The sequence below is a fragment of the Lacibacterium aquatile genome (genome assembly GCF_042683105.1).
Taxonomy (GTDB): Bacteria; Pseudomonadota; Alphaproteobacteria; order Elsterales; family Elsteraceae; genus Lacibacterium; species Lacibacterium aquatile.
Genome location: NZ_JBHUIP010000001.1, coordinates 1 through 56,461, shown reverse-complemented (window position 1 = coordinate 56,461; position 56,461 = coordinate 1). Strand labels below are relative to the sequence as shown.

Here is a 56,461-nt window from a genome sequence, read left to right as displayed (position 1 = left end):
GCTAGTTCCGCTCGTGAATCTTGTTGCTATGTATGTCTTCGCTTTTTCTCGATGGCCCTGTGAGTCAGCTGTGAAAACCGTAACTTCCGAACAGATTGGGTGAGCCGGAAATGATTATCCAGACACTCGCCTTTTATCTCTTCGCCACGATCTGTGTCGCCTCGGGCGTCATGGTCATCTCGTCGCGCAATCCGGTCCATTCGGTGCTGTTCCTGATCCTGGCTTTCTTCAATGCCGCGGGTCTGTTCGTGCTGATGGGGGCGGAGTTCCTCGCGATGCTGCTGGTCGTCGTCTATGTCGGCGCGGTCGCGGTGCTGTTCCTGTTCGTCGTCATGATGCTGGACATCAATTTCGCCGAGCTGCGACAGGGGGTTCTGCAGTATCTGCCGATTGGCGCGCTGATCGGGATCATCCTGCTGGTCGAACTGATCATGGTGGGTGGCAGCTGGGTGATTGCCCCGGATGCCAAGAGCGCGCTTGTCGCGCCGGCGGGGGTCAATAGCGTCAGCAATACCCATGATATCGGCCGTATCCTTTATACGCAGTACGCCTACCTGTTCCAGGCTGCGGGTCTGATCCTGCTGATCGCCATGATCGGCGCGATTGTCCTGACCTTGCGGACACGCGGCGGTGTGCGTCGTCAGAAAATCGCTGATCAGATCGGCCGGACCCGCGCGGACAGCGTGGCGACGGTCAAGGTCGAAACCGGCAAGGGAGTGTGAGCCATGGAAATCGGCATTTCCCACTACATGACCGTTTCCGCGATCCTCTTCACCCTTGGGATCTTCGGTATCTTCCTCAATAAGCGGAACATCATCATCATCCTGATGTCGGTCGAGTTGATGCTGCTCGCGGTGAACATCAATCTGGTGACGTTCTCCACCCACCTCCAGGATATGGCGGGTCAGGTCTTTGCACTGTTTGTGCTGACCGTCGCCGCTGCCGAGGCCGCCATCGGCCTGGCGATCCTGGTGACCTATTTCCGCAACCGCGGCACGATCGCGGTTGAGGATGCCAACGTGATGAAGGGCTGAGGCAGCCATGTATGCAGCCATCGTCTTCCTGCCGCTGATCGCGGCCATCCTCGCCGGGTTCGGCGGCCGGGTCCTCGGCTTCCGCGGTCAGCAGATCGTCACCTGCGGCGCGCTGATCATTTCCGCTACCCTGGGCTGGGTCGCCTTCTTCGACGTTGCCGTCAATCACAACGCCCAGGTCATCCAGGTCCTGCGCTGGATCGATGTCGGCACCTTCGAGGTGAACTGGTCGCTGAAGCTCGACACGCTGTCGGCCGTGATGATCATCGTCATCACCACCGTGTCGGCCTGCGTGCATGTCTATTCGGTCGGCTACATGAGCGAAGACCCGGCAAAGGGTCGCTTCATGGCCTACCTGTCGCTCTTCACCTTCTGCATGCTGATGCTGGTGACCGCTGACAATCTGATCCAGATGTATTTCGGCTGGGAAGGCGTCGGTCTGGCGTCGTACCTGCTGATCGGCTTCTGGTACGAAAAGCCCTCGGCCAATGCCGCCGCGATCAAGGCGTTTGTCGTCAATCGCGTGGGTGATTTCGGCTTTGCGCTTGGCATCATGGGGACCTTCTTCCTCTTCGATACCGTCAATCTGGCTGACATCTTCACGGCCGCTCCCGGCCTCAAAGACGCGACCTTCAAGTTCCTCGGCATGGAAGTCCATGCGCTGACCACCATCTGCCTGCTGCTGTTCGTCGGCGCGATGGGCAAGTCGGCTCAGCTTGGTCTGCACACCTGGCTGCCGGACGCGATGGAAGGCCCGACCCCGGTGTCGGCGCTGATCCATGCGGCGACGATGGTCACCGCCGGTGTCTTCATGGTCTGCCGCCTGTCGCCGATGTTCGAACTGGCTCCGACCGCGCTTACCGTCGTCACCATCATCGGTGGTCTGACCGCGATCTTCGCCGCGACCGTCGGTCTGGTGCAGAACGACATCAAGCGCGTCATCGCCTATTCGACCTGCTCGCAGCTGGGCTACATGTTCTTCGCCGCCGGTGTTTCGGCCTATGGCGCGGCCATGTTCCATCTGATGACGCACGCCTTCTTCAAGGCCCTGCTGTTCCTAGGCGCCGGTTCGGTCATCCATGCGATGCACCACGAACAGGACATGCGCAAGATGGGCGGCATCTATAAGGCGATCCCCGTCACCTATGTGCTGATGTGGATCGGCAGCCTTGCCCTTGCCGGTATCCCGCCGTTCGCTGGGTATTTCTCCAAGGATATGGTGCTGGAAGCGGCCTATGCCGCAGGGTCGCAGGCAGGCTACTTCGCCTTCATCCTGGGCATGTGCGCGGCCTTCCTGACTGCCTTCTATTCCTGGCGTCTGCTGTTCATGACCTTCCATGGCGAAGCCCGCTGGAAGCATGCGCATCACGATGATCACGCTCACGGTCATGACGATCATGCCCATGCTGCCCATGCCCACGACGATCATGGCCACGGCCACGGCGAGCATGTGCCGCACGAGTCGCCCATCGTCATGCTGATCCCGCTGTTTGTGCTCGCCATCGGCGCGGTGCTGGCAGGTTGGCTTGGCAAGGAACTCTTCATCGGTCATCACCGGGCTGAGTTCTGGGGGCCGGCGATCCAGGTCCTGGCCGAGCATGACAGCATCGAAAAGGCCCACCATCATCTGCCGGCCTGGGTTCCCTGGGCGCCGCTGGTGGCTGGTCTCTGTGGTATCGCGCTGGCCTGGTACTCCTACATCCGTCGCCCGGCCTTTGCGGTCGAGGTGAAGGAGAGCTTCCACGGCCTCTATACCTTCCTTCTGAACAAATGGTACTTCGACGAGGTCTATCACTTCCTGTTCGTGCGCCCGTCCCTGTGGATCGGCCGCGTGCTCTGGAAGGGCGGGGACGGGGCCATCATCGATCGCTTCGGTCCGAATGGCGTCGCTTGGCTCACGGTCTTCCTGTCGAAGCGCGCCAGCACTCTGCAGTCCGGTTATGTTTATCACTATGCGTTTGCCATGCTGATCGGCGTCGTTGCCTTCGTCAGCTGGTATCTCCTGCGCGGTTGATTGGGGAATAGAATGTCCGGTTGGCCCATCCTCTCCCTTCTCACCTTCCTGCCGCTGGTCGGCGCGCTGCTGATTGCCATTCAGCGCGGTGAAGAAGCCACGGTCGCGAAGACCTCTCGCCATGTCGCGCTCTGGACCTCGCTGGTGGTCTTTGCGCTGTCGCTGGTGCTGTGGTTCAAGTTCGACGGCACGTCGGCGGAGTTCCAGTTCGTCGAGCAGTACAAGTGGCTGCCCGGCCTGAACATCACCTATCACGCGGGCGTCGACGGGATTTCGTATCTCTTCGTGCTGCTGTCGACCCTGCTGACCCCGATCTGCATCCTGGCGTCGTGGGAATCGGTCGAGAAGAAGGTGCGCGAGTATATGATCGCCTTCCTGGTCCTCGAGACCATGATGATCGGCATGTTCGCAGCCCTCGATATCGTGACCTTCTACATCTTCTTCGAAGGTGTGCTGATCCCGATGTTCCTGATCATCGGCGTCTGGGGTGGCCAGCGTCGCGTTTATGCAGCCTTCAAGCTGTTCCTCTATACGCTGCTGGGTTCGGTCCTGATGCTGATCGCCATGCTGGCGATGTATTGGAACGCCGGAACCACCGACATCGTCGCGCTGCTGCAGCATAAGTTCCCGGCTGGGATGCAGACCTGGCTGTGGCTGGCCTTCTTCGCATCGTTTGCGGTGAAGGTGCCGATGTGGCCGGTCCATACCTGGCTGCCGGATGCCCACGTGGAAGCGCCGACCGCAGGGTCGGTCATCCTGGCGGGCGTGCTGCTGAAGATGGGCGGCTACGGCTTCCTGCGTTTCTCGATCCCGATGTTCCCGCTTGCCACCGTCGACTTCATGCCGCTGATCTTCGCGCTGTCGGTCGTCGCCGTGATCTATACGTCGCTGGTCGCGCTGGCGCAGGACGACATGAAGAAGCTGATCGCTTATTCGTCGGTCGCGCATATGGGCTTCGTCACCATCGGCATGTTCGCGCTGAATACGCAGGGCATCGCCGGTTCGATCCTGCAGATGCTGAGCCATGGCATCGTGTCGGGCGCGCTGTTCCTGTGCGTCGGCGTGGTCTATGACCGCCTGCATACCCGCGAGATCGCGCGCTATGGCGGTCTTGCCAATAATATGCCGCGTTATGCGCTGGTCTTCCTGCTGTTCACCTTTGCGACCATCGGTCTGCCGGGGACCAGCGGGTTTGTCGGCGAAATGACCATTCTGCTGGGCGCCTATAAGGCCAATACCTGGGTTGCCATGCTGGCGACCACGGGTGTGATCCTGGGCGCTGCCTATTCGCTGTGGCTCTATCGCCGCATCTGCTTCGGTAAGCTGGAAAAGGAAGACCTCAAGGGTCTGCCGGATCTCTCGCCGCGTGAATGGGCGCTGTTCGCACCGCTGATCATCCTGACCCTGTGGATGGGCATCTATCCGTCCTCCTTCCTGGATCCGATGCAGCCCGCGGTCGAAAATCTCGTGAAGTCGCTTCAGTTGGCTCATGGCGGGAGCTTGCCGTCGATGACTGACACCGTACTGGCCTGGGTTCGTTAACGGGAGTTGCTATTGTGCTGAATACCCCCTTCTCCCTGATCGATATGGCAAACGTCGCGCCGGAACTATTTCTGGCGCTGGCGGGTATCTTCCTGCTCATGTTCGGTGTCTTCTCTCCGGCCGAGCGGGCGACACGCTCCGTGACCAGTACTGCTATTGCCGCCATGGTCGTGACGGCTGCTATGGTGCTTCTGGTTCCAACACCGGAAAGCGGCCATAACGTCGCCTTTGGTGGCCTATTCCGTGCCGATGCCTTCGGCACCTTTATGAAGATTCTGGTGCTGCTGGGTTCGGCCTTCGCGCTGCTGCTGTCGATCAGCTTCTTCGAGAAGGAGAAGATCGCCCGCTTCGAATATCCGGTGCTGGTCGTCTTCGCCACGCTCGGCATGATGATGATGGTGTCGGCGAACGACCTCATGTCCCTCTATATGGGTCTTGAGCTGCAGTCGCTGTCGCTTTACGTCATCGCGTCGATCAACCGCGATAACCTCAAATCCTCGGAAGCGGGCTTGAAGTACTTCGTCCTGGGCGCGCTGTCGTCGGGCATGCTGCTGTACGGCTCCTCGCTGATCTATGGCTTTGCCGGGACCACCAACTTCTCGCTGATGGCCTCGCATTTCGCCGGCGGTCAGGCTGCGACCGGCGCCGTCTTCGGTCTGGTGTTCGTCATTGCCGCCCTGGCTTTCAAGGTTTCGGCCGTGCCGTTCCATATGTGGACGCCGGACGTCTATGAAGGGGCGCCGACCCCGGTGACGGCATTCTTTGCCGCCGCCCCGAAGGTCGCCGCCATGTCGCTGCTGGTGCGTGTGCTGATCGGCCCGTTCGAGCCGCTGGCAGGCCAGTGGCAGCAGATCGTTGTCTTCGTCTCCATCGCCTCGATGGCATTCGGCGCCGTTGCCGCGATCAATCAGCAGAACATCAAGCGCCTGATGGCCTATAGCTCCATCGGTCACATGGGTTTTGCGCTCGTCGGTCTGGCTGCCAACACTGAATCTGGCGTCGTCGGCGTGATGGTGTACCTCGCGATCTATGTCGTGATGGGCGCCGGTACCTTCGCCTGCATCCTCGCCATGCGCAGCCAGGGCAAGGCGGTTGAACGGATCGACGATCTGGCGGGTCTTGCCAAGACCAATCCGATGTTGGCCGCGACCTTGCTGCTCTTCATGTTCTCCATGGCCGGTATTCCGCCGCTCGCGGGCTTCTTCTCGAAGCTCTATGTCTTCGTCGCGGCGGTCGAGGCGCATCTCTATGCCCTGGCCATCATCGGCGTGGTCGCCAGCGTCGTGGGTGCCTACTACTATCTGCGGATCATCAAGGTCATGTATTTCGATCAGCCCACCGGCTCGTTCGATGCCATGACCCCCAGCATCCGCGCGGTTGCCATCGTGACGACGGTGCTGAACGGTCTGTTCTGGATCTGGCCGGGTGCGGTCGTCGGTCCGGCCCTGCTGGCGGCAAAGAGCATCATTGGTGGGTGAATTGATGGGGGACACTCTGCCCCCCGGCTTTTCCCTGACACTATTGGACGAGGCGGGCAGCACCAATGACGAGGCTGCCCGCCTCGCCGCATCTGGGGCTGCCGAATTCACCATCGTTCAGGCCTTACGGCAAACGAGTGCACGTGGCCGCCAGGGGCGTGCCTGGGCGGCGCCGACGGGTAACCTCTATTTCTCGATGGTTCTGCGGCCAGTGCGGCCGTTGGTGGAGATCGCGCAGATTTCCCTGGTGGCGGGCATGGCGCTGGCCGAAGCGACGGCCGAGTTGATCGGTACCCGGGCCGAGGTGGCGATCAAATGGCCGAACGATCTACTGATCGATAATGCCAAGGGGGCGGGGTTGCTGCTGGAAGCCCAGAATGGCGTCGTCATTCTGGGCATCGGCGTGAATGTCGCGAGCCATCCCGATGAGACGCCATATCCCGCGACCCACATTGGCGCATATGTACCCGGCATTACGCCCCATGGTGTTTTGACCCGCTTTTGCCGTAGTTTTGCGCTCGCCTATGGACGTTGGTCTGTGGAAGGCTTTGCGCCCTTGCGGGAAACCTGGATGGCGCGGGCCTGGAAGCTGGGCGAGACGGTGCGCCTGCGACCGGGGACGGAGATGATCCACGGCCGTTTCCTTGGCATCGACGAGGGGGGGGCCATGCTGCTGGAACTCGATGACGGTATCCGCCGCTTCACGGCGGGCGAGATGTTCGGGCTTTAGGGAACGACACGCATGCTGCTGGCAATCGACGCGGGCAACACCAATACCGAATTTGCCGTGATGGAGGGGGGCGAGATCCTCGGCTCCTGGCGGATTTCGACCGATAGTCAGCGCACGGCCGACGAATATGGCGTCTGGCTGCTCCAACTGCTGAGCATCTCCAATATCGAGCGGTCCGCCATCGACGGCGCGATCATCGCCTGCGTGGTGCCGGAATCGCTCTTCAATCTGCGCGGTCTCTGCGACAAATACTTCGGCACCAAGCCGATGGTGGTGGGGGATCCTGCGCTCGATCTGGGTATCAGCGCGGATATCGAACGTCCGGCCGAAGTGGGCGCCGACCGGCTGGTGACGGCCCTGGCTGCGCGCGAAAAATTCGGCAACAATCTGATCGTCATCGATTTTGGCACAGCGACCACCTTCGACGTGGTGGACGAGAAGGGTGATTTCGCGGGCGGCGTGATCGCGCCCGGTATCAACCTCTCCATCAAGTCGCTCTATATGGCGGCGGCAAAATTGCCCCGCGTTGACATTCGGCCGACCCAGTCGGTCATTGCCCGCTCCACGGTTCCGGCGATGCAGTCCGGTGTCTTCTGGGGCTATATCGGAATGATCGAAGGGTTGGTTGCCCGTATGCGGGCAGAGCTGGACAGACCTGTCACCATTGTCGCGACCGGGGGGCTTGCAACCATGTTCGCGGGCGCCACTTCGGTCATAGAGAATATCGACAAGACACTCATCTTATCGGGCCTGAGCCTGATCTATTACAGAAACAAGGGTAAATGAGCCTTTATCAATTGAATATGGCGGCTGCCGACAGCCGCGAACTGCTTTTCCTGCCGCTCGGCGGGGCCGGTGAAATCGGCATGAACCTCAACCTCTTCGGCTATGACGGCCGGTGGTTGATGGTGGATCTTGGCGTGACCTTCGGGGATGATTCCACCCCGGTCGACGTGATCATGCCGGACCCCAGCTTCATCGTGGAGCGCAAGAGCGAGCTGGTCGGCATCGTGCTGACCCATGCGCATGAGGATCACATCGGCGCCGTCGCGCATCTGTGGCCGCGCCTGCGCTGCCCGATCTATTGCACGCCCTTCACCGCGAGCGTGCTGCGCCGCAAGCTGGCCGAAGCCGGTCTGGCGCGTGAAGTGCCGCTCCATGAAATTCCGCTGGGTGGTTCTGTCGACCTCGATCCTTTCCAGGTCGAATTCATCTCCATGACCCATTCGATCCTGGAGCCGAGCGCCCTGGCCATCCGCACGCCGGTCGGCACAGTGCTGCATACCGGCGACTGGAAGTTCGATCCCGAGCCGCTGCTGGGCGATGCCGTCGATTTCGACGCTCTGCGACGCCTGGGCGATGAGGGCGTGCTGGCGCTGATCGGCGACAGCACCAACGTCTTCCGCGAAGGTGAAGCCGGTTCCGAAGCCACCGTGCGCGAGGCTTTGACTGAGTTGATCGGCGAATCTGAGAACCGCGTGGCCGTGGCCTGCTTTGCCTCCAACGTTGCGCGCCTGACCTCGGTCTATCACGCTGCCGCCCAGCATGGCCGCAAGGTGGCGCTGGTCGGCCGCTCCTTGCGCAAGATGGACGAGAGCGCCCGGGAGAACGGCTATCTGCAAGGCATTCCCCGCTTCCTGACCGAGGAGGAGGGCGCCCGCGCCGAACCGAACGAGATTGTCCTGCTCTGCACCGGCAGCCAGGGCGAACCGCGCGCGGCGCTGGCCCGCATCGCCAATGGCGATCACCCGAACATCGTGCTGGAAGAGGGCGATACCGTCATCTTCTCCAGCCGTGTCATTCCGGGGAACGAGAAGTCCATCGGCAAGCTCCAGGACAAGCTGGTCCGGGCCGGCGTCGAGCTGATCACCGAGGACGATCACGATATCCATGTTTCCGGCCATCCGGCGCGGGACGAGCTGGCGCGCATGTATTCGCTGATCCGCCCGAAGATCGCAGTGCCGGTCCATGGCGAACTGCGGCATCTGCACGAACATGCCTTCCTGGCCGAAGAATGCCAGGTGCCGCATACAGTCGTGGCCGAGAATGGCGAGGTCGTGAAGCTTGGGCCCGGTACGCCGACGATCCTCGACAAGGTGAATGTCGGTCGGCTTGCCCTCGATGGGTCGCGTCTGGTGCCGCTGTCCGGTCCCTCGATCCGTCAGCGCCAGCGTCTGGTGCAGAATGGCATCGCCGTGGTGACGCTGGTTCTGGGCAGCGATGGCGGTTTGAAGGCCGATCCGGTCCTGGCGCTCCACGGGCTGCTGGATGCCGAGTCGGAAGAAGATCAGAAGCTGGTCACCAAGGCGCGCGATTCGGTGCGTTTTGCCGTTGAAAGCCTTGATGCAGGCTCGCGCAAAAGCGACGATACGCTGCTGAAGGAAACGGCCCGCATCGCCGTGCGCCGCAGCCTTTACAGCACGCTCGGCCTGAAGCCGATTGCCGACGTGCAGATCGTTCGCGTGTGAGGGAATAGATGATCGGTCGCCTGAACCATGTCGCTATTGTCGTGCCGGATCTTGCTGCTGCCACAGCGCTCTATCGCGATGCCCTGGGCGGCAAGGTCTCGGCGCCGGTCGATCTGCCGGAGCATGGGGTGACGACCGTTTTCGTCGAACTGCCGAATACCAAGATCGAACTGCTGCATCCGCTGGGCGAGAATTCCCCGATTGCCGGGTTCCTCGCCAAGAATACGTCGGGCGGGATGCATCACGTCTGTTACGAGGTCGAAGATATCCTGGCCGCGCGCGACCATCTGAAGGCCAGCGGCGCGCGGGTTCTGGGCGATGGCGAGCCGAAGATCGGCGCCCATGGCAAGCCCGTGCTATTCCTGCATCCCAAGGATTTCTGCGGCACCCTGGTTGAGTTGGAGCAAGTCTAGGCGATGGGTCCCGTTTCCGGTTTTGTGGTTTTTGTCATCATCTGGTGGACGGTGCTTTTTGCCATGCTGCCCATCGGGGTGCGCAAGCAGGATGATCCCCTGGTCGGATCGGAGTACGGCGCGCCGGAAAAGCCGATGCTGGGGAAAAAGGCGCTCTGGACCACCGGCGTCAGCATCGTGATCTGGCTGATCGTCTATGCGATCATCGCTTCCGACCTCATCTCCTTCCGGGAGATTATCCAGGACTGGGAAGACTGAAGTCGGCCTTCAACCTGTATAGGTAGAGGCGAGATAATCGGGGCTGGCCTCGATGGCCCTTAGTTCGGCCTGAAGCTCGCCAAGCAGTGCATCAATGACCGGCCGCTTGCTGGATTGCGGTTTATTGGCGAGATAGTTCCGCAGAGTGCTGTCGAGCAGTTTCAGCTGTACAGCCCGGCCTATGATCTCCGATGTGGCGATCTGCTCATATTCTAGCAGCATGGTATCTGCCGCCTTGAGCAGCGGATCGCGGCGGGCGAACATCCCCCTGTCGGTCTCCGTGGCGAATTTCGCGGCGCTCGGCAGCCGTCGTATCGTTGCCTCTTGCCGTGCGGCCAGCCGACCACGGGCGCGGGCCAGCATACCCGTGGCGCTTTTTCTCGCCAGGACTTGACCTGCCGCCTTGACGTGAGCCGCATGGATCTGCCCGTGTAAACGGGTCAATTGCTGCTCGGCAAGGGCAATTGCCTTCTTGACGCCGGGCGCGAGGGGGAGGGCGAGATCGATGGTATGGCGCTCCCCACTATCAACCCAGTTGCTGGCGTCCCAGTCTATTGTCGGGAGGCTGGTGATGGTGCCCGAACCGGTGATTTCACGGTGATCACCATCGTTGTGACGCAGGAATTGATCGTAATAGGCTTCACTGTCTCTGATGCCGCGCGGGTCCCAAGGATAGACGCCGTCTCGCATGCGCCCGGCTTCAAGCGCGGCAGCCGCCGCAGCAACCACATCACGAACCGCAGGGCCAATGCGGACAGCTGCTACAGGCGCAAGTTCGAGTTTTGCGGTATAACGACAGGCAACCGGCACGGGGAATTTACCGCGCCCATGCTCCTCGGAAATCAAGGTGACATCACCGTCCAGGCTAGTTCGGGCGGGACGTATCTGCTGGATGACGACAAAGGCCATCTTTCGAAGCAACTCTTCGTCTTGCGCAGCGGCTTTCTGGTCACCATAGCGCATCGCTGCCAGATCTTGTCCTTCGACGTGACGGGCATTTCGGCCCTGGAGGCTGCCGGATCGATGGGCGATCATGCCTCGGCTCGTAAGGTCCAACGAATTGGTGGCGCCGGTCAGGGCAGACAGATTTCCACCTGCCTCTTTTGCCTCCAAGGCCGACCCAATTCCTTTTCCGATGCCAGACCCTGTGGCGGATAGGGAAGATAGGCCATCCCCCATCATTCCAGCCGCTGCATCAAGGCGTTGCCCCGCTTCCCCGATAACCCGTGCGGTTTGGGTAAGTGAGTTCCCGGCCTCACCGATACGACTGATAGCACCCGATATCGCTCTGGCGGCGTCGGTGACTTGATTGATGGCCGAGACCATGCTGTCTGCGGCGGCTCCAAACGAGACCACCGTCGCATAGACGGCTGCGGCGAATTTTACGAACTCAATCGTGCCTAAGATGATTTTTTCAGCCGTGGTGAAATCAGCGTTCCACAGCATTGCGATATAATGATTTTCGATCAGCAAGCCGTTGATTTCATGCTGCTGTTTCAGCGCCTGCCTGAGCTCTTGCGACGTGCCGATGGATTGGAACCGCGAAGCCCCGGCCCATTCGGGGAAAAATTCTTTAACAAGAGGGTCACCTGATGGCAGGAAAAAAGAGTTGCGAATCAGCGGGCGGTATAATGTTTCGTCGCAGATGATGCGCCGATAATCACTGGCCATCCCCGGCAGTTTACCGCGGACCAACTGCTGAAGACGGCTCAGCTCGACGGCGACTTGAGCCTTGATGTCTCTGACGATACGCCCGTTTGACGAGACTGCGCTATTCACAAGCAATTGCTTGGCAAGCTCGATGTCATCGTAAAAACGGACAAACGTCATCGGCTGATCCACGGTTAAGACTAAGCTGATGATTACGGTAACTTAGATCAAAGGCTTTTAAAATTGTGATCGTTGGATCTTTCTGCCGTGCTTTCTAAGACAAGGATCCCCGGATGATCTCCAACAGCAGATCACGCTCCGGCCAGGGATCGCCGCCGGTATGGGCGATATAGCGGACATCCGGCAGGTCCGGCAGATGCAGGCGCGCGCCGACATCCGCCAGCGGATCCTTCAGCAGATGGCGGGTACGCACCGTGAGGGCGATGCCCGCCTCGGCTGCACCGCGCAGGCCGGTGACGCTGGGACTGGTCAGGGCGAGGCGATAGGGGCGTCCGGCGGTGTCGAGGGCCGAGAGGGCGGCCTGACGATAGCTGCAGGGCGGATCGAACAGGGCGAGCGGCAGCGTGGCATCTGCTTCGAAATCGGTATCCGCCCGGCCGATCCAGATCATCGGCAGGCTGCCCAGGACAGTCCCGCCCTCCATGCCGGGCTTTTCGATCACCACGGCCAGATCATAGAGCCCCTGGTGCAGGCCATCGAGCAGGCTATCCGACCGTTCCACCCGCAGATCGATGGCGGTGCCGGGGCAGGCGGCATTGAAGCGGCGCAACCCGCTGGGCAAGAGGATTTCCGCAATATCCTGGGTCACGCCCAGCCGCAGAGGGCGGGGAGGGGCGGCGTGGAAATCCAACATCGCTTCCTCGTTGATGGCAAGCATGCGTCTTGCCAGCGGCAGCAGCTTCTCGCCCGCCGGGGTCAGGCTGTTGCGCCCGCGCTCGCGCAGGACCAGTGACTGCCCAAGGTCTGCTTCCAGCTTCTGCATCTGCTGGGTCACCGCCGACGCCGTGCGCCCCACGGCCTGAGCGGTTGCCGTGAAGCTATGGCCGCCCGCAATCAGCAGGAAACTGCGCAGGGAGGCGAGGTCGAGATAGCGCATTCAGTTTCTCTTACTGACGAATTAAGGTGTTTCAAATTTTCTTAATTATGCGCCGGGAGTACGGTCTTTTCAACAGCAACCGGCTTTGAAAAGGAAAACTCCGATGCCGATCATCACTGTGACTGTCAGTGCCAATCTTGCCCCGGCGCAGCGCGCGGAAATCGCCGAAGGCGTCTCGGCCCTGACCGCCAAGCATCTGCGCAAGGATCCGAAGATTACCGCCGTGATCGTGAATGCTATCGATCCCGCCACCTGGTTTGTCGGCGGGCTGTCCCTGGCGGATCAGCAGCTCGCCAGCTACTGGCTCGATATCAAGGTGGTAGTCGGCACCAATACGAAGGACGAGAAGGCCGCCTATCTTGCCGCCATCTACGCTTTCATGGCTGAGAAACTGGGGCCGCTTCACGCCGAAAGCTATGCCCTGGTGCACGAGGTTCAGGCCGACGCCTATGGCTTTACCGGGCTGACGCAGGAGCGGCGGTATATCGCCAAGCAATTGGGCGTTTCACTGTGAGCGCTATTTAGACAATGACTGCACATTGGGCAGACATTCTGCCTAATATTCGAACAGCTCTAGAATGAACGCAAAAAAATGAGGCAAGGAAGAAGTTTCTTCCTTGCCACCATGCAGCGCAACAATTATTGTTATTTACGACAAGAGATTTTCTCTCTGTCGACGCCTGGTGGCGATTCCTCCCTAAACTCGGGCCGCGCGGCTTGTTATTTAGTTGCGCGGTCTTTTTTGTGCCCACACTATACGGTCAAGTTTAGTGAGAGTCATCCATTTTTTTGCCACTCTCTGCCTTTAGAGAATGCAACGCGCTTCCTATATAGGATGTGCGGGATTTTCGTGGTGGGACAGGGAGTTAAGGCCATGTGGCAGGGTTCTATGCAACGGTGGCTTCGAAACGGTGCGCTTATTCCTGCGGCAGTCATGCTGTCCGAACCTGCTTTAAGTCAGGTCCGGCAGAATGATCTGACGATCCAGCGTCTGGACTGCCAGCGCCTCTCCAGCCATGTCCCCAACGATGATGTCACTTATAAGCCCAATGCCGACAGCGGCGTTGCGCCCGCCGACCTGCCGGGCAGCGCCGGTAGCCAGGGTGTGCCGGTGACGGCCGATATCAATATCAATGCCCGTCGCTACACCACGACCGTGCTGCCACCCGGCATGTCCCTCGATATGAGCGCCGGTCTTATCACCATCGACGAGCAGGGGAAGGCCTATCTCAACGGCCGACCGTTGAGCGAAAGCGAAAACCAAGCCGTTTATGTGGCCTGCCGCCGCGTGCGATGATCTATTCATTGAGACGCAGGAAAAGAGGCCCTAAAGTCCGGGGCCTCTTTTTTGTTTTAAGCCTTTCCCTCAGACGAGTGTGACATGCGCCTTTCCAAGTTCTTCCTGCCCACCTTGAAAGAAACGCCCGCCGAGGCGCAGATCGCTTCGCATCGTCTGATGCTGCGCGCGGGCATGGTCCGTCAGCAGAGCGCCGGCATCTATGCCTGGCTGCCGCTGGGGCTGCGGGTGCTGAACAAGGTTGCGAACATCGTGCGCGAGGAACAGAACCGCGCGGGCATCAATGAAATCCTGATGCCGACCCTGCAGTCTGCCGACCTTTGGCGCGAAAGCGGTCGTTATGACGACTATGGCCAGGAGATGCTGCGCATCACCGACCGCCATAAGCGCGAGATGCTCTACGGCCCCACGAACGAGGAAATGGTGACGGATATTTTCCGCACCTACGTCCGCTCCTATAAGCAACTGCCCGTGAACCTCTATCACATCCAGTGGAAGTTCCGGGACGAGGTGCGCCCTCGTTTCGGCGTGATGCGTGGCCGTGAATTCCTGATGAAGGATGCCTATTCCTTCGATCTCGACAAGGAATCGGCCGTCAAATCCTACAACAATCACTTCGTGGCCTATCTGCGCACCTATCAGCGCATGGGCCTGAAGGCCATTCCGATGAAGGCCGACACCGGCCCCATCGGCGGCGACCACAGCCATGAATTCATCGTGCTGGCCGAAACCGGCGAGAGCCAGGTCTTCTGCGACAAGGCCTGGGTCGAAACCGACGTGCTGGAAAATCCGCTCGTCAAGGAAAAGGATCTGCAGCCCTTCGTCGATTGGGCGACCGGCATGTATGCCGCGACCGAGGAAAAGCACGATCCGGCAAACTGCCCCGTACCTGCAGAAAACCTCGTCACCGCGCGCGGTATCGAAGTCGGCCATATCTTCTATTTCGGCACGAAGTACTCCGAGCCGATGAAGGCTGCCGTGACGGCGCCGGGCAGCGAGACTGTCACCGTGCACATGGGCTCCTATGGCATCGGTGTCTCGCGTCTGCTGGGCGCGATCATCGAGGCGAGCCACGACGATGCCGGTATCATCTGGCCGGAGTCGGTGGCGCCCTTCAAGATCGGCCTCATCAACATGAAGGTCGGCGATGCGACCTGCGATGCGGCGGCCGAAGACCTCTATGCCAAGTTCGAGGCTGCGGGGGTCGAGGTGCTGCTGGATGACCGCGACGAGCGGGCGGGCGTGAAGTTTGCCGACATGGATCTGATCGGTCTGCCCTGGCAGGTCGTGATCGGTCCGCGCGGCATCGCCAATGGCATGGTCGAAGTGAAGAACCGCAAGACCGGCGAAAAGCGCGAAGTCACCGTCGCTCAAGCTCTAGCCGAACTTTCGGCGTAATTTCGCGTCAAGAAGAAAGCCCCGTGCCTTAAGGTGCGGGGCTTTTTCGATGGGGTAACATGATCTTCTTCTCGGCTTTTGAAAGGCTTATGGCCTTTCGGTATCTCCGGGCCCGGCGGCAGGAGGGGTTCATCTCCGTCATCGCCGGTTTCTCCTTCCTCGGCATCGCCCTGGGCGTTGCGACCCTGATCATCGTCATGGCGGTGATGAACGGCTTTCGGGCCGAGCTGCTGGGGCGCATCCTGGGCTTGAATGGTCATCTGACCATCTCGGCGCCTGCGGGGATGGGGGTGCCGGATTACGGCGGCCTGACCGAGAAGCTGAAGAAGAACCCCGATGTCGTCTATGCCGCTCCGATGGTCGAGGGGCAGGTGATGGTGTCGGCTAACGGTATCGCCGGTGGCGCCCAGGTGCGCGGCATGCGGAGCGAAGATCTCCAGGCCCGCACCCTGATCTCCTCCAACATCCGTTCGGGCAAGCTGGAGGATTTCAAGGACGACGGCGTGTTCGTCGGCACCCGCATGGCCTATCGCATGGGCCTCAAGGTGGGCGACCCGATCACGGTGATCAGCCCCAGCGGGGAGTCGACCGCCTTCGGTTCGGTCCCGCGCATGAAGACCTATACGGTCTCTGGCCTCTTCGAAGTCGGCATGTTCGAATACGACAACTCTTACGTCTATATGCCGATGCAGGCGGCGCAGGTCTTCTTCCGTCTGCCGAATGCTGCGACCGGTATCGAGATCATGTTGTCCAATCCGGACAAGGCCAAGCAGGTGGCGGGCGTCCTCTGGGGCATCGTCGAACAGCCCTTGCGGGTCGTCGATTGGCAGCAGGCGAATTCGACCTTCTTCGCTGCGATTCAGGTGGAGCGGAACGTGATGTTCCTGATCCTGACGCTGATCATCATCGTGGCCTCCTTCAATATCGTCTCCTCCATGATCATGCTAGTCAAAGACAAGGGGCGGGATATCGCCGTGCTGCGCACTATGGGCGCGACGCGCGGCGCGATCATGCGCATCTTCCTGATGTCCGGCGCTTCGATCGGCGTGATCGGCACCTTGGCGGGGACGTTGCTGGGCGTCGCCTTCTGCGTGAATATCGAGGAAATCCGCCAGTTCCTGCAGACATTGCTGAACACGCAGCTGTTCCCTGGCGAGATCTATTTCCTGACCCGCATGCCCGCGAAGATGGAGATCAACGAGGTGGTTCAGGTCGTCACCATGGCGCTGAGCCTGACCGTGCTGGCGACAATTTACCCGGCGTGGCGCGCCGCCCGTCTCGATCCGGTGGAGGCCCTGCGCTATGAGTGACGCGATCCTGCAACTCGACAAGGTCCGCCGCAGCTATAAGACGGCCGAAGCACCGCTGGAAGTGCTGCGCGGTGCCGACCTGACCCTGCGTCCGGGTGAGATGGTGGGGCTGATCGCCCCGTCGGGCGCGGGCAAATCCACGTTGCTGCATATCGCGGGTCTGCTGGAAAATCCGACCGAAGGCAAGGTGCTGGTGGGCGGGCAGGATTGCTCGCGCCTCGACGATGGTGGCCGTACCGCCGTGCGTCGCACGACCATCGGTTTCGTCTATCAGTTCCACCAACTGCTGCCGGAATTCTCGGCCCTGGAGAATGTGATCCTGCCGCAGATGATCGCCGGGGTATCGCGCTCCAAGGCCAAGGTGCGGGCGACCGAGCTGCTGTCGGCGGTCGGGCTGGGCAAGCGCCTCGATCATCGTCCGGCCAAACTGTCGGGCGGCGAGCAGCAGCGTGTCGCCATCGTGCGCGCGATTGCCAATCAGCCCAAGCTGCTGCTGGCGGACGAGCCGACGGGCAACCTCGATCCCACCACGGCTGAGGGGGTCTTCAAGACCTTGCAGGATCTGGTGCGCAACGCCGGGCTTGCTGCCCTGATCGCGACCCATAATCTGGAGCTTGCGGGCCGCATGGACCGGGTCGTGACCCTCAAGGACGGGATATTGGTGGCGGCCTGACGTCGCACACTTTCCGGACGATCCCGCGCAGCCAGCGATGCGCGGGATCGGCATCCTGCCGGGGATGCCACAGCAGGCTGACGGTCAGCTGCGGCATCTCGAACGGCAGACGGAAGCTGACAAAGCCGGTTCGCAGGTTGCCCGTCTGGCGTTCCGGCACGCTGGCAATCAGATCCGATGCCTTCGCCAGAGCCAAGGCCGCTGAAAAGCCGCCGACGCTGGTGGCGATATTTCGCTTAAGGCCCAGGGCATCCAGCGCGTCATCCATCGGGCCCCGGTCGAGGCCACGCCGCGACACCAGGATATGCTGCCCTTCGGCGTAGCGCTCTGGGGTGATCTCGTCCATCGTCAGGGGATGCCCATGCCGGACGACGCCCACAAACCGATCCTGGAATAGCGCCTGAGCGCGTATCTCCGGCCCGCCGGTGCCACTGACCACGCCCGTTTCCAGATCGACGCTGCCATCGCGCAAGCCCGCGCTATCCTTGTCCGGCTTGGGCAGGAAGTGCAGCCGCACGCCGGGCGCCTCCAGCGCGGCCTTGGCGATCAGTTGGGGGCCGAAATTCTCCACGAACCCATCGCTGGACCGCAGGGTGAAACTGCGGTTGAGACGCTTCAAATCCAAAGCCTCGACCGGCCTTAACGCCGCTTCTGCTGCCTCTACGATCTGTCCGACCTGTTCGCGCAGCTCCAGCGCTCTTGGTGTCGGCACCAAGCCGCGACCGGCGCGCACCAGCAGCGGATCGCCCGTCGCTTCCCGCAGACGTGCCAGCGCCCGGCTCATGGCGGAGGGGCTGAGGCGCAGGCGTTTGGCGGCTTTGGTCACATTGCCCTCGGCCAGCAGTACGTCGAGGGTGATCAACAGATTGAGGTCGGGGTGCGCCATGGCTGGATCCTGATATATGGCGTTTCATGCACATATATACTGCAACCGTTGCGTCTTCCGCCATATATGCAAAAGCGATCAACTCCTGAAGTCTCATCACAGGAGAAATCGATGTCATCTCAAGAGGATCGTCATCCCGCACTTGATGCGGGATCTATCGCAAGCCCGAGCAAGATCCCGCATCAAGTGCGGGATGACGTGATTTTAAAAGGGTCGTCACGGCTTGCTCTTGCGGGCCTATCACTCACAGCGCTGCTGGCGGCGTTGGGGACCAGCAGTGCCAACGTTGCGCTGCCCGTTCTCGCATCCGAGTTCGGGGTTAGCTTTGCGGCGGTCCAATGGGTGGTGCTGGCCTATCTGCTCAGCATTACCAGTCTGATCGTCGGTGTGGGGCGTCTGGGCGATATTCTGGGGCGTCGCAGGCTGCTGGTGGTGGGGGTGGTGCTGTTCACACTGGCCTCGATCCTCGGCGGGCTGGCGAGTGATCTGCGTTTCCTGATTGCCGCGCGGGCGCTGCAAGGGGCGGGGGCGGCGGTCATGATGGCGCTGACCATGGCGATGGTGGGCGAGGCGGTGCCAAAAGAGCAGACCGGGCGGGCAATGGGGCTGCTGGGCACCATGTCGGCCATCGGCACCGCCTTGGGGCCGTCGCTGGGCGGTTTGCTGGTCGTGGGCTTAAGCTGGCGGGCGATCTTTTTTATCAATCTGCCGCTTGGGGTGTTGGCTCTATTCCTCGTTGCTCGTTCTCTGCCAAAGGATAAAGCCGCAGCGACACCTCGGCCAAGGTTCGATATTCCCGGCACTCTGCTGCTGGCCGCGACGCTGGCAGCCTATTGTCTGGCGACGACGGGCGGCCCTTGGATCCTGTGGCTTGTCGCCGGGGTCGGGCTGCTGCTGTTTATCGGGGTGGAGAGCAAAACCGCCTCGCCGCTGGTGCGCCTGTCGCTGTTCCGGGATCGCGCTTTGAGCCTCGGCTTTATCCTGGGTCTGGCCGTCATGACCGTGATGATGGCGACCTTGGTCGTTGGGCCGTTCCATCTGGCGGGTGCCTTGGGGCTGGATGCCGCGACGGCCGGGCTGGCGATGTCGGCCGGGCCGGTCGTCTCGGCCTTGAGTGGGTTACCCGCCGGTCGGCTGGTGGATCGGTTCGGCGCGGCAACTATGGTGCGGGTCGGGCTGGCGGTGATGAGCCTGGCCTCAGCGGCGCTTGCCCTGATGCCAATCGGTTTTGGCGTGGCGGGCTATGTCGGGCCGCTGGTCTTTCTGACGGCGGGTTATGCGACGTTTCAGGCCGCGAACAACACTGCTGTCATGAGGGATGTTCCGGCGGATCGGCGCGGCGTCGTTTCAGGGCTGCTGAATCTGTCGCGCAATCTGGGGCTGGTCACCGGGGCGTCGGTGATGGGAACGGTCTACGCCGCGTCGGGGATGAGGGCCACCTTCGGTCTGGCGGTCGCCCTCATCCTTCTGGCCTTGATGTTGGCGCAGGTCGGTCGGCTTAGTCGTTGAAACACTCCGGCCGAATCGGCGGTCCGGCCTTGACCTGCGCCCGTTGGATTTTTTGGCAGGACAGTAACTCCCACACATCGCCGTTAAAGCGATTGACGGCGATGTGTCCCGAGATTGGGTTGGGGCCGCAACTGCTGATCACCTCATAGCCGACGAAATCACGGTCATGTTGGATCGCCAAGGGCTCGACGAAATTGCAATCACCGAAGTAGCCCTTGGCAGCCCGATCTGCGAGCCGTTCGATCTCTGCCTCGCTTGGGGGTGTTCGTGTCGGCAGCGGGGCCGCCGCCATAAGCATCAGAGTTCCGAAACTAAAAAGAAGAGATCGGATCATCTCAAGCCTTCATCAGGCCGTTGACCTCGGGGTAGGGCATCGATTCGGCGGTGACCGGGGCGGAGAGGCCGGTCTGGAGGAAACCACCCGACAGGCGGGCGGCATGGGCGTACATCGCCTCGGAAATCGCGCTACCCGCCGTGATGCGGCGGACGCCCAGCTTTTCCAGATCGGCAGCCGGGGCGAGGGTCGGGCGCGCCATGATATTCACCGGCAGGCGCGTGCCCTTGACCAGGGCGGTGATGTCTTCTGCGGCAGTCATGCCCGCCGGGAAGATGCCATCGGCACCGGCTTCGGCATAAAGCCCCGCCCGACGGATAGCCTCGGCAGCGCGCTGACCTTCGGGAGCCAAGCCCCGCAGATAGATGTCGGTGCGGGCATTGATGAAGATATCGAACCCCTCGGCCTTCAGCCCGGCGCGGATCGCCTTGATCCGGGCGACAAGGTTTTCCGGCGGCAGATCCGCATCCTCGATATTGATGCCCGCAACGCCCAGGCGCGCGACGGCGATCACAGCAGCAGCCACTTCCTCGGGCGTATCGCCGAAGCCGCGTTCCATATCGAGGGTCAGCGGCACGTCGAGGACGCGGGTGATGGCACTGGCGGTCTGCAGAAGCCGCTCCAGCGGCAGGGCGTGACCGTCCTTATAACCCCAGGCCCAGGCGACGCCCGCGCTGGTGGTGGCGACGGCCTTTCCGCCTAGGCTTTCGACAAGGCGGGCGCTGCCCGCATCCCAGGCATTGGCCAGGATCAGGATGCCGCTCTGGTGCAGGCGGCGGAATTCGGCGGTTTTGCTCATGGGGTTCCCCTTTCGAATTGGATGGCCGCTTCTATCGCACGGGCTGCGGCGTCGTGCTGGCGGTTTTCGGACCTGATCGACCCGGAAGGACTGTGACGGCTAACCCGACAAAGACCAAGGCGCACGCGATGACCGTATCCATGTCCAGCGCCTCGCCCAGGAAGATCCAGGCCGACAGCAGGCCGGAAATCGGCACCGTCAGGGCAAAGGGCGTTACCACGGCGGCGGGATAGCGCTGCAGCAGGAAGCTCCAGATCGCAAAGCAGAGGGTGGTGGCCAGGAAGGCGATGAACAGCAGCGCGCCGACGCCGGTCCAGGTGATATTGATGATGGCGTGGGAGATCGCCGGGCCGCCTTCGATGAAGTAGGAGAGCGCCAGCAGGGGCAGGGGCGGGATCAGGCTGACCCAGGAGATAAGGCGCAGCATATCGGTCGCCCCAGACTTCTTGGTCGCGATATTGGCAAAGGCCCAGGTGAGGGCCGAGGCGATGGCCATCAGGAAGGCGATCAGGCTGTTGCCCATCGGACGCTCAAGGCCGATCAGCAGCAATCCCCCGGCGGCGATGGCGAGGCCGATCAAGGCGCGCGGCTTTGGCCGTTCCCCCAGGAAGACGCCCGCGATCAGGATGGTGAAGAAGACCTGGCTCTGCAGCACCAGGGACGACAGACCAGCAGGCATGCCGATCTTGATGGAGGTGAACAGCAGGCCGAATTTGATGACGCCCAGCAGCACGCCGATCAGCAGGATCTTCTTGAAGGGTGCAGGCATCGGGCCGCGCAGGAAGATCAGCGGCAGGGCCGCCAGGGCAAAGCGCAGGGCGCAGAACAGCAGGGGCGGAAACCCGTCGAGCCCGACCTTGATGACGACAAAATTGACGCCCCAGATGGTGGTGACGAGCAGGGCGAGCAGAATGTGCTGCAAGGGCATGGCGCGGCCTTCGGCGTTTGGGCGATAATGGATGACGTTGGGGCGCCCGATCCCCTAAAAAGCAGGTGCCTATCAAAGCCCCGACAGGCGAATGGAGACAAGTTTCCGATTGTCTCCATATCAAGTTTAAAGTTGCAGGATCAGCCCATGGCGCACGCCGATTTCGTCCATCTCCGCGTCCATTCCGCCTATTCCCTCTCGGAAGGCGCGATCAAGATGAAGGATCTGGTCAAGCTGGCGGCCAAGAACTATATGCCCGCCGTCGCCGTGACCGATACCGGCAATCTGTTCGGCGCGCTGGAGTTCGGCCTCGCCGCCACCGATGCCGGTGTTCAGCCTATCGTCGGCAGTCAGGCCCATGTCCGTCGCAGGGATGGCACCGCTAAGCAGGGTCATGTGTTGCCGCCGGATCAGCTGGTGCTGATTGCCCAAAATTCAACGGGTTATGATAATCTTCTGAAAGTTCTGTCGAAGGCTTTCATCGAAACGGAAAGCCATGAGACGCCGCAGTTTTCGCTGGAAGATCTGAAGGCGGCGAGCGAGGGGCTCATCTGCCTGACCGGCGGACCCACGGGTGCCATCGGCCGCATGCTGTTCGAAGATCACCCGGACATGGCCGAGGCCTATCTGCTGGAGCTGAAGGAGGTTTTCGGCGACCGGCTTTATATCGAACTTCAGCGCCACGCGGGCTCGGAGATCGAAGCCAAGATCGAGCCGGGGCTGATCGATCTGGCCTATAAACATGATGTGCCGCTGGTCGCGACCAACGATGCCTATTTTGCCAATCAGGACATGTATGAAGCGCACGACGTGCTGCTCTGCATCGCCCAGGGCGCAACGGTGTCGACTGAGGAGCGGCGTCGTCTGACGCCGGACCATTATTTCAAGTCGGCCGCAGAGATGCGGGAGCTTTTCGCTGATATTCCAGAGGCTTGCGACAATACACTGGTGATTGCGCGCCGTTGCGCCGTCTCATCGCCGATGCGCAAACCGATTCTGCCGCCGTTCGACAATGGCGATGGACAGGCGGAACCCGATGCCCTGCGCGCCCAGTCCGAGGAGGGGCTGCGCAAGCGCCTGGAGGCCCATGTCTTCACTCCGGATATGGATGAGGCAAAGAAAGCCGAGCTTACCAAGGAATATGGCGACCGCCTGACGTTCGAACTGGACGTCATCATCAAGATGGGCTTTCCCGGCTACTTCCTGATCGTGTCGGACTTCATCAAATGGGCGAAGGACCATGATATTCCGGTCGGCCCCGGCCGTGGTTCGGGCGCAGGCTCTATCGTCGCCTGGGCGCTGACCATCACCGATCTCGACCCCATCCGTTTCGGTCTGCTGTTCGAACGCTTCCTCAATCCAGAACGCGTCTCGATGCCCGACTTCGATATCGACTTCTGCCAGGATCGCCGCGACGAGGTGATCAAATATGTGCAGAAGCGCTATGGCCACGACAAGGTCGCGCAGATCATCACCTTCGGTAAGCTTCAGGCCCGCGCGGTGCTGCGCGACGTCGGGCGTGTGCTGCAGATGCCCTATGGCCAGATCGACCGCATCTCCAAGCTGGTGCCGAATAATCCGGCCAATCCAGTGACGCTGGAGCAGGCGGTGGCGGGTGAGCCCGCGCTACAGCAGATGCGCGACAGCGACGAGCAGATTGCCCGTCTGATCGCCGTGGGGCTGCAGCTCGAAGGGCTTTACCGCCACGCCTCAACCCACGCTGCGGGCGTGGTGATCGGGGATCGGCCGTTGGATGCGCTGGTGCCGATCTATCGCGATCCGCGCTCGGACATGCCGGTCACCCAGTTCAACATGAAATATGTCGAAATGGCCGGGCTGGTGAAGTTCGACTTCCTCGGCCTCAAGACCCTCACCGTGCTGGTGAAGGCGGTCAAATGGATCAAGAAGGTCCGGGGCATCGATATCGATCTCGCCCGCATACCGCTGGATGACAAGCTGACCTATGAGATGCTGTCGCGCGGCGATGCGACCGGCGTGTTCCAGCTTGAAAGCTCGGGCATGCGCTCGGTCCTGCGCGACATGAAGCCTGACCGTATCGAGGATCTGATCGCGGTGGTGGCGCTCTATCGTCCCGGCCCGATGGACAATATTCCCTCCTACATTGCCCGCAAACACGGGCGGGAGGAGCCGGACTATCTCAATCCGATGCTGGAGGGGATCCTTAAGGAAACCTACGGCATCATGATCTATCAGGAACAGGTGATGCAGATCGCCCAGGTCCTGTCGGGCTATTCGCTGGGTGGTGCGGATCTGCTGCGCCGCGCGATGGGCAAGAAGATCAAGGAGGAGATGGACGCCCAGCGGCTCCTGTTCGTCGAAGGGGCGGGCAAGAACAATGTCGATCCGGGGCAGGCGTCGAATATCTTCGATCAGGTGCAGAAGTTCGCGGGTTATGGCTTCAACAAGAGCCACGCGGCTGCCTATGCCATCGTGTCCTATCAGACGGCCTATCTGAAGGCGAATTTCCCAGTGGAGTTCTTCGCCGCCTCGATGACCTACGATATGGGCAATACCGATAAGCTCAATGTCTTCCGGCAGGAGCTGCGCAAGCTGAAGGTTCCGCTGCTGGGGCCGGACATCAATCACTCGCTGCCCGATTTCGGTGTCGAGGAATATGAGCCGGGCAAGTACGGCGTGCGCTATGCCCTGGCTGCGGTCAAGAACGTCGGTGCCCAGGCCATGCAGTCGGTGGTGGCAGAGCGCGAGGCGAACGGTCCCTTTAAGAATCTCGACGATCTGGCAGCCCGCCTCGACAACAAGCAGGTGAACAAGCGCCAGCTGGAAAATCTGGCGCTTGCCGGGGCTTTCGATGGGTTGGAGCCCAACCGTCAGCGTGTGTTCCAGGGTGTGGAGGCGATCATTCGCCATGCCGGGTCGGTGGCGGAGGAGAAGGCCAGCAATCAGACGAACCTCTTCGGCGGCCCCTCCGCCGAGGCTGTGTCGGCCCCGACGATCCAGCTGCCGCAGATGGCTGACTGGATGCCGAACGAGCGGTTGCAGCGCGAGTTCGACGCCATCGGCTTTTATCTCTCGGCCCATCCGCTCGACGTCTATGGCAAGACGCTTAAGCGCCTCGGCGCGTCGACCCAGGCCGAGCTGTTGCAGAAGGTGGGGGCAGGGGAGCCGCAGCGGGTGCGTCTTGCGGGGATCATGCTGAGCAAGCGCGAGGGCATGTCTCAGCGCGGCAGCCGCTATGCCTTTGTGCAGTTCTCCGATGCGACCGGCGTGTTCGAAGTGGTCTTCTTTTCCGAGATCCTGGCGGTCAGCCGCGAGCTGCTGGATAGCGGCAAGCCGTTGCTGATCACCTGCGATGCCCGGGCGGAAGGCGAGCAGCTGAAGATGACGGCGCAGGAGTTGCGCAGCCTTGAGGATGCCGCCGCGACCACGGTTGCCGGCATGCGGATCATGCTTGCGGATGAAAAGCCGCTCGCGACCTTGAAGAGCCTGCTGGTGGACAAGCCCGAGAACCGGGGCAGGGGCAGGGTGTCGGTGCTGTTCGATGCCGAGAACTGCGAAGTGGAAATCCCCTTGCGCGGTGGCTTCGCGGTGACGCCGCAACTGCGGGCGATGGTGAAGAGCCTGCCGGGGATTGTGGAGGTCGAGGAGGTTTAGGGGGAGCGCTCGATGACTCCTCAATAGACTTCGTCATCCCGTGGCTCGACCACGGGATCTCCTCCGAGAGCGTTTCCATTCTGTCTCAAGGTCTGTTGGACAAGCCTTCGGAGGAGATCCCGGGATCAAGTCCCGGGATGACGGCAGAGTATAAAGTGAAAACGCCTTTCCTCCTTGCATCTCCCCCGTGATTGGGCTATAGGCCCCGCATCTCTCACGCGGGGGTAGGGCTATCCGCCCATTCCGGTGTCGGCAATCTCGCCTGACTCCTCCCCGCGGCGGCAAAACCGGGAAAGGATTTAGAGATGAGCGTTCCGACTTTTACCATGCGTCAGCTGCTCGAAGCTGGTGTGCATTTCGGTCATAACACCCGTCGCTGGAATCCGAAGATGGCTCCGTACCTCTTCGGTGTTCGCAACGGCGTGCATATCATCGATCTGGAACAGACCGTTCCGATGCTGTACCGCGCCATGAACGCCGTCCGTGACACCGTTGCCGGTGGCGGTCGCGTGCTGTTCGTCGGTACCAAGCGCCAGGCTCAGGAAAAGGTTGCTGAAGCTGCAAAGCGTTGCGGCCAGTACTACATCAACCATCGTTGGCTCGGCGGCATGCTGACCAACTTCAAGACCATTTCGCTGTCGATCAAGAAGCTGCGCGAGCTTGAAGAGCAGGCTGCGGGCGACAAGGGCGGTTACACCAAGAAGGAACTGCTGAACCAGAGCCGTGATCTGGAAAAGCTGGACCGTGCTCTTGGCGGCATCAAGGAGATGGGTGGCCTTCCGGACATCATCTTCATCATCGACACCAACAAGGAAGCGATCGCCGTCCAGGAAGCCAACCGTCTTGGCATTCCGGTCATCGCCGTTCTCGACTCGAACTCGGATCCCGAAGGCATTGCTTTCCCGATCCCCGGTAACGACGACGCCCTGCGCGCCATCGACACCTACTGCGAACTGATCGCCGGTTCGGTGCTGGCCGGTCTGCAGCAGGAAGCGACTGCCGCCGGTATCGATATCGGTTCGGCTGAAAAGGTCGAAGAGACCGTTCCGGAAGAGCAGGCCTCGGCCTAAGTCTCCTTCGGGGAAAAGCCAGAAGGCGGCGCTTCAGGCGCCGCCTTTTCGTTAAGGGCCGACCACTGTCGGCAAACTGTCACGAAAAACTCAAAGGATCGGGCTATGGCCGAGATTACTGCCGCTCTCGTCAAGGAACTGCGCGAAAAGACTGGCGCGGGCATGATGGACTGCAAGAAGGCGCTGACCGAGAACAATGGCGACATCGAAGCCGCCATTGACTGGCTGCGTACGAAGGGCCTCGCTGCTGCTGCCAAGAAGGCCGGCCGCGTTGCTGCTGAAGGCCTCGTTGGCGCCGCTGCTGAAGGCACCAAGGGCGCGCTGATCGAAGTGAACTCGGAAACCGATTTCGTTGCCCGCAACGAAACCTTCCAGAGCTTCGTCGCCGATTCGGCCAAGGTCGTCCTGACCGCCGGTGCCGACATCGAAGCCGTCAAGACCGCAGCCTATCCGGGCGCTGGCAAGACCGTCGCCGAACAGCTGACCGATCACATCGCCACCATCGGCGAGAACATGTCGCTGCGTCGCGCTGCCGTTCTGTCGGTCAACGATGGCGTCGTTGCCACCTACATCCACTCGGCTGTCGTTCCGAACCTCGGCAAGATCGGCGTGCTGGTCGCGCTCGAGTCGACCGGCGACAACGCGAAGCTGCAGGCGCTCGGCAAGCAGATCGCGATGCATATCGCCGCTGCCAACCCGATGTCGCTGAACATCGCTTCGGTCGATCCGGCCGCTCTGGAACGCGAAAAGGCGATCCTGGTCGAGCAGAGCCGCGCTTCGGGCAAGCCGGACAACATCATCGAGAAGATGGTCGAAGGCCGCATCCGCAAGTTCTATGAAGAAGTCGTGCTCCTGGAGCAGGTCTTCGTCATCGATGCCGAAACCAAGATCAAAGACGTCGTTGCCAAGGCCGCCAAGGACATCGGCGCTCCGGTCGAGCTGACTGGTTTTGCCCGCTTCCAGCTGGGCGAAGGCATCGAAAAGGCCCAGTCCGACTTCGCCGCCGAAGTGGCAGCGCAAGCTGGTCTGCGTTAATAAGCAGCAATCCTGCTAAAAAAGGGCGCGCGGGGCTTTCCTCGCGCGCCTTTTTTATTCTATACACCCAGGGCTTTTGTATCGGCTTCGGCCGAACCGACAGATGTTGAGGTATTCCGATGGCTACGCCCGATCTCTCCGATGTGAAGCGCCGCATGGATGGCGCCCTCGAGACGCTCCGTAAGGAATTCGCCGGTCTGCGCACCGGTCGCGCCTCGCCGAACCTACTCGACCCCGTGATGGTCGATGCTTATGGCTCCTCCATGCCGCTGACCCAGGTCGGCACGGTTTCGGTTCCCGAGCCGCGCATGATCAATGTCACTGTCTGGGACAAGGGCATGGTGAAGGCCGTTGAAAAGGCCATCCGCGATGCCGGTCTGGGCCTGAACCCGTCGGCCGATGGTCAGACCGTCCGCGTGCCGCTGCCCGAGCTGAACCAGGAGCGCCGCAAGGAGCTTTCGAAGGTTGCCAGCAAGTACGGCGAACAGGCCCGCGTCTCGGTCCGTAACGTCCGCCGCGACGGCATGGACATGCTGAAGAAGATGGAAAAGGACGGCGATATCAGCGAGGACGAACTGACCCGCTGGCAGACCGAGGTCCAGAACCTGACCGACAGCCACATCAAGAAGATCGATGAGTCGCTGGCGGCCAAGGAAAAGGAAATCATGCAGGTTTGATCCGGCAACGGATCGCCTTGCACATGATGATCGGGGAGGGGAGCGCGTCATGATCGCCGCCGCTGGAGGCGAGTTGCTCCCGCCACCGAACCATCTTGCCATTATCATGGATGGTAACGGGCGGTGGGCGAGCGCACGCGGCCTGCCGCGCGTTGCCGGGCACCGTAAGGGAGCCGAAGCAGTTCGCGCTGCCATTCGGGCTGCCGAGAAGCTCGGCATCCGCTATCTGACGCTCTACAGCTTCTCGTCCGAGAACTGGAAGCGGCCCGCCGACGAGGTCGATGACCTCATGGGGCTGCTCCGGCTTTATCTCAAGCGGGAGATAAAGGAGCTGCACCAGAACGGCGTGCGGGTCCGCATCATCGGCAACCGCGCCCGACTGGCGCCCGATATCCAGACGCTGATTCAAGACGCAGAGAAGATGACGGCCGGGAACCCCGGCCTGACCGTGGTGATCGCGTTGAGTTATGGCGCGCGTGAAGAGATCGTTCTGGCCGTCAAGGATATGCTGGCGGCGGGGCTGGATCCTGCGAGCATCGATGAAGCCGCGATCAGCCGTCGTCTCTTTACGACCGATATCCCCGATCCCGACCTGATCCTGCGCACTAGCGGCGAACAGCGCTTGTCAAACTTCCTGCTGTGGCAGTCGGCCTATTCGGAACTGATGTTCATCGATACTCTGTGGCCCGATTTCGGGGAAGCGGACATGGAGCGGGTGGTGAGCGACTATCGTAAGCGGGAGCGGCGTTATGGCGGGCGGTGAACCCTATCGATTTCCGCGTCCGGGTCGCTCGCTCGTTCTGCGGATCGCTTCGGCTGCCGTCATGCTGCCGGTGGCGATTGCGGCCGTTGCCTATGGACGCCCCTGGTTCGACGGGTTGCTGGCGCTCACGGCCTTCCTGATGGCCCGCGAATGGGCGCGCATGACCGGCGCCGGGGTCAAAGGCGCAACCTATCTGCTGGCGGGTGTGAGCCTGCTGCTCGTACTGTCCTTGCCGTTCGAGGTGGATGGCCGTGTGCTGCTGGCCGCGATCCTGGGCGGAACGGTGCTGCTCTATGGTCTGGCCAGGCTGTCGGGTGCGCAGACGCCCAAGCTGCTGGCGTTTGGTCTGCCCGCCGTGGTGCTGCCCTGCGCGGCGTTCGTCTGGCTGCGTGCCAACCAGGAGCAGGGCGTCGAAACCGTGCTGTGGCTGATGAGCGTGGTCTGGGCCACGGATACAGGTGCCTTCTTTTTTGGTCGTACCATCGGCGGCCCCAAACTCGCGCCCAAGCTGTCACCCAACAAAACCTGGGCCGGCCTTCTGGGCGGCATGTTGTCCGCCGGTCTGGTCGGGGCAGGGGTGGCGGCGGCCTGTGGCGGTTCGCCCTATATCCTCGCGCCCGTTGCCGTGGTTCTCGCCGTCGTCAGCCAGGGCGGCGATCTGGGAGAATCGGCTCTGAAACGCCGCTTTGGTGTGAAGGATAGTGGCAAGATTATTCCCGGCCATGGCGGCGTTCTCGACCGTGTAGACGGTCTGATGCCGGTGGCACCGCTTCTGGCCCTGCTGATCCTGGTGACCGGCCGCAGCATTATGGAGTGGTGACGCGGATGCGTCGGATCACAATTCTCGGCGCGACTGGCTCGGTCGGGCAGAGCACTCTCGATGTCATCAAAGCCCATCCGGACCGCTTCCAGGTCGAGGCACTGACGGCCGCCCGCAATGTTGAGCGCCTGGCTGCCGACGCGAAGGCCTTTGGCGCCAAGCTGGCCGTGGTTTCGGAAGAGTCCGCCTATGGGGCTTTGAAGGAGGCCTTGAGCGGTAGCGGTATCGAAGCTGCGGCGGGTCCGCAGGCTTTGATCGATGCCGCTTCACGCCCCTGCGATCTGCTAATGGCGGCGATTGTCGGCGCTGCCGGGCTTGCCCCGACGCTCGCCGCGATCCGGCACGGCACCACGGTTGCGGTCGCCAATAAGGAGGTGCTGGTCTGCGCCGGCGAACTGGTCATGGCCGCCGCGCGGGAGCATGGCGCCAAGCTGCTGCCGGTCGACAGCGAACATAACGCCATCTTCCAGGTCTTCGAGGAAAGCCAGCGCGATGCCATCGACCGGCTGATCTTGACGGCATCCGGCGGTCCTTTCCGTACCTGGACGCTTGAAGCCATGAAGCCGGTAACCCCGGCGCAGGCTGTCGCTCATCCGAACTGGTCGATGGGCGCGAAGATTTCCGTCGATAGCGCGACAATGATGAACAAGGGCCTGGAACTGATCGAGGCTTGCCATCTTTTCGCCATGCCTGCCGACCAGATAGAAGTTCTTGTGCATCCGCAGTCGGTTATTCACAGCCTCGTCGGCTATAAGGACGGATCCGTTCTGGCGCAGTTGGGCTCGCCCGATATGCGCACGCCGATTGCCTATGCCCTCGGTTGGCCGGAGCGGATTTCGGCGCCGGTGAAGAAGCTTAATCTCTATGAAGTGGCCCAACTGACTTTCGAAGCTCCGGATCCTGTGCGCTTTCCGGCTCTTCGCCTGACGCGAGAGGCCTTGAGCGCGGGCGGTGCAATGACCACTGTCTTGAATGCGGCAAACGAGATCGCGGTTGCGGCATTCCTGGAGGGCAGGATCGGTTTTCTGGATATCGCCGCCATCGACGAGGCCGTGATGGGGACTATGACAGGTGCAAAAGCCGGGTCACTCGATGATATCGCATACATCGATGGCGAAGCGCGCCGTCAGGCGCTAGCGCGTGTCGATGGAAAGGTTTTCTAGATGATCAGCTATATCCTGCCGTTCCTGGTGGCGCTGACCGTTCTCGTCTTTGTGCATGAGTTCGGCCATTACTGGGTCGCGCGCCGGGCCGGTGTCCGGGTCGAGGTTTTTTCCATCGGCTTCGGGCCCGAGCTTTTCGGCTGGACGGCGAAATCGGGCACGCGCTGGCGCTTTTCGGCCATCCCGCTTGGTGGCTATGTCAAGATGTTCGGCGATATGAACCCGGCGAGTGTCGGGGCCCGCGACGATTTGACCCCCGAAGAGCGGAAGGTCGCTTTTCAACATAAATCCTTGCCGCGCCGGGCGGCGATCGTCGCCGCGGGACCGATCGCGAATTTTCTTTTTGCGATTGCGATCCTGGCGGGGCTTTTCATGGTTGCGGGCCAGTCCGTGACGGAACCGCTGGTCGGATCTGTCATCGCAGGCAGCGCTGCCGAAAAAGCCGGTATTCAATCTGGCGACAGGATCGTTTCTCTGGATGGCGATCAGATCGAACGCTTCGATCAGATCCAGCGCTATGTCTATTCGCGCCCGGCCCAGGCGGTGGATATCGGCGTGGAGCGCGGCGGTTCGGTCCTGGTCCTGAAGGCGGTGACCGGCCAGACCGTTCTGACGGATCGCTTCGGGAATGTTCAGCAGATCGGCCAGCTCGGTATCGGGAATGGCGGGCAGCGGACAGTCACCATGGATCCGGTGACGGCGGTCGTCCGGGCGGTCGAAGAAACCGGCGTGATGATTTCCGAAACTTTCCGCGGCCTTGGCGAGATGATCTCCGGTCGGCGCGATACCAGTCAGATTGGCGGTATCCTGTCGATCGGGAAGATGTCGGGGGAGGTCGCCCAGGACGGGTTTGTGCAGTTCCTGAGCTTCCTTGCGATGCTGTCGATCAACCTCGGTTTCATCAATCTGCTGCCCATACCTGTGCTCGACGGTGGGCATTTGCTGTTCTACGCCGGGGAGGCTATATATAGGCGCCCGCTGCCCAAGCGACTGCAAGAAGCTGGGGCTATGGCCGGTTTTGCGGCAATCGTCTCCTTAATGCTCTTTGCAACTTGGAACGATTTGGTAAAACTGCGGATCGTGTCGTGGGTGTCGGGCCTAATTGGCTGAACAGAAGATAAAGGGAAGCGTCTTGGGCAAGAAGCTTGGAAGCGTGCTGGCAGTGACGCTGCTGTCCGGTCTCGTTCTTGGGGCCGTCGAGGTTAGCGCCGCCGGACCGACCTCCAAGGCGGCTTTGCCCCCTCCAGGTTCAACCCTGGCGCAGGCGCCTGCCGCTCCAAACGCCTCTGCTCCCCCGCCTGCGGCTGCGCCGCGTGCGCCCGTGCAGTCGCAATCTATATCCTCGACGGCCTATCCTCCTGCCAGTCAGATCCGTGTAGAGGGCACCCAGCGTATCGAGCCCGACACCGTGCGCTCCTATCTTACGATCAAGGTGGGTGATCCCCTGTCACCGGGTGAAATCGACAAGTCCTTGAAGGGGCTGTTCGCGACCGGCCTTTTTGCCGATGTGTCTGTCGGTGTGGACGGCAGCAGCACACTGGTTGTGCGGGTGGTTGAAAATCCCATTATCAACCGCATTGCCTTCGAAGGCGGCAAGAAGCTGACCGAAAAAGAGTTGTTGCCGGAAATCCAGTTGCGCCCGCGTGTCGTCTATACGCGCACTAAAGTGCAGCAGGATGTGTCGCGTCTGCTGGATGTCTATCGCCGAAATGGGCGATTCGCGGCCACGATCGAGCCGAAGATTATTGAACTCGATCAGAACCGCGTCGATCTCGTCTTCGAAATCAATGAAGGCGAAGCGACTACCGTTAGCAAGATTACTTTCATCGGTAATAAAGAGTTCTCCGACAGCACGTTGCGCACTGAATTGGTCACGGCAGAGTCGCGCTGGTATCGCTTCTGGGCAAGCGATGATTCCTATGATCCAGACCGTGTTGCTTATGACCGCGAGCTGTTACGCCGCTTCTATCAAAGTGAAGGCTATGCAGACTTCCGCGTCGTTTCTTCTGCCGCCGAATTGGGTCCGGACCGGAAGAACTTCTTCATTACCCATGTGATTGAAGAAGGTAACCGCTATAAAATCGGTAAGGTTGAGGTCGTTTCTCAGCTCAAAGAGTTCGATCCCGCGCTCGTGAAAGAATACATCCGCGTCAAGGAAGGCGATTGGTATTCTTTGAGTGATAGCGAAGCGACGGTTTCCCAACTGAGCCAGCGGACGGGTAATCTCGGCTATGCCTTCGTCGAGGTCGATCCGCAGATCAAGCGCAATGCCGAAGATCAGACGATCGACATCACCTATGTTATCTCGGAAGGTCCAAAGGTTTACGTCGAGCGTATCGATATCGTCGGTAACGTCCGGACCTTGGACAAGGTTGTCCGCCGGGAGTTCCGTTTGGTTGAAGGCGATGCGTTTAATTCCGATAAGCTGCGCCGCTCCGAACGCCGGATCAAGGATCTGACCTTTTTCAAGTCGGTGCAGGTGACCCAGGAGCCCGGATCCGCTGCGGACAAGGTTGTCCTCAAGGCCAAGGTCGAAGAGCAGTCGACGGGTGAACTGTCGGTCGGCGGCGGTGTGTCGACCGCTGACGGTCCTTTGGGCTTGGTGCAGGTTCGCGAGCGTAATCTGATGGGCCGGGGTCAGGATCTGTCGGTTTCGACGACGCTGGCGGCGCGCCGTACTCAATTCGATATCAGCTTCACCGAACCTTATTTCCTTGATCGGCCCGTCGCTTTCACGACCGATCTATTCCATACCCGCCGCGATCTGACAGACTTTAGTTCTTATAATTGGCAGTCGACGGGTGGCTCCTTCTCCTTCAATTATTTCATCACGGAGTATTGGCGCCAGCGCCTGGGCTATACCCTGCGCCGCGACGTGGTGACCGATGTTGACAGCGATGCGTCGATCTACATCAAGGATCAGGAAGGCAAGACGATTTCCTCCTATGTGACGCACGAGCTTGCCTATGACCGTCGTGACAGCCGAATTAGCCCGACCGAAGGCTATATGGTGCGCGTGACCCACGATGTTGCAGGTCTTGGCGGTACTGCAAAATATATTCGGAGTAAATTGCGGGGCGAATACCATCTTCCGCTGGCGGATGAGGTGGTTCTCTCCCTGGCAGGTGATGTCGCGAATATTACGGGCTTTGGTGGTGAACGGCTGCGCATTAATGACCGCTTCTTCGTGGGTGGCGATACTTTCCGTGGCTTCTCGCAAGGCGGTGTTGGGCCGCGCGATACCAAGTCTGATGATGCTTTGGGCGCCAAGAATTACGCGGTGAATTCAGTTGAGCTGGCGTTCCCCTCGGGCCTGCCCAAGGATTTGGGCATCAGCATGCTTGTGTTCCATGACATCGGAACTGCCTGGGGAGCCGAGGATTCGGGCCCTGATATCCGTGACAGCACGAAACTGCGTGCTTCGGCGGGCGTGGGCTTTAAGTGGCAGTCGCCATTCGGCCCCATCCGTGTCGACGTCGGCTATCCCTATTTGAAGGATGAGTTCGACGATACGGAATTCTTCCGCTTCAGCTTCGGCACCAAATTCTGACCCCCTCTGGGAAGTAGAGACATGAACATCCGTACCCTAACTACCGGTGTGGCCCTCATCGCAGTTGCGTTGTCGACCCCGGCTTTTGCCCAAGCGCCTACTGGCTTCACGCTGACACCGCCGCCAGCTGCACCTGGGGAGCAATCGGCTCCGGCAGCTATGCCACAAGCTCAGCCAGCTCCGGTGACGCCGCAGATCAACCCGGTTCAGATTCCCGCCCGCCCGCCCGCAGCGGCAGGAGCCCGTCCCGCCGTTGCGGGCGCAGGGGCTGCGAATGTCAGCATCGGCGTTGTCGATCTTGGCGAAGTCCTGGGCAAGTCGACGGCTGTTAAGTCCCTGCGCGAGCAGATGGAAAAGCAGGCTCAGGCAGCTCAGGCCGAATTCAAGAAAAAAGAAGACGATCTGCGTAAGGAAGAGCAGGCCCTGAATGGTCAGCGGGCTTCGCTAAGCCAGGAGCAGTTCAACGAAAAGGGCCGTGCACTGCAGGCGAAGTTCGTTGAGTTCCAGCGCCAGGTTGCCGCCCGTCGCCGCCAGTTGGCTGAGGGCGAGTCCCAGAGCATGCAGCCGGTTCAAAAGACCATCGAAGAAATTCTCCCGCAGGTCGCGACCGAAAAGGGCATCAACCTGATCCTGCATCGTCAGGCAGTCATGCTGAATTCGAACGATCTTGATCTGACGACCACCTTGGTGACCCGTCTCAATCAGAAAATGCCCAAGGCAACTCTGAAGCTGCCGGCGCTCAAGACGAACTGAGCCGATGGTCGACACGCGCTTTTTCCGGCGTGAAGGGGCGCTGTCGACCCCTGAACTTGCAGCCCGGCTGGGTGCGCAGATTCTGCGGGGACCGGAGCGGCTGATCAGCGATGTGGCAGCGCTGGAAACGGCTGGCGGCGATGCGCTGAGTTATTGTGTCGACCGGAAGCATGCGGATCCCTTAAGTCGAACGGCTGCGGGGGCTGTGCTGGTGCCTGAAGCGCTGGCGGATATAGCTCCGGCGACTGTCACGGTCCTGATCCATCCAACCCCGGCCGTTGCTTTTGCCAAGGCCGGGCGGATGTTGTTTCCCTTGCCGTCCCCGCCATCTGGCATTCATCCGTCGGCGAGTGTGGATCCCTCTGCAAAGGTGGACCCGTCGGCGCATGTCGGACCGATGGTGGTCGTGGAAGCGCACGCGGAGATCGATGCGTCCTGTGTCATCGAAGCTGGTGCGCAGATCGGGCCCGGTGTGGTGCTGGGCGAGGGGTGCCGGATCGGGCGCGGCGCAACCGTGACCCACGCAATGCTTGGCAAGCGTGTGGTCCTGCTTGCAGGCGTCCGGATCGGGGAGGCGGGGTTTGGCTTCGTGCCGACACCCCAGGGCGTGGTGAAGATACCGCAGCTCGGTCGTGTGATTATCGATGATGACGTGGAGGTTGGGGCGAACTCGACCATCGATCGCGGCGCTCTTGATGATACCCGAATCGGCGCTGGCACGATGATCGACAATCTCGTTCAGATCGCGCACAACGTTATTATCGGTCGTGGTTGCATCATTGTTGCCCAGGTGGGCATATCCGGCAGCACGATTATTGAGGATTACGCCATTCTGGCGGGACAGGTCGGTGTTAGTGGTCATCTTCGGATCGGCCGGGGCGCCCAGGTGGCTGCCCAGTCCGGTGTGATGCGGGATTTGGCACCGGGTGCAAAAGTTGGGGGATCGCCTGCGGTCCCTGTGCTGCAATGGCATCGCCAGACGGCGGCCTTGGAGCGCATGACGAAGAAGAAAGGATCTTGAGACGATGAGTGAAACTGCTGGCTTCCAGGCCGAAAGGCTACCTCTGATCGACGTTCAGCGCATTATGGCGATGATTCCGCATCGCTATCCGATGCTGCTGATCGACCGGGTTGTCGATATGGAGCCGAATGTCTCCTGCGTCGGCATCAAGAACGTGTCGATCAACGAGCATTTCTTCGCGGGCCATTTCCCGACCAAGCCGGTGTTCCCGGGTGTTCTGATCGTCGAGGCGATGGCACAGACCGCCGCCGTTCTGGTGGTTCATACGCTTGGGCCGGAGAGCGAAGGCAAGCTGGTCTATTTCATGAGCGTCGATGGCGCCCGTTTCCGCAAGCCGGTGGTGCCGGGTGATCAGATGCGCATCACAGTGAAGAAGGATCGTCATCGCGGTCCGGTCTGGAAGTTCGTGGGCGAGGCGCATGTGGATGGTCAGATCGTGGCCGAAGCGACCTTTGCGGCCATGATTCTGGACGAGCGCTGAGCCGATGGTGACCATTCACCCGAGTTCTCTTGTCGAAGCCGGGGCGGAACTGGGCGAAGGGGTTGAAATCGGTCCCTTCTGTCATGTCGGCCCGCATGTGAAGCTGGGTGATCGAGTCCGCTTAGTCAGTCATGTGGTCGTTGCCGGGCACACAACGATCGGCGAAGGGACCGAGCTTTATCCCTTTTCCGCAGCGGGTCTGCCTCCCCAGCATCGCGGTTACAAGAACGAGCCGACTGAACTGATCATCGGCAAAAACTGCGTGATCCGCGAACAGGCGACCCTGCATCCGGGAACGACGTTCGATGAAGGCCGCACCGTCGTTGGCGATAATTGCCTGCTGATGGTTGCCACACATATCGCCCATGACTGCGTGGTCGGTAATAACGTCGTGATGGCGAACGGCGCGGTGATCGGCGGCCACGTCAAGGTCGGCGATTTCGTGACGTTTGGTGGCATGTGCGCCGTCCATCAGTTCGTGCGCATCGGTAAATACGCCATGATCGGCGGCATGTCGGGCGTGGAGAATGACGTCATTCCCTATGGCTCGGTCATGGGTGATCGTGCACGGCTTGCCGGGCTGAATGTGGTCGGTCTGAAGCGTCGCGGCTTTGACCGGGATGCGATCCATCTGCTGCGCAAGGCCTATCGCCTGATGTTCGCGGCCGAAGGCACAATGGCCGAACGCTTGGACGACGTGCTGGAGTTGTTCCAGGACAATCAGGTCGTGATGGATATCGTCGAGTTCGTGCGCGCCGACAGTGCCCGCCCGATCTGCCAGCCACGGGTGTGAGGTGACAGGTCCGCTTGGCATCCTTGCGGGCAGTGGTGACCTGCCGCGGCGTCTCATCGCCGCGAGCCGGGGGCGTCAAAGGGATGTCTTCATCCTGGCTGTCGACGGGCAGACCGACCGCGAGACGGTGGACGGATGCGCCCATGGCTGGTTCCGCATCGGTGCCGTTGGCGCAATGTTCGACGCTTTGCACAAGGCGGGCGTGCGCGACTTGGTGATGGCGGGCAAGTTTGTGCGCCCGTCGCTCTTTTCGCTGGCCCCCGATGCCCGGGGAGCGGCGTTGCTGGCACGTATCGGCTTCCGGGCGCTGGGCGACGACGGCATGTTGAAGCTGCTGACTGCGGAACTCGAAAGCGAGGGGTTCCGCGTCGTTTCAGTCGCTGATGTGCTGGGTAATCAGAGCATCGGCAAAGGCCCTTTGGGGCAGCATGCGCCTAACGAAAAGGACGATTACGATATCGAGCGTGGCATGGCCGTCCTCCATGCCCTGGCGCCGGTCGATGTTGGTCAGGCCTGCGTTGTCCAGCAAGGCACGGTCCTGGCGGTCGAGGCGGCCGAGGGGACAGATGCCATGGTGGAACGGGCGGCCCTGCTGCAGCGCGGCGGCGAGCGCGGTGTTCTGGTGAAGCTTGCCAAGGTTCAGCAGGATGACCGCCTGGATCTGCCTGTGATCGGCGCTGATACAGTGCGCAAGGTGGCGAGTGCCGGTTTTGCCGGGATCGCCATCGATGGCAACCGGGCGATTCTGGTGGATCGTGATGCCACCATCGCGGCGGCTGATGCCGCCGGTATTTTTCTGGTGGGTGTGTGAGCGCGACGCCCCCGCATTTCTTCCTGGTAGCCGGTGAGATTTCCGGCGACCTGATCGGTGGGCGCCTGATGGCGTCCTTAAAGAAACGCCTGGGGCCGGATGTACGGTTTTCCGGCGTCGGTGGTCCTGCGATGACGGCCGAGGGACTGGAAAGCCTTTTCCCGATGCAGGAATTGTCGCTCATGGGGCTGGCGGAAGTGCTGCCCCATATTCCAGCCCTGCTGAAGCGCCTGTCGCAGACCGAGGCCGCTGTGCGGGCGGAGCGGCCAACCGCGCTCATCACGATCGACGCGCCATCCTTCACCCTGCGTCTGGCAAAGAGCCTGGGCGACGCGGGGATTCCCCGTATTCACTATGTCGCGCCACAGGTCTGGGCCTGGCGGGCAGGGCGGGCGCCGAAGATCGCGCGCAAGATCGACCGCCTTCTGGCCCTGTTCCCGTTCGAGCCGCCTTGGTTCACCAAACATGGGCTGCCCACCGATTATGTCGGGCATCCCGTGGTGGAGGGCGGCGCACTGTCGGGTGATGGTGATCGTTTCCGGGAGAGATACGGTATCCCGGCCTCCAAGCCCCTTCTGACCGTTCTGCCCGGTAGCCGCCAGGGCGAGGTGACGCGCCTGCTGCCCGTTTTTGCTGCGACGGTGGAACTCCTGGCCGAACAGGTTCCGGGATTGCAGCTGGTGGTGCCGACGGTACCCCAGGTGGCGGATCGGGTGGCGGAGGCGATCCGATCCTGGCCGGGCGATCCGCTGCTGGTCACGGATAGCGTGGTCAAGTTTGACGCCTTTGCGGCTTCCCGCGCGGCCCTGGCCGCGTCAGGCACCGTGGCGCTGGAACTGGCTTTGGCAAAGCTGCCAGCGGTGATCGCCTATAAGGTCAATCCCTTCACGGCCTGGATGCTGCGCCGCCTGCTGACCATCCGCTACGCCGCGCTGCCGAATCTGATCCTGGATGAGCCTCTGATGCCGGAGCTTCTGCAGGAGGACTGCAACCCGGCCGCCATTGCCAAAGCGCTCGCCCCGCTGATGCTGGACACACCGGTACGGGGGGGAATGCTGGAAGGCTATCAGCGGCTTGCCGATGCGATGGAACTGGATCTGGCGCCGCCGAGCGAACGGGCAGCGGAGGTCATCTGCCGCCATGTGGGCTTAGGATAACCCCGCCAGTCCAAGGCACGCGCTGATTCCCAGGCTTCTCCGCAATGCTTCAAACAGGAGCTGTCATCCCGGACCCGATCCGGGATCTTGAGTGGCAGAACCCGTTGCAGCTTCTCGACGCGGTTCGTCTACACGAGATCCCGGATCACGTCCGGGATGACAATGTCTTTTGAGGCAGCCAGCAAGCCCAAAAACAAAACGGCCGGTCCATCGCTGAACCGGCCGTCTCTCTAACTCAGCGAAGCCTAGTAGCGGCGCATAAGGCCGACGAGGCGTCCCTGGATCTTTACGCGGTCGGCGCCGAAGATCTGGGTTTCATAAGCCCGGTTGGCGGGCTCCAGGGCAATCGACGCGCCCTTGCGGCGGAAACGCTTCAGGGTCACTTCGGCATCATCCACCAGCGCCACCACGATGCTGCCGGTATCGGCGGAATCATCCCGGCGGATCAGGACGATATCGCCATCCTGGATCCCGGCTTCGACCATCGAATCGCCAGCGACTTCCAGGGCGTAATGATCACCCTTGCCCAGCAGGGCAGCAGGGACGTCGTAATAGGAACTGGGATCGCGCAACGCCTCGATCGCCGTACCAGCAGCAATCCGGCCATAGAGCGGCAGTGAGACCGAGTCATTGGCCGAAACCGGTATCTCCACAGCCGAGGTCGCAGGCTTGTGGAAGGGTACGGGCGGGGAGGAGGCAACGATCTCCGGCCCGCGACGGGTACGCTTCGGGGTCACTTCATCCGGCAGGCGCAGCACTTCCAGGGCGCGCGCCCGATGGGGCAGGCGGCGGATGAACCCGCGTTCTTCAAGCCCGGTGATCAGACGATGGATGCCCGATTTGGATTTGAGATCCAGCGCATCGCGCATCTCGTCGAAGGAGGGAGAAATGCCGCCATCAGACAGGCGCTGATGGATGAAGAGCAGCAGTTCGTGCTGCTTGCGCGTGAGCATGTCTGTCCCTCGCCATTCGTTAATATAAGATCATAATTGGAACGAAGCCTAAACGCCCCTCAATTGTTCTAGTTAAGTTCCGCTTCAGCGTCAAGCGTCAAGCGTCAAGCGTCAAGCGTCATAGATCAAATCAATCCGCCAAGAATAGTGACCCGGTCGCCCGCTTTTCGGGCGGGGTCATGGGGGGGGCGGACCAGCAGAGCGCCGCTCTCTGCCAGGATGCTCATCATTGAACTATCCTGTGGCCGAGCCGGTTCGACCAGAGGCAGGGCGCCGTTACGGAGGGTGAGGCGCGATCTGACATAGTCCTGGCGATGGTCGTTGGCGCCCAGATCCACGGCCAGCTCTGCTTCCGTCAGCAGCGGCAGGGGCGCAGGATCGCCCTGGAGCGCGCGGATGGCAGGGGCCAGGAACAACAGGCCGCAGACATAGGCGGAAACCGGATTACCCGGCAGGCCGATCAAGACCATATCGCCTAGACCGCCGATCATCAGCGGTTTGCCCGGACGCATCGCGATCTTCCAGAAGTCGAGCGTCAGCCCGATCTCGCCCAAGGCTGCCTGCACGCGGTCGTGTTCGCCGACCGAGGCGCCGCCGGTGGTGACCAGGATATCGCAGCCCTTGGCAGCCGCTGCCAGCCGCCGGACATCGGCATCCTCGTCCCGGGCGATACCCAGAATGATCGGATCGCCGCCTGCCGCGCGCACGAGGGCTGCCAGCATGTAGGAATTGGCACTGACGATCTGTCCGGGCGCCAGTGGGTCCCCCGGGCGCACTACCTCGTCCCCCGTCGCCAGCAGGGCAACACGCGGGCGGCGATGGACCCGCAACCAGGGATGGCCGGAGGCTGCAGCCAGACCGACGTCACGCGCCGTCAAGGTCCGGCCCGCCTGGAGCACGGTGCCCCCAGCCTGGAAATCGAGGCCGAACTTCCGGACATGCCGACCCGGTCGACCGTCGGTGATCTCGACAGACCCATCTTCGAGAATCGTACAATCCTCCTGCAACACCACCGTATCCGCGCCGGGGGGCAGGGGGGCGCCGGTGAAGATGCGGGCGCAGGTGCCGGGGGTGATCTCGGTATCCACCGGATGACCCGCCGCCACCGCCGCCACAGGCTTCAGACGGGCGGGCAGGCTGGCAATATCGTCACCGCGCAACGCCCAGCCATCCATGGCCGAGACATCGGCGGGCGGCTGGGAAACCCTGGCCAGCAGATCCTCAGCAAGGACGCGGCCCGCGGCCTCGGTCAGGGCAATGTCTTCTGCGGCCAGTGGAGATTGGCGGGCGATCCGGGCCAGCAATTGGCTCTGGGCATCGGCAACGGGCAGCATGGGCTTTTTAGTCCTGTTTGAAGTCGCCGGATTTGCCGCCGGTCTTTTCGACCAGCCGCACATCGCCGATCCGCATGGCTTTATCGACCGCTTTGCACATGTCGTAGACGGTCAGGGCGGCGACGGTGACGGCGGTCAGGGCTTCCATCTCCACACCGGTACGCCCAGCAAGGCGGCAGGTCGCTTCGATCTCCACCGTCGAGGCGGCTTCGTCCAGGGTCAGGTCGACCGCGACCTTGGTCAGGCTCAGGGGATGGCAGAGCGGGATCAGATCCGGGGTCTTCTTCGCCCCCATGATCCCGGCAAGACGCGCCACGGCCAGCACATCGCCCTTGCCGAAACCGCCCGCCTTGATCTTGGCGATGGTTTCGGGCGCGGCAAAGACACGGCCGCGCGCGGTCGCGCTACGGTCTGTTACGGATTTTTCGGTGACATCAACCATCCGGGCACGCCCGGCGGAATCGAAATGGGTGAATTCGCTCATAGGCTGACGGTATAGTGCGCGCGCTTGGTTCAGCAAGAGGCGGATGGAAGTGGCGGCAAAGGGAAGCAGGGGCAAGAAGACCAAGGCGCGTCGTCTGCAGCCCGGCCTCTGGCTTACCATTGGTGCTCTGGCGATGGGCGGTTTCGGCTGCGGCCTGGTGATCGGCACCCAGATTCCCGAAAAAGAGCCAGTGGAGAAGCCGTTCGAAACGGCGCTTGCGCCGCTGCCTTTCTCTTTGCCAGCGCCAGTTCCGGCGTCCCAGCCGCCCGAGGTTATTCCAGAGCCCGTCCCGGCTGTGCTGGCTCCGCCACCGGCGCCCGCGCCCACCATCGGTCCCGCCTGGCAGAGATTCGCCCAGAAGCCCCCGGCCTTGAGCGGTCGCATCCCCATCACCGTGGTGATCGACGACATGGGGGTTGATCATAAGCGCTCCCAGCGTACCACCATGCTGCCGGGACCGCTGACGCTCTCCTATCTGCCCTATGCCCGTGACTTGAGCGCCCAGGCGGCGGCGGCCTTCGCCACGGGGCACGAGTTGATGCTGCATATGCCGATGCAGGCGGAGACCAGCCATGTGGATCCCGGCCCCAATCCTCTGCTCGTCGGCTTGGGGCCAGAGGAGATCCGCCGCCGGGTACGGGCGGGCTTGAGTTCCTTCAACGGCTTTGTCGGCGTCAATAACCATATGGGCAGCCGCTTCACCGCCGATACGCCGGGCATGAGCATCGTCATGCAGGAACTTCAGGCGGCGGGTGTCTTGTGGCTCGATAGCCGCACGACTCCGCGCACGGTCGGGGTGCCGCTGGCGAAGGCCAAGGGCATTCCGACGCTCTCACGCGATGTCTTCCTGGATGACGATCCCAAGCTGGCGGCGGTGCGCAAACAATTGGCGACCCTGGAAACCGTCGCCCGCAAGCACGGCCATGGCATCGCCATTGGCCACCCCAAGGACGATACCATCACAGCGCTGGCCGAATGGCTGCCGACCCTGCCGGGCAAAGGCTTCGTACTGGTGCCGATCACCGCTCTGCTGCCCCAGTCCGGCCATACCGACGTCGCGACGACGAAGTAGCTGCCTGCTTAGCTGGCGCTGGGGAAAAGCTCGGTATGGACCACGCCGTCCCGGCCGAAATAGACCGCGCGGCGGCCGGAAAAGCTGACCAGATAGCCCGCGCATCCGGCGGCTTTCGCTTTCACGCAGAAACCTTTGTAGGTATAGCCGGGGACGAGGCGCTGGGCTTCCCCGATCGCCCTTTCCAGGGCTGACGCATCCAGGGCAGGGGCGATGGGGCTTTCCGAACCGTGGGTGGGCAGGTCGACACTCTGGCCGTTCGGCAAATAGTAAGTTGCCGTAGCTTTGCGGAAATCGATCCAGTAGCTCTCGAAACCCGCCGTCATCAGGTCTGCGATGATTTGCGGGAAGGTCATGCTGTTGTTTTCCGATCCCTCCAGGCATTTTCGGGCAAGCACGATCAACTGCGCGTCCATGCGCATCTCCTCTTCTAAAACTGTTGGGCTTGGGTACGGTCAGTCGACCGGGATGTCTTTCAGGCCGCGCCGCTCGACGATCTGTCTCAGGATCCGTTCGATCGTCTGGCGTTCCTCGGGGCTCAGATGATCGAAGAATTCGGCATCATTCCGGTCTGCCAGTTCCACAAGACGGGGCACGAGGTCTTCACCGGCTCGGCTCAGCGCCAGTTGATGCGCCCGCCCGTCGGTTAGGTTTTCCTCCCGCACGAGCAGGCCCTTGGCCAGAAGCCGGTCGGCGAGTTTGCTGATCGCGCCGCGTGTCAGCCCCAGGCGCTCTGCCAGCCGGCTCGGTGGTAGGGCGTCCTCGCCATAAAGCTCGCGCAGCAGCACCCACTCAGCGACCGTCACGCCCGCACCGTCCAGCTTGCGGGCGAAGGCCTGGGAGACATGATTGGAGACATACCGCATCCAGTACCCAAGATGGGAGGTGAGAGGCGGAAGCGGGGTCGGGCGTTGCATGGTGAACCTCATTGTTGACTAGGAAACTATATGAATAATGTTTCCTAGTCAACTAAATGAGAGGAAGGCGACTGAAAGGGGTGGGGGCGACTCATGAGTCAGATGGATCATTTGCAAGCGATTGATCTATTTGACTCATGAGTCGCTGAACAAAGGCTGTCATCCCGGGCTTGACCCGGGATCCGTCCACCAGCTGTTGCAGAACTCTAACCGCAGAAGTGTCACAAGGGCGGTCGGTATGACAGCTTCTCTTTTGCCCGCTTTAGAAGCGAAGGCCGGAGGGGCCAGATGCTAGGCGCTTGAGAACGCAGGACCGGAGCGTACGTCTGTACGTGAGGATCCGAGTATCTCAGGCAACGACGCAGATGGCTCCTCCCGACAAGCGCCCTTAAGCGCGGATCTGCTTCAGGAAGCCGTCGACCTCGTGATTGAGGGCATCGGCATCCTGGGCCATCGAGCGGGCGGCGGTATTGAGGTCGGTGGCCGACTGGCCAGCCGTCTCTGCTGCGCCGCGCACGATATCGATACGGCCCAGCGCGTCGCCGGTATTGCCTGCCGCCTCATCGACGGAGCGGGCGATTTCCTGGGTCGCCGCGCCCTGCTGTTCGACGGCAGCGGCGATGACGGAGGAAATCTCGTTCAGTTCGGTGACGGTCTTGGCGATCTGCGAAATCGCACCGACCACGGCGCCCGTCGAGGACTGCACCGCTGCGATCTGCTGGGAGATTTCTTCGGTCGCCTGGGCGGTCTGGTTGGCGAGGTTCTTCACTTCGCCCGCGACGACGGCAAAGCCCTTGCCCGCATCACCAGCACGGGCAGCTTCGATGGTGGCATTCAGCGCCAGGAGGTTCGTCTGGGCGGCGATGCCATTGATCAGCTTAACGACTTCATCGATCCGCTGCGCCGACTGCGAGAGCTCGGTAACGGTGTTCTGCGTATCCTGAGCGTCGGTGACCGCCTTCTGGGTAGCGTTGCTGGAGCGCTGCACCTGCTGGCCGATTTCACGGATCGAGGCCAGGAGTTCTTCGGCAGCGGCGGCGACGGTATGGACGGAATGGGTTGCCCGCTGCGAGCTTTCGGCGGCAGCAGAGGCTTCACGCATGGTATCGCCCGCCGACTGCCCCATGGTTTCCGCCGTATGGCGCAGACCCTGAACGGCGGAGGTAACCCGGTCGACCACCTGTTTGACGCTGGCTTCGAACCCATCGGCCATTTCCAGGCGGGCCTGACGACGCTCGGCGATGGAGCGCTCACGCGCTGCCTGGGCTTCGGCCTGGGCGGTTGCGATTTCCGACGCATTGGCCCGGAAGATTTCCAGCGCGCGGGCCATCTCGCCCACTTCATCTTCGCCGGACACGTTGGTCGCCACATTCAGATCGCCACCGGCGATCTTGCGCATGGCATCGGCCAGCAGGGTGAGGCGCGCCACGATCCGGCGGCCGACATAGAGCCAGACGATCAGCACCGCCAGCACCAGCGCGCCTGCGACGATCACCCACAGCAGGTTTTCGGCATTGGCTGCCGCCGCTTTGACGGCTGCACCGGCGGCATCGGCCTGGCTGCGAGCTGAGGCGGACAGGGCCTCGGCTGAGGCGACCATACGCGACGCACGTTCGGTGGTTTCGGTCACCACGGCCAGGGAGTTGTTCTCGATGGTGATCTGCTCGCGCCGCAGCGACGGCACGCCGCCGGAACCGGAAGCAAAGCCGAGCAGCAACTCGGTCGAAGCAATGATGTCCTTGTGCTTATTGGCGTCGAACTCCTTGACGCTGGCTTCGATGCTCTGGACGACGCCCTTGATCTGATTTTCGAGCGTATCGAGACGGGCGGTCGTGGGCGCATTGGCGCTTTCCGCCAGCATGCTCACCAGATAGTTGCCGTTCGAGGAAAGTTGCAGAAGCCGTTGATATTCCGCGATATCACGGTCAACGAAATCCCGCATGGCCGAGGTGATCGCCGTTGACAGATTGCGCCCGCGCACCTGCGAGGAGGCGCGCAGTCCTTCAACCGCCGGGAAGATCGCTTCTTGAATCGAGAGGATCTTGGAGAGGATGGTCGCGACGCGGGCGTCGGTATCCTTGGCGGCTTCAGCCCGTGCTTGGGCTGTGGCAGACGTATCGTATTTGGCGCGCAGGGCGTCGAAGATATCCATCGGCTCGCTGATCAGCGTGTCGAGTTCGCCAAGGGAGGCTGCGAATTCCTTGCCGATGCTGTCACCGCTGGAATCCAGGCGCTGGATCGATTGCGACATCTGCATCTGGGGGGTGTAGTAGTCCTCCCAGGCCGTCTCCACCGCATCGATATCCTTGGCCGTCTGCCCGACCTGGAGCGAGGAATGAAGGTCGCTCAGGATCTGACCTGTCTGGAAGAGGGGGATCAGCGTCTGGACGAGGCCGTTAACCACTTCGTTGATCTGCTGGGTCGTGCTTTCGGGAAGTTCCTTGGCCGACTTCGCCAGGGTCGCAATCGCCTCTTCGCTGGGCTCTTTGATCGCCCGGGTGAAGGCATCGCGTGAGGAATTGACGTAACCCATGCGGCTTTCGCCCTCGGCTACGATCTGCAGGCGCTGCTGAACCAGGCCGCCCAGTTTCCCGGCTGCGGCATTCAGGCGCTCGAATTCGGCAGCCGATGCGGCGACGTCCATGCCGTTCTTGGTCGAAAGCTCACCCAGCGCCGCTTTCAGGGCGTCCATGGCGTTGAGCTGACGGTTGGAGACCTTGCTGAATTCCTCGGACGAGGTTACGCGGCTAAGGTCGCCAGCGGCAGAAGCCGCTTCGGTGGCGCGTTGCTGGAGGTTTGCCACCAGGACAAGGGCGGGCATCTGATGCTCGGTGACGAAACTGGTCTGCTGTGACACCGATCGGGTCGCCCAGAGGCCGACACCGGCAGCGACCAACGTCGTGGAGACCACCGCGCCAAACGCGATCATCAACTGGCCGCGAATTCCAAGATGCATTTTAACCAAACCCCCAAAGTACTCCCACGGCTCAATCCTAGCGCGGAGAAGCCGATGATTTCCTTAACGGTGGGATTAAAATGCTGGCTGCGTCAACGCTTAACGCTTGAGGTTCAACAGCAGACTCATACCGATCATAAGAATACCGACAACCAGGGGTAGAGTGATCTGTTCGCCCATAAAACTTACAGAAAGAGTAAGCCCGATGAGAGGGGCCGCAAGCATAGCGATGGACATAACATTGGCAGGAACGAGCCTTCCGCCCGCCACGATGGCCCAGAAGGCAAAAGCGGTTGCGAGCGGACCGATGTAAGCCATTGCCGCATAAGCGGTTCCGCTGAACGCGAACTGCGGCGGACCATCCATCACAAAGGCGAGCGGGATCAAAACCATCAAGGCGATCAGCATCTGCCAGGGAGCGAGGTCCAGGGCGGTGCCGACGAACTTGTGCCCACGCACCTGCACGATAGAGATCGCCCAGGCCAGGGCCGATAGTGCCATCAACCCATAGGCGCCAAGCTGGACCATATCGATATTGCTGATGGACTGCGGCCAGATCAGCACCAGAATCCCGCCGACGCCCAGCACCACCGCCAGCGCTCGCTTGAGCGTGATCTCCTCCTTCAGATAGAGGCGCGCCAGCGGAATGACCCAGATCGGCGTGGTATAGGCGAGCAGGGCCGCGCGACCGGCGGGCAGATCCTTCAGACCAAGCACGATGAAGATCGAATAGGCGGCCATCTGCATCAGGGCCGATCCCCCGACCAGCGGCCAGTCCTGACGATGGGGGAGCTTCAGGTTTCCCCGCAGAGCAACCAGCAAGGTGATGCAGGCGCCGCCCAGAACAAAACGATAGACCACGAACCAGAAAGGCGGGATTTCGGTCAGGGCCGTCTTCATGATCGGCCAGTTGCACCCCCAGATGAGGGTGACCATCGATAGGAGAATCAATCCCTTGCGGCGGTTTTCTGCTTCTTGTGCGGAGATCATGGGCGCCTTCTGTATCGCAAGGGGCCTAAGCTAGCCCTTATTTTCGACGCTAGCTTGGGTGGCTTTGGATGGCTGCCATGCATTGCGGGTTTCTGCCGATATCGGTAAAGTCCGGCATCATGATCAGATCCCCCGAAGAACGCCGCCGTATGATGATGGACCTGCTGGAGCGGGAGGGTCGCTTGCAGGCCGCTTCTCTTGCCGTCGATTTTGATGTCTCTGAAGACACCATCCGACGCGATCTTGCGCAACTGGCTGAAGCAGGGGTGGTGCAGCGGGTTCACGGCGGGGCGGTTCCGGCTTCGACCGGCCTTGATCCTTATCTTATCCGGCGGCGGCGGGGCGGAGATGCCAAGCGGGCGATTGCTCAGGCAGCCGCCAGCATGATCCGGGACCGGCAGATCGTTTTCCTGTCGGGCGGCACAACGCTAGAGCTGCTGGCGCGGAGTATTCCGCCCCTGATCCGGGTGACCGTGGTAACGCCCAGTGCGCCGGTCGCCATTGCCGCTGCCGATCATCCCCAGGCCGAGGTGATCATCATCGGCGGGCGGCTGGACAAAACCGATCTCGATACCGGCGGGGCGGTCGCGCTGGAGGCCTTGCGCGGTATCCGCTGCGATATGGCGTTCCTGGGGGTCTGCGGGATCGATATCGAGCTGGGCCTGACCGGCACGACCTACGAGGGGTCGGCCCTGAAACGCGCAGCTATCGCGGCGTCGGGTGAGGCTGTGGCGTTGGCGACCATCGATAAGCTCGGCGCCGCCGGTCCCTATCACGTGGACCGGATCGGTGCCGTTTCGACGCTGATCACGGAGGCTAAAGTGCCCGAAGGCCGGTTGCAGCCTTACCGCGATACCGGGCTGACGGTGGTGGCAGCTTGAGGGCCGCAAAATGAACGGTTGTCATCCCGGGACTTGATCCCGGGATCTCCACAGGGAGCCCGTCCCAACAAACCTTGTCATCCCGCATCAAGTGCGGGATGACGGTTCTTGTTTGAGGCGTTGCTAAGAGATCCCGGTGTCGAGCACCGGGATGACGACGTTTTATAACTATCCCCGCACGGCCTCATGCACCGTCTTGAGGGTCTTCAGCAGTCCGGCGGCGCTGTCCAGCGGCAGGCAGCTGGGGCCGTCGCAGAGTGCCTTGTCGGGGTCGGGGTGAAACTCCAGGAAGACGCCATCGGCGCCCGAAGCCACAGCCGCCTTGGCGATGATTGATACGCCCTCGCGCCGCCCGCCCGTCGACGCACCGGCCGTGCGCGGATCTGCGCCAGGAAGCTGCACCGCGTGGGTCGCGTCGATCGTGACCGGCACCCCCAGGCGCTGCATCTCGCCGATGCCCAGCATATCGACGATCAGATTATTGAAACCGAAGGAGCTGCCGCGCTCGCACAGGATGATGTCGAGGTCGGGGGCGGCTTCGCGGGCCTTAGTGATGATGTTCTTGCAGTCCCAGGGGGCCAGGAACTGCGCCTTCTTGACGTGCAGCCAGCCACCGGCGGCCTTGGTCGCGCGAGCGGCTGCTACCACAAGGTCCGTCTGGCGGCACAGGAACGCCGGGATCTGCACGATATCGGCAACGGCGGCCACGGCTTCGGCCTGGTAAGGCTCGTGGATGTCGGTTGCGATAGGAACGTTCAACTGGCGCTTCACTTCGGCCAGCATTGCAAGGCCGTCTTCCAACCCAGGGCCGCGATAGCTGGTGATGGAGGAGCGGTTGGCCTTGTCGAAGCTGGCCTTGAACATGAACGGCAGGCCGAGATCGCGGGTGATATCCTGCAGTTGGCGGCCGACCGTCAGGGCGAGATCGAGATTCTCCAGCACGTTGATCCCGGCAATCACCGCCAGCGGCTGGCCGGATCCCAGCGCGATATTCCAACGTTTCAGCTGCACGACGGCCATCTTCTGCCCCTCAAGATTAAACGAAGTCGGCATCCTTTAGCCTAGGCGCTGCCCCGTGTCACCAGCCGGAACCCGAGGTCGAGCGGCGCCGGTGCGGAACCGCCGCCCATCAGCTCAAGCAGGCGCAGCGCCGCTTCGCGCCCAACCTCATAGCGCGGGGTGGCAATGGTGGTGAGGCCGGGGTTGATCCAGGCGGAGGCAGCGAGATCGTTGAAGCCCACAACGGCAAGATCCTTCGGCACATCCATGCCGCGCCGCTGCGCCTCGAAAACCACCCCCTGCGCCACGTCGTCATTGTTGCAGAAGAGCGCGTCCAGCTTCATGCCGCTGGCCAGGATCTGGGTCAGAAGCTCGCCGCCGCGCCCGACCGAGGAGCGGCCCGGATCTGTGATCTCCAGATCCGTGTTATAGAGACCATGGGCCTGCATCGAGGCGCGCCAGCCGTCCCGGCGGAGCAGCGTGCGATGGTCGAGCTGGGTGGCGAGGAAGCCGATGCGGCGATAGTTGCGGCCGATCAGATAATCCGCCATCGCCGTGGCCGCCGCCGTCTGGGAAAAACCGACGGTGGGCGGGGCGGGCTGGTTCGGCGCCGGTAGCTCCATCATATGCACGCGCGGCAGGCGCAGGGTTTCCAGGCGCAGCTTCACGGCTTCGGTCTGCTGCAGGCCCGTCAGCAGCAGGCCACCCGGTCCGAAGGCGAGGTAGGTATCGAGCATCCGCGCTTCATCATCGGCATCATAGCCGGTGTCGCCGATCAGGATCTGATAGCCCTTGGGCTGCAGAACCTCGCGGATGCCGCGTAGGGTCTCCACGAACACTTCGTTGGTGAGGGAGGGGACCAGGACCGCTACCAGCAGGGGGCGGGCAGAGGCCAGCGCACGCGCCGCGCCATTCGGCACATAACCAAGCTCGGCAATCGCGGCGACGATCCGGTCGCGCAGATCGGCGGAAACCTTGCCGGGATCGTTCAGCACACGGCTGACGGTAATGCTGGAGACGCCTGCAGCCGAAGCCACATCGGCCAGCGTGACCCGGCCCGCACCGCGCCTGCGTCGGGGCAGGGAAGATGTAGCTGGCGCCATGGCGTTACCTCCTTCTTGACAAGACCTTAAATGTGAGCGCTAACTTCCTGTCGGGAAGAAACGCGAAAACGCGCCACAAGAATATAAAGAATGATAGCGCTAACAGAAAAAGAATTCAAGGGCATACTCATCATCATGGGTGTGTGCGGATGCGGCAAAAGCCGGGTCGGTGGCGATCTGGCGGCGAAGCTGGGCGTCCGCTTCATCGAAGGGGATGATTTCCACCCTGCGGCCAACCGCGCCAAGATGGCAGCGGGCCAGCCGCTGGATGATGAGGATCGCTGGCCCTGGCTTGACCGGCTGGCGGGCGAGCTTGCGTCGGCGGTCGAAGCCGGGCAGGGGGCGGTGCTGGCCTGCTCGTCCCTGAAGCGCCGCTATCGCGATCGTCTGCGGAGCGGCGCGGGACAGGCAGTCTTCGTCCACCTGGATGGCGCGCGGGCGGTGATCGCCGAGCGTCTCGGGTCGCGTCAGGGGCATTTCATGGCGCCATCGCTGCTGGACTCGCAACTGGCTGCCCTGGAGCCTCTCCAAGCGGACGAGGCGCATGTGATTGTCCGGGTCGAAGATCCGGTGGAGATTGCTGTGGCGGGTCTGGTGGCTCGCTTTGGTGGAGATAACGAGGCGGCGATAAAGACCGCTTAAGGCAAACTAAGGGGGGAACAGCGATGACAGGCATCGCCGATGGAGTAACCCGCTGGGTGGAGCGCCTGATGGCGCTTTCCCTGGCCGTGATGGTGGTGCTGACGTTCGCCAACGTCGTGCTGCGCTATGTCTTCAACTCCGGCTATGCCGGGGCGGAGGAAATCAGCCGTCTGGCGTTCGTCTGGCTGATCTTCCTGGGCACCGTGATTGCCCATAAGCGGAACGAGCATCTGGGCATGACGATGGTCCAGAAGAAGCTGTCGCCGATGCTGCGCCGCGTCTGCGCCGTCATCTGCCATGTCGCGATGCTCTATGGCATCTGGCTCTTCGCCTCGGGTTCCTGGACCCAGATCAAGGTCGGCGCCAAGCAGATCGCCCCGGTCACCGGCTATTCCATGGCCCTGATGCCCTTGGCGGGTTTCGTGTGCGCCATCGTGCTGTTCCTGCTCGTGATCCTCAATCTCGTCCGCATCTTCATCGCCAGCCCGAAAGCCTATGTGCCGGGTGAGGGCGAAGAAGACCTCTTCCAGGAAACTTGATCCATGACCATCGTTATTTTCCTGGTGGCACTGTGCGGCCTAATGGCCATGGGCATGCCGATCGCCTATTCGCTGATGCTGACCGGCGTCGCGCTGATGGTTTACCTCGACTTCTTCGATGCCCAGCTCGTCGCCCAGAATCTGCTGAATGGCGCCGACAGCTTCCCGCTGATGGCCGTGCCTTTCTTCATGCTGGCGGGCGAGGCAATGAACGCGGGCGGCATGTCGCGCCGGATCGTGCATCTGTCGGTCACCTGCGTCGGCCATATCCGCGGCGGTCTCGGCTATGTCGCCATCGTGGCGGCGATCATCCTGGCCTCGCTCTCGGGGTCAGCGATTGCCGATACGGCGGCGCTGGCGACCTTGCTGATGCCGATGATGCGCGACAATGGCTATCCGGTGAACCGTTCGGCGGGTCTGCTCGCCTCGGGCGGTATCATCGCGCCGATCATTCCGCCCTCGATGCCTTTCATCATCTATGGCGTCGCGACCAATACCTCGATCAGCGCGCTCTTCATCTCCGGTATCGTGCCGGGTCTGATCATGGGTGCGGGTCTGGTGGTTGCCTGGAAGCTCTCGATCCGTGGGGTCGACCTGCCGCAGCCGCCAAGGGCTTCCTGGGCCGAACGCGGCAAGGCGCTGAAAGACAGCCTGTGGGCGCTGGCCCTGCCGGGCATCATCATCGGCGGCCTGCGGTTCGGCATTTTTACCCCGACCGAGGCAGCAGTGGTGGCAGCGGTCTATGCGCTGTTCGTCGGCACCTTCGTCTATCGCGAGCTGCCCTGGGGCAAGCTGGTGGAGGTGATGACCCATGCCGCGCGCTCGACCGCGACCATCATGTTCCTCTGCGCGGCGGCGACCGTATCGTCCTACATGATCACCCTGGCCGATGTGCCTGCCGACATCATCAAGATGCTCGAGCCGATCATGGATGATCCCAAGCTGCTGATGCTGGCGATGATGGTGCTGCTGTTCGCGGTCGGCACGGCGATGGACCTGACGCCGACGATCCTGATCCTTGGCCCGGTGCTGGCGCCGGTCGCGGTCAAAGCAGGCATCGATCCGGTCTATTTCGGGCTGATGTTCATCCTCAACGGGGCCATCGGCCTCATCACGCCCCCGGTCGGCACGGTGCTGTCGGTCGTAGGGGCGGTTACCAAGATCGGCATGGACCGAGCAACGACGGGCGTGTGGCCGTTCCTACTGGCCTACACGATCATCATGTTCTTCTTCGTCTTTGTGCCGGAGATCGTCACCGTACCGCTGCGGTGGATGCTCTAGACCCCAAAAAGCGGGCTATCCAAAAGACCAACAGGAGGGAACTACCATGAAGCGTACGATCATTAGCCTGGGTGTTGCCGCCGTCGCCCTGATGGCAGCGCTACCGGCAGCCGCCGAAATCAAGCCGCGCATCATCCGCTTTGGCTATGGCCTGAATGAAGACAGCCTGCAGGGCCGCGGCGCCCGTCACTTCGCCGAAGAACTGGCGAAGGCAACCGGCGACAAGCATAAGGTGCGCACCTTCGGCGCCGCCACGCTGGGCTCGGACATGCAGATGCAGAACGCCCTGGCGGGCGGCGCCCAGGAAATGATGGTCGGCTCGACCGCCACCCTGGTCGGCCTCGTCAAGGAATTCGGCGTCTGGGATCTGCCGTTCCTGTTCAACAATGAAAAGGAAGCCGACGCCGTTCTCGACGGTCCCTTCGGTCAGAAGCTGCTGGATAAGCTGGCGGAAAAGGACCTGATCGGTCTGGTCTATTGGGAAAACGGCTTCCGCAACATGACCAACACCAAGCGGCCGATCAATTCGGTCGAAGACTTGAAGGGCATCAAGCTGCGCGTCATGCAGAACCCGGTGTTCCTGGATGTCTTCAATGGCGTTGGCGCCAATGCCGTGCCGCTGGCCTTCTCGGAACTCTTCTCGGCACTGGAAACCAAGGCGGTCGATGGGCAGGAAAACCCGGTCACGACCATCGAAAGCTCCAAGTTCTACGAAGTGCAGAAGTATCTGTCGCTCACCAAGCACGTCTACAGCCCGTGGATCATGATGGCGTCGAAGACCTTCTGGGACAAGCTGGATGCCGACGAAAAGGCTGCCATCATGAAGGCCGCTGTTTCGAGCCGCGAGTTCGAGCGTAAGGACAGCCGTGAATCCACCGAGAAGTCGATGGTGTTCCTGAAGTCCAAGGGCATGCAGATCAACGAAGTTTCGGCCGCTGAAACCGACCGCATGCGTGCGGCGGTGAAGCCGATCCTCGACAAGGTGAAGGCCGACATCGGTGCCGCGACCATCGCCGAACTGGATGCCGAAATCGCCAAGGTCCGCAAGTAGGCTTGTTGGCTTTAACGGCTTGGGCGGGAGAGCGATCTCCCGCCCTTTTTCATTCTGCGGTATGATCGGGCCATGACACCCCAGATCCTCATCGTGGGCGCAGGCCCCTCCGGCCTCGTTCTGGCGCTCAATCTCGCGCGCCAGGGCGTGGCGTTCCGTATCGTCGACAAGGGCGAGGGGCCGGGCGCGACCTCACGGGCGCTGGCCGTCCATGCGCGGACGCTGGAATTCTATCGCCAGCTTGGCATCGCGGACCGGATTGTCGAGGCGGGGATCCTGCTCGATCACTTCGATCTGCGCGTCAAAGGGCGGAAGGTCGCCATGGCGCCGCTGGGCGCCATGGGGCAGGGCATCAGCCCCTATCCCTTTATCCTGGGTCTGCCGCAGGATGTGCATGAGCAGATCCTGATCGAGACCCTGGCCAGCCTGGGTATCACCGTCGAACGCCGCACAGCGCTGACCGGTTTCACGCAGCTGGCGACGGGCGTGCGTGCCACCCTCCATGGCCCGGCAGGCGAGGAGACTCTGGAGGTTGAGTATGTGGCGGGGTGCGATGGTGCCAGCAGCGCCGTGCGCCATCAGCTTGGCATCGGGTTTCCGGGCGGAACCTATGATCAGGTGTTTTTTGTCGCCGATGTGGATGCAGAGGGCGATCTGCCCGACAACGCTCTGACCGTCAGCCTCAATAGCGAAGGCTTCTGCCTGGTGCTGCCCGTGCGCCAGACGGGTGCCCAGCGGGTAATCGGCATGGTGCCCCAGGCCAGGGAGAAGCAGGAGAGCTTCACCTTCGAGGATGTGGCTCTTGAGGCCGCCCGCGATACGGGGCTGACCATCGGCAAGCTTCATTGGTTTTCGACCTACCATGTGCATCACCGGGTGGCGGAAAGCTTCCGCGTGGGCCGGGTGTTCCTGGCGGGGGACGCGGGACATATCCACAGCCCGGCAGGCGGGCAGGGCATGAATACCGGCATCGGGGACGCCATGAACCTCGCCTGGAAGCTGTCGGCGGTGGTCAAAGGGCAGGCGAAGTCGGAAATCCTCGATACCTATGTCCAGGAGCGCATGGCTTTTGCCCAGGTGCTGATCGCGACCACAGATCGGGCTTTCCGCTTCGTTGCCACGCGCGCCTGGTGGGGATCTCTCTGGCGCACGCTTGTGGTTCCCTATCTGGCGGCTGTGCTGACCCGCCTGAAGCCTGTCCTGCGTTTCGCTTTCCGCACGGTCTCCCAGACCGCCATCGAGTATCGGGATAGCAAACTGTCGAGCGGTGGGGCCGGGCAGGTGAAGGCGGGCGACCGGCTGCCTTGGGTCGAGAGCGCGGCCAATGATGCGCCACTGACCGCGCGGGACTGGCAGATCCATGTCTATGGCGAGGCGGGGGAGCCGCTTGGGGCGGCGGCAGGCGATCTGCCGATCCACGCCTTTGCCTGGAGTGATGCCCTGGGGGCGGCGGGCTTTGCCCGGGATGCGATTTATCTGGTGCGTCCCGACGGCTATATCGGCTTCGCCACTCTGGGCCAGAGCGAGTCGGCTTGCCGGGCATTGCAGGACTATCTGAAGCGGTGGGGGATCAGGGGCGTATCCCAGGAAGATCCGTCATCCCGGACCTGATCCGGGATCTTGTGTGGCCGGGCCGCTACATCTACCTCTCGCGTCATCCTTATCTGTTGCGGTCTGTTTCTGAGAGAGCAGAC

The 56,461-nt window shown here is 61.8% G+C and carries 53 protein-coding genes; 38 read left to right on the top strand and 15 right to left on the bottom strand.

The window, feature by feature from the left end:
- Positions 1–110 precede the first annotated feature (110 nt).
- From ACFSM5_RS00265 to ACFSM5_RS00220, 10 genes are read left to right on the top strand one after another with little or no spacing between them, the layout of a single operon-like run.
- Entirely contained in the window at positions 111–722 is a 612-nt protein-coding gene (locus ACFSM5_RS00265) for an NADH-quinone oxidoreductase subunit J (protein ID WP_379873879.1), read from the top strand.
- 3 nt (positions 723–725) lie between these two features.
- Entirely contained in the window at positions 726–1,034 is a 309-nt protein-coding gene (gene nuoK / locus ACFSM5_RS00260) for an NADH-quinone oxidoreductase subunit NuoK (protein WP_379873876.1), read from the top strand.
- 7 nt (positions 1,035–1,041) lie between these two features.
- A complete protein-coding gene (gene nuoL, locus ACFSM5_RS00255; protein ID WP_379873873.1) occupies positions 1,042–3,048 on the top strand; it encodes an NADH-quinone oxidoreductase subunit L in 2,007 nt (668 codons plus the stop codon).
- Between the two features lie 12 nt (positions 3,049–3,060).
- A complete protein-coding gene (locus tag ACFSM5_RS00250; RefSeq protein WP_379873871.1) occupies positions 3,061–4,590 on the top strand; it encodes an NADH-quinone oxidoreductase subunit M in 1,530 nt (509 codons plus the stop codon).
- 44 nt (positions 4,591–4,634) lie between these two features.
- Positions 4,635–6,068, top strand: a complete 1,434-nt coding sequence (gene nuoN, locus ACFSM5_RS00245; RefSeq protein WP_379874490.1) for an NADH-quinone oxidoreductase subunit NuoN — start codon at positions 4,635–4,637, stop codon at positions 6,066–6,068.
- Positions 6,061–6,798: a biotin--[acetyl-CoA-carboxylase] ligase gene (locus ACFSM5_RS00240; protein WP_379873869.1), complete on the top strand. Its 738-nt coding sequence runs from the start codon at positions 6,061–6,063 to the stop codon at positions 6,796–6,798. The genes nuoN and ACFSM5_RS00240 overlap by 8 nt, the downstream gene beginning before the upstream one ends.
- 12 nt (positions 6,799–6,810) lie before the next feature.
- Positions 6,811–7,584, top strand: coding sequence for a type III pantothenate kinase (locus ACFSM5_RS00235; protein WP_379873866.1), 774 nt, complete (start codon positions 6,811–6,813; stop codon positions 7,582–7,584).
- Complete coding sequence (locus tag ACFSM5_RS00230; protein ID WP_379873863.1) at positions 7,581–9,266, top strand: ribonuclease J; 1,686 nt, start codon at positions 7,581–7,583, stop codon at positions 9,264–9,266. Before ACFSM5_RS00235 ends, ACFSM5_RS00230 begins: the two co-directional genes overlap by 4 nt.
- Positions 9,267–9,274: 8 nt before the next feature.
- Positions 9,275–9,679 carry a methylmalonyl-CoA epimerase gene (mce, locus tag ACFSM5_RS00225; RefSeq protein WP_379873860.1) on the top strand — a complete coding sequence of 135 codons (405 nt, stop codon included), beginning with the start codon at positions 9,275–9,277 and terminating at the stop codon, positions 9,677–9,679.
- Between the two features lie 3 nt (positions 9,680–9,682).
- Positions 9,683–9,937 carry a DUF1467 family protein gene (locus ACFSM5_RS00220; RefSeq protein ID WP_379873858.1) on the top strand — a complete coding sequence of 85 codons (255 nt, stop codon included), beginning with the start codon at positions 9,683–9,685 and terminating at the stop codon, positions 9,935–9,937.
- Between the two features lie 9 nt (positions 9,938–9,946).
- Here the strand turns inward: ACFSM5_RS00220 and ACFSM5_RS00215 are convergent, their stop codons facing one another.
- Together ACFSM5_RS00215 and ACFSM5_RS00210 are read right to left on the bottom strand one after the other, a co-directional pair.
- Complete coding sequence (locus ACFSM5_RS00215; RefSeq protein ID WP_379873856.1) at positions 9,947–11,767, bottom strand: hypothetical protein; 1,821 nt, start codon at positions 11,765–11,767, stop codon at positions 9,947–9,949.
- Between the two features lie 94 nt (positions 11,768–11,861).
- Positions 11,862–12,704, bottom strand: a complete 843-nt coding sequence (locus ACFSM5_RS00210; RefSeq protein ID WP_379873854.1) for a LysR substrate-binding domain-containing protein — start codon at positions 12,702–12,704, stop codon at positions 11,862–11,864.
- A gap of 103 nt (positions 12,705–12,807) precedes the next feature.
- Here ACFSM5_RS00210 and ACFSM5_RS00205 point away from each other — a divergent pair, with 103 nt between their 5' ends.
- The 5 genes from ACFSM5_RS00205 (at position 12,808) to ACFSM5_RS00185 (ending at position 17,382) form a co-directional block, all read left to right on the top strand.
- Positions 12,808–13,218: a tautomerase family protein gene (locus ACFSM5_RS00205; protein WP_379873851.1), complete on the top strand. Its 411-nt coding sequence runs from the start codon at positions 12,808–12,810 to the stop codon at positions 13,216–13,218.
- Positions 13,219–13,578: 360 nt separating this feature from the next.
- Positions 13,579–14,001 (top strand): hypothetical protein, encoded by a 423-nt coding sequence (locus ACFSM5_RS00200; protein ID WP_379873849.1) that lies wholly within the window; start codon positions 13,579–13,581, stop codon positions 13,999–14,001.
- A gap of 84 nt (positions 14,002–14,085) precedes the next feature.
- A complete protein-coding gene (proS, locus tag ACFSM5_RS00195) occupies positions 14,086–15,399 on the top strand; it encodes a proline--tRNA ligase (RefSeq protein ID WP_379873846.1) in 1,314 nt (437 codons plus the stop codon).
- A gap of 62 nt (positions 15,400–15,461) precedes the next feature.
- Entirely contained in the window at positions 15,462–16,709 is a 1,248-nt protein-coding gene (locus ACFSM5_RS00190; protein WP_379874489.1) for a lipoprotein-releasing ABC transporter permease subunit, read from the top strand.
- Entirely contained in the window at positions 16,702–17,382 is a 681-nt protein-coding gene (locus ACFSM5_RS00185; RefSeq protein WP_379873844.1) for an ABC transporter ATP-binding protein, read from the top strand. Before ACFSM5_RS00190 ends, ACFSM5_RS00185 begins: the two co-directional genes overlap by 8 nt.
- On the opposite strand, the gene ACFSM5_RS00180 is transcribed toward ACFSM5_RS00185, so the two are convergent.
- Entirely contained in the window at positions 17,354–18,268 is a 915-nt protein-coding gene (locus ACFSM5_RS00180) for a LysR family transcriptional regulator (RefSeq protein WP_379873841.1), read from the bottom strand. The genes ACFSM5_RS00185 and ACFSM5_RS00180 overlap by 29 nt on opposite strands.
- A 111-nt stretch (positions 18,269–18,379) precedes the next feature.
- Between ACFSM5_RS00180 and ACFSM5_RS00175 the strand changes: the two genes are divergently transcribed.
- Complete coding sequence (locus tag ACFSM5_RS00175) at positions 18,380–19,777, top strand: MFS transporter (RefSeq protein WP_379873838.1); 1,398 nt, start codon at positions 18,380–18,382, stop codon at positions 19,775–19,777.
- Here the strand turns inward: ACFSM5_RS00175 and ACFSM5_RS00170 are convergent.
- Genes ACFSM5_RS00170 through ACFSM5_RS00160 form a run of 3 tightly spaced genes read right to left on the bottom strand, consistent with a single transcriptional unit; the run spans position 19,767 to position 21,838 of the window.
- The gene (locus ACFSM5_RS00170; protein WP_379873836.1) at positions 19,767–20,111 is read right to left on the bottom strand and encodes a hypothetical protein; all 345 of its coding nucleotides are present in this window, start codon (positions 20,109–20,111) and stop codon (positions 19,767–19,769) included. The genes ACFSM5_RS00175 and ACFSM5_RS00170 overlap by 11 nt on opposite strands.
- A 1-nt stretch (position 20,112) precedes the next feature.
- On the bottom strand, positions 20,113–20,910 hold the full coding sequence (locus ACFSM5_RS00165; RefSeq protein ID WP_379873833.1) for an isocitrate lyase/PEP mutase family protein: 798 nt from the start codon (positions 20,908–20,910) through the stop codon (positions 20,113–20,115).
- A gap of 31 nt (positions 20,911–20,941) precedes the next feature.
- Positions 20,942–21,838 carry an EamA family transporter gene (locus tag ACFSM5_RS00160; protein WP_379873831.1) on the bottom strand — a complete coding sequence of 299 codons (897 nt, stop codon included), beginning with the start codon at positions 21,836–21,838 and terminating at the stop codon, positions 20,942–20,944.
- Between the two features lie 147 nt (positions 21,839–21,985).
- Here ACFSM5_RS00160 and dnaE point away from each other — a divergent pair, with 147 nt between their 5' ends.
- The 15 genes from dnaE to lpxB all read left to right on the top strand — a co-directional run bounded on the left by dnaE (position 21,986) and on the right by lpxB (position 39,565).
- Positions 21,986–25,471: a DNA polymerase III subunit alpha gene (gene dnaE / locus ACFSM5_RS00155; RefSeq protein WP_379873829.1), complete on the top strand. Its 3,486-nt coding sequence runs from the start codon at positions 21,986–21,988 to the stop codon at positions 25,469–25,471.
- A 305-nt stretch (positions 25,472–25,776) separates the two neighbouring features.
- A complete protein-coding gene (gene rpsB / locus ACFSM5_RS00150; RefSeq protein ID WP_379873826.1) occupies positions 25,777–26,541 on the top strand; it encodes a 30S ribosomal protein S2 in 765 nt (254 codons plus the stop codon).
- Positions 26,542–26,646: 105 nt separating this feature from the next.
- Positions 26,647–27,576, top strand: coding sequence for a translation elongation factor Ts (gene tsf / locus ACFSM5_RS00145; RefSeq protein WP_379873824.1), 930 nt, complete (start codon positions 26,647–26,649; stop codon positions 27,574–27,576).
- Between the two features lie 119 nt (positions 27,577–27,695).
- Positions 27,696–28,253: a ribosome recycling factor gene (gene frr, locus ACFSM5_RS00140; RefSeq protein WP_379873822.1), complete on the top strand. Its 558-nt coding sequence runs from the start codon at positions 27,696–27,698 to the stop codon at positions 28,251–28,253.
- Between the two features lie 49 nt (positions 28,254–28,302).
- Positions 28,303–29,016 carry an isoprenyl transferase gene (locus tag ACFSM5_RS00135; RefSeq protein WP_379873820.1) on the top strand — a complete coding sequence of 238 codons (714 nt, stop codon included), beginning with the start codon at positions 28,303–28,305 and terminating at the stop codon, positions 29,014–29,016.
- A complete protein-coding gene (locus ACFSM5_RS00130) occupies positions 29,003–29,836 on the top strand; it encodes a phosphatidate cytidylyltransferase (RefSeq protein ID WP_379873818.1) in 834 nt (277 codons plus the stop codon). The genes ACFSM5_RS00135 and ACFSM5_RS00130 overlap by 14 nt, the downstream gene beginning before the upstream one ends.
- Before the next feature lie 5 nt (positions 29,837–29,841).
- Positions 29,842–30,999 (top strand): 1-deoxy-D-xylulose-5-phosphate reductoisomerase, encoded by a 1,158-nt coding sequence (locus tag ACFSM5_RS00125; protein ID WP_379873816.1) that lies wholly within the window; start codon positions 29,842–29,844, stop codon positions 30,997–30,999.
- Complete coding sequence (gene rseP, locus ACFSM5_RS00120; RefSeq protein WP_379873814.1) at positions 31,000–32,109, top strand: RIP metalloprotease RseP; 1,110 nt, start codon at positions 31,000–31,002, stop codon at positions 32,107–32,109.
- A 43-nt stretch (positions 32,110–32,152) separates the two neighbouring features.
- A complete protein-coding gene (gene bamA / locus ACFSM5_RS00115; protein ID WP_379874488.1) occupies positions 32,153–34,549 on the top strand; it encodes an outer membrane protein assembly factor BamA in 2,397 nt (798 codons plus the stop codon).
- Positions 34,550–34,570: 21 nt separating this feature from the next.
- Positions 34,571–35,302: an OmpH/Skp family outer membrane protein gene (locus ACFSM5_RS00110; RefSeq protein ID WP_379873812.1), complete on the top strand. Its 732-nt coding sequence runs from the start codon at positions 34,571–34,573 to the stop codon at positions 35,300–35,302.
- A 4-nt stretch (positions 35,303–35,306) separates the two neighbouring features.
- The gene (gene lpxD / locus ACFSM5_RS00105) at positions 35,307–36,323 is read left to right on the top strand and encodes a UDP-3-O-(3-hydroxymyristoyl)glucosamine N-acyltransferase (protein ID WP_379873810.1); all 1,017 of its coding nucleotides are present in this window, start codon (positions 35,307–35,309) and stop codon (positions 36,321–36,323) included.
- A 4-nt stretch (positions 36,324–36,327) separates the two neighbouring features.
- Entirely contained in the window at positions 36,328–36,804 is a 477-nt protein-coding gene (gene fabZ / locus ACFSM5_RS00100; RefSeq protein WP_379873808.1) for a 3-hydroxyacyl-ACP dehydratase FabZ, read from the top strand.
- Positions 36,805–36,808: 4 nt separating this feature from the next.
- A complete protein-coding gene (gene lpxA, locus ACFSM5_RS00095) occupies positions 36,809–37,597 on the top strand; it encodes an acyl-ACP--UDP-N-acetylglucosamine O-acyltransferase (protein ID WP_379873806.1) in 789 nt (262 codons plus the stop codon).
- A 1-nt stretch (position 37,598) separates the two neighbouring features.
- Positions 37,599–38,408: an LpxI family protein gene (locus ACFSM5_RS00090; RefSeq protein WP_379873804.1), complete on the top strand. Its 810-nt coding sequence runs from the start codon at positions 37,599–37,601 to the stop codon at positions 38,406–38,408.
- Positions 38,405–39,565 (top strand): lipid-A-disaccharide synthase, encoded by a 1,161-nt coding sequence (lpxB, locus tag ACFSM5_RS00085; RefSeq protein WP_379873802.1) that lies wholly within the window; start codon positions 38,405–38,407, stop codon positions 39,563–39,565. Before ACFSM5_RS00090 ends, lpxB begins: the two co-directional genes overlap by 4 nt.
- Positions 39,566–39,810: 245 nt before the next feature.
- Here the strand turns inward: lpxB and lexA are convergent, their stop codons facing one another.
- The 3 genes from lexA to moaC form a co-directional block, all read right to left on the bottom strand.
- Positions 39,811–40,518, bottom strand: coding sequence for a transcriptional repressor LexA (lexA, locus tag ACFSM5_RS00080; RefSeq protein WP_379873800.1), 708 nt, complete (start codon positions 40,516–40,518; stop codon positions 39,811–39,813).
- Positions 40,519–40,643: 125 nt separating this feature from the next.
- Positions 40,644–41,852: a molybdopterin molybdotransferase MoeA gene (locus tag ACFSM5_RS00075; RefSeq protein WP_379873798.1), complete on the bottom strand. Its 1,209-nt coding sequence runs from the start codon at positions 41,850–41,852 to the stop codon at positions 40,644–40,646.
- Between the two features lie 7 nt (positions 41,853–41,859).
- Entirely contained in the window at positions 41,860–42,336 is a 477-nt protein-coding gene (moaC, locus tag ACFSM5_RS00070; protein WP_379873796.1) for a cyclic pyranopterin monophosphate synthase MoaC, read from the bottom strand.
- A gap of 49 nt (positions 42,337–42,385) precedes the next feature.
- Between moaC and ACFSM5_RS00065 the strand changes: the two genes are divergently transcribed.
- Positions 42,386–43,408, top strand: a complete 1,023-nt coding sequence (locus tag ACFSM5_RS00065; protein WP_379873794.1) for a divergent polysaccharide deacetylase family protein — start codon at positions 42,386–42,388, stop codon at positions 43,406–43,408.
- A gap of 8 nt (positions 43,409–43,416) precedes the next feature.
- Here the strand turns inward: ACFSM5_RS00065 and ACFSM5_RS00060 are convergent, their stop codons facing one another.
- The 4 genes from ACFSM5_RS00060 to ACFSM5_RS00045 form a co-directional block, all read right to left on the bottom strand.
- Positions 43,417–43,824, bottom strand: a complete 408-nt coding sequence (locus ACFSM5_RS00060) for a DUF1398 domain-containing protein (RefSeq protein WP_379873792.1) — start codon at positions 43,822–43,824, stop codon at positions 43,417–43,419.
- Positions 43,825–43,863: 39 nt separating this feature from the next.
- The gene (locus ACFSM5_RS00055; protein WP_379873790.1) at positions 43,864–44,325 is read right to left on the bottom strand and encodes a MarR family winged helix-turn-helix transcriptional regulator; all 462 of its coding nucleotides are present in this window, start codon (positions 44,323–44,325) and stop codon (positions 43,864–43,866) included.
- A gap of 388 nt (positions 44,326–44,713) precedes the next feature.
- Positions 44,714–47,281, bottom strand: coding sequence for a methyl-accepting chemotaxis protein (locus tag ACFSM5_RS00050; RefSeq protein ID WP_379873788.1), 2,568 nt, complete (start codon positions 47,279–47,281; stop codon positions 44,714–44,716).
- Positions 47,282–47,380: 99 nt separating this feature from the next.
- Positions 47,381–48,271, bottom strand: coding sequence for a DMT family transporter (locus ACFSM5_RS00045; RefSeq protein WP_379873786.1), 891 nt, complete (start codon positions 48,269–48,271; stop codon positions 47,381–47,383).
- Between the two features lie 119 nt (positions 48,272–48,390).
- On the opposite strand from ACFSM5_RS00045, the gene ACFSM5_RS00040 reads away from it, so the two are divergent.
- Complete coding sequence (locus ACFSM5_RS00040; protein WP_379873784.1) at positions 48,391–49,152, top strand: DeoR/GlpR family DNA-binding transcription regulator; 762 nt, start codon at positions 48,391–48,393, stop codon at positions 49,150–49,152.
- 168 nt (positions 49,153–49,320) lie between these two features.
- Here ACFSM5_RS00040 and kdsA read toward each other — a convergent pair whose 3' ends face one another.
- Entirely contained in the window at positions 49,321–50,172 is an 852-nt protein-coding gene (gene kdsA, locus ACFSM5_RS00035) for a 3-deoxy-8-phosphooctulonate synthase (protein WP_379873782.1), read from the bottom strand.
- A gap of 41 nt (positions 50,173–50,213) precedes the next feature.
- Positions 50,214–51,254 (bottom strand): HTH-type transcriptional regulator GntR, encoded by a 1,041-nt coding sequence (gene gntR / locus ACFSM5_RS00030; protein ID WP_379873780.1) that lies wholly within the window; start codon positions 51,252–51,254, stop codon positions 50,214–50,216.
- A 90-nt stretch (positions 51,255–51,344) separates the two neighbouring features.
- Here gntR and ACFSM5_RS00025 point away from each other — a divergent pair, with 90 nt between their 5' ends.
- The 5 genes from ACFSM5_RS00025 (at position 51,345) to ACFSM5_RS00005 (ending at position 56,378) form a co-directional block, all read left to right on the top strand.
- A complete protein-coding gene (locus ACFSM5_RS00025) occupies positions 51,345–51,896 on the top strand; it encodes a gluconokinase (protein ID WP_379873778.1) in 552 nt (183 codons plus the stop codon).
- Positions 51,897–51,919: 23 nt separating this feature from the next.
- Positions 51,920–52,435 (top strand): TRAP transporter small permease, encoded by a 516-nt coding sequence (locus tag ACFSM5_RS00020; protein WP_379873776.1) that lies wholly within the window; start codon positions 51,920–51,922, stop codon positions 52,433–52,435.
- Between the two features lie 3 nt (positions 52,436–52,438).
- Complete coding sequence (locus tag ACFSM5_RS00015; protein WP_379873773.1) at positions 52,439–53,716, top strand: TRAP transporter large permease subunit; 1,278 nt, start codon at positions 52,439–52,441, stop codon at positions 53,714–53,716.
- A 46-nt stretch (positions 53,717–53,762) separates the two neighbouring features.
- A complete protein-coding gene (locus ACFSM5_RS00010; protein ID WP_379873771.1) occupies positions 53,763–54,767 on the top strand; it encodes a TRAP transporter substrate-binding protein in 1,005 nt (334 codons plus the stop codon).
- A 72-nt stretch (positions 54,768–54,839) separates the two neighbouring features.
- Positions 54,840–56,378, top strand: coding sequence for an FAD-dependent monooxygenase (locus tag ACFSM5_RS00005; RefSeq protein ID WP_379873769.1), 1,539 nt, complete (start codon positions 54,840–54,842; stop codon positions 56,376–56,378).
- Positions 56,379–56,461: the final 83 nt, after the last annotated feature.

Bases quoted from the DNA above. Each gene is read 5' to 3' on its own strand.
- ACFSM5_RS00005 (WP_379873769.1), top strand. From the start codon at position 54,840: ATGACACCCCAGATCCTCATCGTGGGCGCAGGCCCCTCCGGCCTCGTT.
- nuoK (WP_379873876.1), top strand. From the start codon at position 726: ATGGAAATCGGCATTTCCCACTACATGACCGTTTCCGCGATCCTCTTC.
- ACFSM5_RS00205 (WP_379873851.1), top strand. From the start codon at position 12,808: ATGCCGATCATCACTGTGACTGTCAGTGCCAATCTTGCCCCGGCGCAG.
- ACFSM5_RS00210 (WP_379873854.1), bottom strand. From the start codon at position 12,704: ATGCGCTATCTCGACCTCGCCTCCCTGCGCAGTTTCCTGCTGATTGCG.
- ACFSM5_RS00015 (WP_379873773.1), top strand. From the start codon at position 52,439: ATGACCATCGTTATTTTCCTGGTGGCACTGTGCGGCCTAATGGCCATG.
- rpsB (WP_379873826.1), top strand. From the start codon at position 25,777: ATGAGCGTTCCGACTTTTACCATGCGTCAGCTGCTCGAAGCTGGTGTG.
- ACFSM5_RS00135 (WP_379873820.1), top strand. From the start codon at position 28,303: ATGATCGCCGCCGCTGGAGGCGAGTTGCTCCCGCCACCGAACCATCTT.
- moaC (WP_379873796.1), bottom strand. From the start codon at position 42,336: ATGAGCGAATTCACCCATTTCGATTCCGCCGGGCGTGCCCGGATGGTT.
- proS (WP_379873846.1), top strand. From the start codon at position 14,086: ATGCGCCTTTCCAAGTTCTTCCTGCCCACCTTGAAAGAAACGCCCGCC.
- ACFSM5_RS00055 (WP_379873790.1), bottom strand. From the start codon at position 44,325: ATGCAACGCCCGACCCCGCTTCCGCCTCTCACCTCCCATCTTGGGTAC.
- ACFSM5_RS00010 (WP_379873771.1), top strand. From the start codon at position 53,763: ATGAAGCGTACGATCATTAGCCTGGGTGTTGCCGCCGTCGCCCTGATG.
- ACFSM5_RS00165 (WP_379873833.1), bottom strand. From the start codon at position 20,910: ATGAGCAAAACCGCCGAATTCCGCCGCCTGCACCAGAGCGGCATCCTG.
- frr (WP_379873822.1), top strand. From the start codon at position 27,696: ATGGCTACGCCCGATCTCTCCGATGTGAAGCGCCGCATGGATGGCGCC.
- ACFSM5_RS00250 (WP_379873871.1), top strand. From the start codon at position 3,061: ATGTCCGGTTGGCCCATCCTCTCCCTTCTCACCTTCCTGCCGCTGGTC.
- ACFSM5_RS00265 (WP_379873879.1), top strand. From the start codon at position 111: ATGATTATCCAGACACTCGCCTTTTATCTCTTCGCCACGATCTGTGTC.
- ACFSM5_RS00170 (WP_379873836.1), bottom strand. From the start codon at position 20,111: ATGATCCGATCTCTTCTTTTTAGTTTCGGAACTCTGATGCTTATGGCG.
- ACFSM5_RS00180 (WP_379873841.1), bottom strand. From the start codon at position 18,268: ATGGCGCACCCCGACCTCAATCTGTTGATCACCCTCGACGTACTGCTG.
- nuoN (WP_379874490.1), top strand. From the start codon at position 4,635: ATGGCAAACGTCGCGCCGGAACTATTTCTGGCGCTGGCGGGTATCTTC.
- kdsA (WP_379873782.1), bottom strand. From the start codon at position 50,172: ATGGCCGTCGTGCAGCTGAAACGTTGGAATATCGCGCTGGGATCCGGC.
- lexA (WP_379873800.1), bottom strand. From the start codon at position 40,518: ATGCTCACGCGCAAGCAGCACGAACTGCTGCTCTTCATCCATCAGCGC.
- lpxD (WP_379873810.1), top strand. From the start codon at position 35,307: ATGGTCGACACGCGCTTTTTCCGGCGTGAAGGGGCGCTGTCGACCCCT.
- ACFSM5_RS00175 (WP_379873838.1), top strand. From the start codon at position 18,380: ATGTCATCTCAAGAGGATCGTCATCCCGCACTTGATGCGGGATCTATC.
- fabZ (WP_379873808.1), top strand. From the start codon at position 36,328: ATGAGTGAAACTGCTGGCTTCCAGGCCGAAAGGCTACCTCTGATCGAC.
- ACFSM5_RS00020 (WP_379873776.1), top strand. From the start codon at position 51,920: ATGACAGGCATCGCCGATGGAGTAACCCGCTGGGTGGAGCGCCTGATG.
- ACFSM5_RS00130 (WP_379873818.1), top strand. From the start codon at position 29,003: ATGGCGGGCGGTGAACCCTATCGATTTCCGCGTCCGGGTCGCTCGCTC.
- ACFSM5_RS00215 (WP_379873856.1), bottom strand. From the start codon at position 11,767: ATGACGTTTGTCCGTTTTTACGATGACATCGAGCTTGCCAAGCAATTG.
- tsf (WP_379873824.1), top strand. From the start codon at position 26,647: ATGGCCGAGATTACTGCCGCTCTCGTCAAGGAACTGCGCGAAAAGACT.
- rseP (WP_379873814.1), top strand. From the start codon at position 31,000: ATGATCAGCTATATCCTGCCGTTCCTGGTGGCGCTGACCGTTCTCGTC.
- ACFSM5_RS00125 (WP_379873816.1), top strand. From the start codon at position 29,842: ATGCGTCGGATCACAATTCTCGGCGCGACTGGCTCGGTCGGGCAGAGC.
- ACFSM5_RS00185 (WP_379873844.1), top strand. From the start codon at position 16,702: ATGAGTGACGCGATCCTGCAACTCGACAAGGTCCGCCGCAGCTATAAG.
- ACFSM5_RS00025 (WP_379873778.1), top strand. From the start codon at position 51,345: ATGATAGCGCTAACAGAAAAAGAATTCAAGGGCATACTCATCATCATG.
- ACFSM5_RS00200 (WP_379873849.1), top strand. From the start codon at position 13,579: ATGTGGCAGGGTTCTATGCAACGGTGGCTTCGAAACGGTGCGCTTATT.
- ACFSM5_RS00230 (WP_379873863.1), top strand. From the start codon at position 7,581: ATGAGCCTTTATCAATTGAATATGGCGGCTGCCGACAGCCGCGAACTG.
- ACFSM5_RS00045 (WP_379873786.1), bottom strand. From the start codon at position 48,271: ATGATCTCCGCACAAGAAGCAGAAAACCGCCGCAAGGGATTGATTCTC.
- ACFSM5_RS00075 (WP_379873798.1), bottom strand. From the start codon at position 41,852: ATGCTGCCCGTTGCCGATGCCCAGAGCCAATTGCTGGCCCGGATCGCC.
- ACFSM5_RS00110 (WP_379873812.1), top strand. From the start codon at position 34,571: ATGAACATCCGTACCCTAACTACCGGTGTGGCCCTCATCGCAGTTGCG.
- ACFSM5_RS00160 (WP_379873831.1), bottom strand. From the start codon at position 21,838: ATGCCCTTGCAGCACATTCTGCTCGCCCTGCTCGTCACCACCATCTGG.
- mce (WP_379873860.1), top strand. From the start codon at position 9,275: ATGATCGGTCGCCTGAACCATGTCGCTATTGTCGTGCCGGATCTTGCT.
- ACFSM5_RS00220 (WP_379873858.1), top strand. From the start codon at position 9,683: ATGGGTCCCGTTTCCGGTTTTGTGGTTTTTGTCATCATCTGGTGGACG.
- ACFSM5_RS00235 (WP_379873866.1), top strand. From the start codon at position 6,811: ATGCTGCTGGCAATCGACGCGGGCAACACCAATACCGAATTTGCCGTG.
- lpxA (WP_379873806.1), top strand. From the start codon at position 36,809: ATGGTGACCATTCACCCGAGTTCTCTTGTCGAAGCCGGGGCGGAACTG.
- ACFSM5_RS00040 (WP_379873784.1), top strand. From the start codon at position 48,391: ATGATCAGATCCCCCGAAGAACGCCGCCGTATGATGATGGACCTGCTG.
- ACFSM5_RS00050 (WP_379873788.1), bottom strand. From the start codon at position 47,281: ATGCATCTTGGAATTCGCGGCCAGTTGATGATCGCGTTTGGCGCGGTG.
- dnaE (WP_379873829.1), top strand. From the start codon at position 21,986: ATGGCGCACGCCGATTTCGTCCATCTCCGCGTCCATTCCGCCTATTCC.
- gntR (WP_379873780.1), bottom strand. From the start codon at position 51,254: ATGGCGCCAGCTACATCTTCCCTGCCCCGACGCAGGCGCGGTGCGGGC.
- ACFSM5_RS00060 (WP_379873792.1), bottom strand. From the start codon at position 43,824: ATGGACGCGCAGTTGATCGTGCTTGCCCGAAAATGCCTGGAGGGATCG.
- nuoL (WP_379873873.1), top strand. From the start codon at position 1,042: ATGTATGCAGCCATCGTCTTCCTGCCGCTGATCGCGGCCATCCTCGCC.